Origin of the sequence: Clostridium sulfidigenes (assembly GCF_052067195.1) — a bacterium.
Lineage (GTDB): Bacteria > Bacillota > Clostridia > Clostridiales > Clostridiaceae > Clostridium_J > Clostridium_J sulfidigenes.
In genome coordinates, this window is the sequence record NZ_JBQHQR010000002.1 from 173,015 (window position 1) to 230,685 (window position 57,671).

At 31.5% G+C, this 57,671-nt stretch carries 56 protein-coding genes and 1 riboswitch (2 of these 57 running past the window's edge); of the genes, 6 read left to right on the forward strand and 50 right to left on the reverse strand.

The genetic code is table 11. The annotated features are described in order from the left end of the window. The 13 genes from groL to ACTNBA_RS02750 form a co-directional block, all read right to left on the reverse strand. A protein-coding gene (gene groL, locus ACTNBA_RS02690; RefSeq protein WP_346847189.1) for a chaperonin GroEL crosses the window boundary here: on the reverse strand, positions 1 to 550 show its start. Its footprint begins 1,079 nt before the window's first position; 550 of the gene's 1,629 nt are visible here — the first part of the coding sequence; its start codon is at positions 548 to 550; its stop codon lies off the left edge, out of view. 56 nt (positions 551 to 606) lie between these two features. Continuing rightward, positions 607 to 891 carry a co-chaperone GroES gene (gene groES / locus ACTNBA_RS02695; RefSeq protein ID WP_035130475.1) on the reverse strand — a complete coding sequence of 95 codons (285 nt, stop codon included), beginning with the start codon at positions 889 to 891 and terminating at the stop codon, positions 607 to 609. 195 nt (positions 892 to 1,086) lie between these two features. Beyond that, the gene (locus tag ACTNBA_RS02700) at positions 1,087 to 1,803 is read right to left on the reverse strand and encodes a TVP38/TMEM64 family protein (protein WP_441072391.1); all 717 of its coding nucleotides are present in this window, start codon (positions 1,801 to 1,803) and stop codon (positions 1,087 to 1,089) included. A gap of 57 nt (positions 1,804 to 1,860) precedes the next feature. After that, complete coding sequence (locus ACTNBA_RS02705) at positions 1,861 to 2,742, reverse strand: DNA-3-methyladenine glycosylase family protein (RefSeq protein WP_441072393.1); 882 nt, start codon at positions 2,740 to 2,742, stop codon at positions 1,861 to 1,863. Positions 2,743 to 2,836: 94 nt separating this feature from the next. After that, positions 2,837 to 3,247, reverse strand: a complete 411-nt coding sequence (locus tag ACTNBA_RS02710; RefSeq protein ID WP_035130482.1) for a C-GCAxxG-C-C family (seleno)protein — start codon at positions 3,245 to 3,247, stop codon at positions 2,837 to 2,839. 233 nt (positions 3,248 to 3,480) lie between these two features. After that, positions 3,481 to 4,863, reverse strand: a complete 1,383-nt coding sequence (gltA, locus tag ACTNBA_RS02715) for an NADPH-dependent glutamate synthase (RefSeq protein WP_346847185.1) — start codon at positions 4,861 to 4,863, stop codon at positions 3,481 to 3,483. Then, the gene (locus ACTNBA_RS02720) at positions 4,863 to 5,726 is read right to left on the reverse strand and encodes a sulfide/dihydroorotate dehydrogenase-like FAD/NAD-binding protein (RefSeq protein ID WP_035130488.1); all 864 of its coding nucleotides are present in this window, start codon (positions 5,724 to 5,726) and stop codon (positions 4,863 to 4,865) included. The genes gltA and ACTNBA_RS02720 overlap by 1 nt, the downstream gene beginning before the upstream one ends. 599 nt (positions 5,727 to 6,325) lie before the next feature. Beyond that, entirely contained in the window at positions 6,326 to 7,174 is an 849-nt protein-coding gene (locus tag ACTNBA_RS02725; RefSeq protein WP_441072396.1) for a 3-hydroxybutyryl-CoA dehydrogenase, read from the reverse strand. Between the two features lie 257 nt (positions 7,175 to 7,431). Next, on the reverse strand, positions 7,432 to 8,439 hold the full coding sequence (locus ACTNBA_RS02730) for an FAD-binding protein (protein WP_150845320.1): 1,008 nt from the start codon (positions 8,437 to 8,439) through the stop codon (positions 7,432 to 7,434). Positions 8,440 to 8,463: 24 nt separating this feature from the next. Next, positions 8,464 to 9,249: an electron transfer flavoprotein subunit beta/FixA family protein gene (locus ACTNBA_RS02735; protein ID WP_035130493.1), complete on the reverse strand. Its 786-nt coding sequence runs from the start codon at positions 9,247 to 9,249 to the stop codon at positions 8,464 to 8,466. A gap of 13 nt (positions 9,250 to 9,262) precedes the next feature. After that, positions 9,263 to 10,402, reverse strand: coding sequence for an acyl-CoA dehydrogenase (locus tag ACTNBA_RS02740; RefSeq protein WP_035130496.1), 1,140 nt, complete (start codon positions 10,400 to 10,402; stop codon positions 9,263 to 9,265). 36 nt (positions 10,403 to 10,438) lie between these two features. Next, on the reverse strand, positions 10,439 to 11,218 hold the full coding sequence (locus ACTNBA_RS02745; RefSeq protein ID WP_035130499.1) for a short-chain-enoyl-CoA hydratase: 780 nt from the start codon (positions 11,216 to 11,218) through the stop codon (positions 10,439 to 10,441). A 243-nt stretch (positions 11,219 to 11,461) separates the two neighbouring features. Then, a complete protein-coding gene (locus tag ACTNBA_RS02750; protein WP_150845318.1) occupies positions 11,462 to 12,112 on the reverse strand; it encodes a redox-sensing transcriptional repressor Rex in 651 nt (216 codons plus the stop codon). A gap of 448 nt (positions 12,113 to 12,560) precedes the next feature. Between ACTNBA_RS02750 and abc-f the strand changes: the two genes are divergently transcribed. After that, positions 12,561 to 14,474, forward strand: coding sequence for a ribosomal protection-like ABC-F family protein (gene abc-f, locus ACTNBA_RS02755; RefSeq protein ID WP_441072399.1), 1,914 nt, complete (start codon positions 12,561 to 12,563; stop codon positions 14,472 to 14,474). Between the two features lie 115 nt (positions 14,475 to 14,589). Here the strand turns inward: abc-f and pdxT are convergent, their stop codons facing one another. The 19 genes from pdxT to ACTNBA_RS02850 all read right to left on the reverse strand — a co-directional run bounded on the left by pdxT (position 14,590) and on the right by ACTNBA_RS02850 (position 36,828). Then, on the reverse strand, positions 14,590 to 15,210 hold the full coding sequence (gene pdxT / locus ACTNBA_RS02760; protein ID WP_441072401.1) for a pyridoxal 5'-phosphate synthase glutaminase subunit PdxT: 621 nt from the start codon (positions 15,208 to 15,210) through the stop codon (positions 14,590 to 14,592). Further along, positions 15,179 to 16,057: a pyridoxal 5'-phosphate synthase lyase subunit PdxS gene (gene pdxS / locus ACTNBA_RS02765; protein WP_035130505.1), complete on the reverse strand. Its 879-nt coding sequence runs from the start codon at positions 16,055 to 16,057 to the stop codon at positions 15,179 to 15,181. Before pdxS ends, pdxT begins: the two co-directional genes overlap by 32 nt. Before the next feature lie 537 nt (positions 16,058 to 16,594). Beyond that, complete coding sequence (kamE, locus tag ACTNBA_RS02770; protein WP_346847179.1) at positions 16,595 to 17,383, reverse strand: lysine 5,6-aminomutase subunit beta; 789 nt, start codon at positions 17,381 to 17,383, stop codon at positions 16,595 to 16,597. Then, positions 17,383 to 18,939, reverse strand: coding sequence for a lysine 5,6-aminomutase subunit alpha (gene kamD, locus ACTNBA_RS02775; protein WP_346871138.1), 1,557 nt, complete (start codon positions 18,937 to 18,939; stop codon positions 17,383 to 17,385). The genes kamE and kamD overlap by 1 nt, the downstream gene beginning before the upstream one ends. After that, positions 18,929 to 20,407: a lysine 5,6-aminomutase reactivase ATPase KamC gene (gene kamC, locus ACTNBA_RS02780; RefSeq protein WP_035130514.1), complete on the reverse strand. Its 1,479-nt coding sequence runs from the start codon at positions 20,405 to 20,407 to the stop codon at positions 18,929 to 18,931. Before kamC ends, kamD begins: the two co-directional genes overlap by 11 nt. A gap of 1 nt (position 20,408) precedes the next feature. Further along, the gene (gene kamB, locus ACTNBA_RS02785; RefSeq protein WP_035130517.1) at positions 20,409 to 21,434 is read right to left on the reverse strand and encodes a lysine 5,6-aminomutase reactivase subunit KamB; all 1,026 of its coding nucleotides are present in this window, start codon (positions 21,432 to 21,434) and stop codon (positions 20,409 to 20,411) included. A gap of 22 nt (positions 21,435 to 21,456) precedes the next feature. Beyond that, the gene (kamA, locus tag ACTNBA_RS02790; RefSeq protein WP_035130520.1) at positions 21,457 to 22,707 is read right to left on the reverse strand and encodes a lysine 2,3-aminomutase; all 1,251 of its coding nucleotides are present in this window, start codon (positions 22,705 to 22,707) and stop codon (positions 21,457 to 21,459) included. A 71-nt stretch (positions 22,708 to 22,778) separates the two neighbouring features. Further along, positions 22,779 to 23,816 carry an L-erythro-3,5-diaminohexanoate dehydrogenase gene (kdd, locus tag ACTNBA_RS02795; RefSeq protein ID WP_035130522.1) on the reverse strand — a complete coding sequence of 346 codons (1,038 nt, stop codon included), beginning with the start codon at positions 23,814 to 23,816 and terminating at the stop codon, positions 22,779 to 22,781. Positions 23,817 to 23,929: 113 nt separating this feature from the next. Beyond that, the gene (kce, locus tag ACTNBA_RS02800; RefSeq protein WP_150845313.1) at positions 23,930 to 24,754 is read right to left on the reverse strand and encodes a 3-keto-5-aminohexanoate cleavage enzyme; all 825 of its coding nucleotides are present in this window, start codon (positions 24,752 to 24,754) and stop codon (positions 23,930 to 23,932) included. Between the two features lie 61 nt (positions 24,755 to 24,815). Beyond that, positions 24,816 to 25,196, reverse strand: a complete 381-nt coding sequence (gene kal, locus ACTNBA_RS02805; protein WP_150845312.1) for a 3-aminobutyryl-CoA ammonia lyase — start codon at positions 25,194 to 25,196, stop codon at positions 24,816 to 24,818. Positions 25,197 to 25,461: 265 nt separating this feature from the next. Beyond that, positions 25,462 to 25,633: riboswitch (Lysine riboswitch) on the reverse strand. A 156-nt stretch (positions 25,634 to 25,789) separates the two neighbouring features. After that, complete coding sequence (locus tag ACTNBA_RS02810; RefSeq protein ID WP_441072406.1) at positions 25,790 to 26,359, reverse strand: hypothetical protein; 570 nt, start codon at positions 26,357 to 26,359, stop codon at positions 25,790 to 25,792. Then, positions 26,352 to 27,371, reverse strand: coding sequence for a cell wall-binding repeat-containing protein (locus ACTNBA_RS02815; RefSeq protein ID WP_441072408.1), 1,020 nt, complete (start codon positions 27,369 to 27,371; stop codon positions 26,352 to 26,354). Before ACTNBA_RS02815 ends, ACTNBA_RS02810 begins: the two co-directional genes overlap by 8 nt. Positions 27,372 to 27,553: 182 nt before the next feature. Continuing rightward, entirely contained in the window at positions 27,554 to 28,405 is an 852-nt protein-coding gene (locus ACTNBA_RS02820) for a formate/nitrite transporter family protein (protein ID WP_441072410.1), read from the reverse strand. A gap of 304 nt (positions 28,406 to 28,709) precedes the next feature. Next, positions 28,710 to 29,714, reverse strand: coding sequence for a hypothetical protein (locus ACTNBA_RS02825; protein WP_441072412.1), 1,005 nt, complete (start codon positions 29,712 to 29,714; stop codon positions 28,710 to 28,712). A 354-nt stretch (positions 29,715 to 30,068) separates the two neighbouring features. Next, a complete protein-coding gene (hutU, locus tag ACTNBA_RS02830) occupies positions 30,069 to 32,096 on the reverse strand; it encodes a urocanate hydratase (RefSeq protein WP_346847173.1) in 2,028 nt (675 codons plus the stop codon). 141 nt (positions 32,097 to 32,237) lie between these two features. Beyond that, positions 32,238 to 34,223, reverse strand: a complete 1,986-nt coding sequence (locus ACTNBA_RS02835) for an aminopeptidase (RefSeq protein ID WP_441072414.1) — start codon at positions 34,221 to 34,223, stop codon at positions 32,238 to 32,240. Between the two features lie 150 nt (positions 34,224 to 34,373). Beyond that, on the reverse strand, positions 34,374 to 34,697 hold the full coding sequence (locus tag ACTNBA_RS02840; RefSeq protein ID WP_035131143.1) for a DUF2325 domain-containing protein: 324 nt from the start codon (positions 34,695 to 34,697) through the stop codon (positions 34,374 to 34,376). A gap of 390 nt (positions 34,698 to 35,087) precedes the next feature. Further along, complete coding sequence (locus ACTNBA_RS02845; protein ID WP_441072416.1) at positions 35,088 to 36,143, reverse strand: ABC transporter substrate-binding protein; 1,056 nt, start codon at positions 36,141 to 36,143, stop codon at positions 35,088 to 35,090. A 151-nt stretch (positions 36,144 to 36,294) separates the two neighbouring features. Continuing rightward, the gene (locus ACTNBA_RS02850; RefSeq protein WP_441072418.1) at positions 36,295 to 36,828 is read right to left on the reverse strand and encodes an NUDIX hydrolase; all 534 of its coding nucleotides are present in this window, start codon (positions 36,826 to 36,828) and stop codon (positions 36,295 to 36,297) included. 410 nt (positions 36,829 to 37,238) lie between these two features. Here ACTNBA_RS02850 and ACTNBA_RS02855 point away from each other — a divergent pair, with 410 nt between their 5' ends. Further along, complete coding sequence (locus tag ACTNBA_RS02855) at positions 37,239 to 37,400, forward strand: hypothetical protein (protein ID WP_346897471.1); 162 nt, start codon at positions 37,239 to 37,241, stop codon at positions 37,398 to 37,400. 249 nt (positions 37,401 to 37,649) lie between these two features. Here the strand turns inward: ACTNBA_RS02855 and ACTNBA_RS02860 are convergent, their stop codons facing one another. The 11 genes from ACTNBA_RS02860 to ACTNBA_RS02910 form a co-directional block, all read right to left on the reverse strand. Then, a complete protein-coding gene (locus tag ACTNBA_RS02860; protein ID WP_441072420.1) occupies positions 37,650 to 39,308 on the reverse strand; it encodes a hypothetical protein in 1,659 nt (552 codons plus the stop codon). 2 nt (positions 39,309 to 39,310) lie between these two features. Then, positions 39,311 to 40,096: an ABC transporter ATP-binding protein gene (locus tag ACTNBA_RS02865; protein WP_441072422.1), complete on the reverse strand. Its 786-nt coding sequence runs from the start codon at positions 40,094 to 40,096 to the stop codon at positions 39,311 to 39,313. A 202-nt stretch (positions 40,097 to 40,298) separates the two neighbouring features. Continuing rightward, complete coding sequence (locus ACTNBA_RS02870) at positions 40,299 to 40,799, reverse strand: helix-turn-helix domain-containing protein (protein ID WP_441072424.1); 501 nt, start codon at positions 40,797 to 40,799, stop codon at positions 40,299 to 40,301. A gap of 481 nt (positions 40,800 to 41,280) precedes the next feature. Beyond that, positions 41,281 to 43,254, reverse strand: coding sequence for an ABC transporter permease (locus ACTNBA_RS02875; RefSeq protein WP_441072426.1), 1,974 nt, complete (start codon positions 43,252 to 43,254; stop codon positions 41,281 to 41,283). After that, on the reverse strand, positions 43,247 to 44,014 hold the full coding sequence (locus ACTNBA_RS02880; RefSeq protein ID WP_441072428.1) for an ABC transporter ATP-binding protein: 768 nt from the start codon (positions 44,012 to 44,014) through the stop codon (positions 43,247 to 43,249). Before ACTNBA_RS02880 ends, ACTNBA_RS02875 begins: the two co-directional genes overlap by 8 nt. Positions 44,015 to 44,228: 214 nt before the next feature. Further along, positions 44,229 to 45,242, reverse strand: a complete 1,014-nt coding sequence (locus ACTNBA_RS02885; protein ID WP_441072430.1) for a sensor histidine kinase — start codon at positions 45,240 to 45,242, stop codon at positions 44,229 to 44,231. A gap of 1 nt (position 45,243) precedes the next feature. Further along, complete coding sequence (locus tag ACTNBA_RS02890) at positions 45,244 to 45,915, reverse strand: response regulator transcription factor (RefSeq protein ID WP_346847149.1); 672 nt, start codon at positions 45,913 to 45,915, stop codon at positions 45,244 to 45,246. 32 nt (positions 45,916 to 45,947) lie between these two features. Next, complete coding sequence (locus ACTNBA_RS02895; protein ID WP_441072432.1) at positions 45,948 to 46,451, reverse strand: methylated-DNA--[protein]-cysteine S-methyltransferase; 504 nt, start codon at positions 46,449 to 46,451, stop codon at positions 45,948 to 45,950. A gap of 3 nt (positions 46,452 to 46,454) precedes the next feature. Then, the gene (locus ACTNBA_RS02900; RefSeq protein ID WP_441072434.1) at positions 46,455 to 47,051 is read right to left on the reverse strand and encodes a bifunctional transcriptional activator/DNA repair enzyme AdaA; all 597 of its coding nucleotides are present in this window, start codon (positions 47,049 to 47,051) and stop codon (positions 46,455 to 46,457) included. Beyond that, on the reverse strand, positions 47,045 to 47,173 hold the full coding sequence (locus tag ACTNBA_RS02905) for a CGGC domain-containing protein (protein WP_441072436.1): 129 nt from the start codon (positions 47,171 to 47,173) through the stop codon (positions 47,045 to 47,047). Before ACTNBA_RS02905 ends, ACTNBA_RS02900 begins: the two co-directional genes overlap by 7 nt. Positions 47,174 to 47,689: 516 nt before the next feature. Beyond that, a complete protein-coding gene (locus ACTNBA_RS02910) occupies positions 47,690 to 49,462 on the reverse strand; it encodes an ABC transporter ATP-binding protein (protein WP_441072438.1) in 1,773 nt (590 codons plus the stop codon). Positions 49,463 to 49,753: 291 nt separating this feature from the next. Between ACTNBA_RS02910 and ACTNBA_RS02915 the strand changes: the two genes are divergently transcribed. Next, positions 49,754 to 49,840 carry a putative holin-like toxin gene (locus ACTNBA_RS02915; protein ID WP_441072706.1) on the forward strand — a complete coding sequence of 29 codons (87 nt, stop codon included), beginning with the start codon at positions 49,754 to 49,756 and terminating at the stop codon, positions 49,838 to 49,840. A 127-nt stretch (positions 49,841 to 49,967) separates the two neighbouring features. Here the strand turns inward: ACTNBA_RS02915 and ACTNBA_RS02920 are convergent, their stop codons facing one another. From ACTNBA_RS02920 to ACTNBA_RS02935, 4 genes are all read right to left on the reverse strand, one after another. Beyond that, positions 49,968 to 50,435, reverse strand: coding sequence for an NUDIX hydrolase (locus tag ACTNBA_RS02920; protein WP_441072440.1), 468 nt, complete (start codon positions 50,433 to 50,435; stop codon positions 49,968 to 49,970). Positions 50,436 to 50,724: 289 nt separating this feature from the next. Next, entirely contained in the window at positions 50,725 to 51,540 is an 816-nt protein-coding gene (locus ACTNBA_RS02925; protein WP_441072442.1) for a hypothetical protein, read from the reverse strand. 213 nt (positions 51,541 to 51,753) lie between these two features. Further along, complete coding sequence (gene tsaD / locus ACTNBA_RS02930) at positions 51,754 to 52,794, reverse strand: tRNA (adenosine(37)-N6)-threonylcarbamoyltransferase complex transferase subunit TsaD (protein WP_441072444.1); 1,041 nt, start codon at positions 52,792 to 52,794, stop codon at positions 51,754 to 51,756. A gap of 184 nt (positions 52,795 to 52,978) precedes the next feature. Beyond that, entirely contained in the window at positions 52,979 to 53,860 is an 882-nt protein-coding gene (locus tag ACTNBA_RS02935; protein WP_441072446.1) for a LysR family transcriptional regulator, read from the reverse strand. Between the two features lie 114 nt (positions 53,861 to 53,974). On the opposite strand from ACTNBA_RS02935, the gene ACTNBA_RS02940 reads away from it, so the two are divergent. From ACTNBA_RS02940 to ACTNBA_RS02950, 3 genes are all read left to right on the forward strand, one after another. Then, a complete protein-coding gene (locus ACTNBA_RS02940) occupies positions 53,975 to 54,538 on the forward strand; it encodes a chromate transporter (RefSeq protein WP_441072448.1) in 564 nt (187 codons plus the stop codon). A gap of 11 nt (positions 54,539 to 54,549) precedes the next feature. Then, the gene (locus ACTNBA_RS02945) at positions 54,550 to 55,107 is read left to right on the forward strand and encodes a chromate transporter (RefSeq protein WP_441072450.1); all 558 of its coding nucleotides are present in this window, start codon (positions 54,550 to 54,552) and stop codon (positions 55,105 to 55,107) included. A gap of 133 nt (positions 55,108 to 55,240) precedes the next feature. Beyond that, complete coding sequence (locus ACTNBA_RS02950) at positions 55,241 to 55,909, forward strand: RusA family crossover junction endodeoxyribonuclease (protein WP_441072452.1); 669 nt, start codon at positions 55,241 to 55,243, stop codon at positions 55,907 to 55,909. A 111-nt stretch (positions 55,910 to 56,020) separates the two neighbouring features. Here the strand turns inward: ACTNBA_RS02950 and ACTNBA_RS02955 are convergent, their stop codons facing one another. From ACTNBA_RS02955 to ACTNBA_RS02965, 3 genes are all read right to left on the reverse strand, one after another. Beyond that, positions 56,021 to 56,944 carry a hypothetical protein gene (locus ACTNBA_RS02955; protein WP_441072454.1) on the reverse strand — a complete coding sequence of 308 codons (924 nt, stop codon included), beginning with the start codon at positions 56,942 to 56,944 and terminating at the stop codon, positions 56,021 to 56,023. Continuing rightward, entirely contained in the window at positions 56,944 to 57,339 is a 396-nt protein-coding gene (locus ACTNBA_RS02960) for a hypothetical protein (protein ID WP_441072456.1), read from the reverse strand. Before ACTNBA_RS02960 ends, ACTNBA_RS02955 begins: the two co-directional genes overlap by 1 nt. Positions 57,340 to 57,428: 89 nt before the next feature. After that, on the reverse strand, positions 57,429 to 57,671 hold the final stretch of the coding sequence (locus tag ACTNBA_RS02965) for a class I SAM-dependent methyltransferase (RefSeq protein WP_441072458.1). The gene runs 600 nt beyond the window's last position; only the last 243 of its 843 coding nucleotides appear in the window; the start codon falls outside the window, past its right edge — the gene reads right to left on this strand; the stop codon is at positions 57,429 to 57,431.

Here is a 57,671-nt window from a genome sequence, read left to right on the forward strand (position 1 = left end):
CAGTTCCCATTGTTTTAGACTCTTCTACAGCTATAACACCTTCGTTACCTACTTTATCCATTGCTGTAGCTATTAGAGCTCCAACTTCCTCGTCTGCTGCTGATATAGCTGCAACTCTTGCTATGTCTTCTTTTCCATCTACTTGTCTAGAGTATTTTTTTATTTCTTCAACTGCTGTATCTACAGCCATTCTTATACCATTTCTAAGTAACATTGGGTTTGAACCAGCTGTTACATTCTTAAGTCCTTCTCTTATGATCGCTTGAGCAAGTACTGTAGCAGTTGTAGTTCCGTCTCCAGCTACATCGTTTGTTTTGTTTGCAACTTCTTTTACAAGTTGTGCTCCCATATTCTCATATGCATCTTCAAGTTCTATTTCTCTAGCTATTGTAACACCATCATTTGTTATAAGTGGTGAACCAAATTTTTTATCTAATATAACATTTCTTCCCTTTGGTCCTAAAGTTACCTTAACTGTATCTGCAAGTACGTCTACACCTCTTTGCATAGCTCTTCTTGATTCTTCTCCGAATAAAATACTTTTAGCCATATTCATTTACCTCCTATGATATGTGAATTTCTTAGCTTATCATTAAAATATATTACTTATTCTAATATTGCTAATATGTCTTCTTGCTTTAATATAATATATTCTTGTCCTTGTAATTTAACTTCTGTTCCTGCAAATTTAGAAAATAATATCTTATCTCCTATTTTCACTTCCATCTTAATTTCTCTTCCATGAGAATAAGTTCCTGGACCTACTGCAACGACTTCTGCCTCTTGTGGTTTTTCTTTTGCAGTACCTGCTAGAACTATTCCTCCTTTAGTTATTTCCTCAGATTCTAATCTTTTGATTACAACTCTGTCGCCTAATGGTCTGATATTCATAAAAAACCCTCCTAATTGTTAGTTATTTATATAATTTTTTTATTTATCTTTATTTATTAGCACTCACGACTATTGAGTGCTAACTACAATATAATAATATATAATTATTATTTTATAAGCAAATCTTTTATTTTAATAGAACCTGGTAAAATAAGCGAATATATTAAAATATCTCACTCATGGTAATATTTTCTCTTATTTTCTCTTATTTTTACCTTTATGCTTTAAGGCTCTATGGAAAAAGTCTATAATGCTATGTCCTTTAAGTATTCCGACTAAAAATAAGACTCCTGATACTACCCCTATAATTATCATAGATACATAGTCCCCTCTATGTATACCGTGGCCAAACATGGCAGATGTGATTATCCATGGTAATCTACCAGCAGAAGAATATAATATAAAATCCCTTAGAGTTACATTGGATATACCAGCTACATAAACTAATATATCTTTAGGTATTCCAGGTATAAAGTATATTACAAAGATAACTATATTATTACTTCCAGCATCTAATATTCTCTTTATCTTAGTTAAATTATTTTTTTCAATAAGCTTATTTATATACTTTTTCCCAAATAATTTAGCTATAAAATAAGCAACTACACTTCCAAGAATTATCCCTACTGCAGAGGCAATTCCTCCTACTAAAGGTCCGAATATGTATCCACCTGCTACTTGAACAACTTCTCCTGGTATAAAGAATATTATTACTTGTATCATTTGTAGCACTACAAAGGCAATTATACTATAACTACCAAAGGATAGTATTAATTTTTTTAATTCTTCTGGATCTCTAAATACAGTGAATTTCTTGGAAAATTCCCAATAGGCTATTAATAATACTACTATAACTATAGTCCATATTACTCCATTTGTTACATACTTTTTTATCTTATTTTTATTCTCCATACCTTTCCCACCTTGTATACCCTTAGTTTATGTTCTATATATCAACATATTTCTAACTTAATCTATTTTTATATTGTTTTCTCTTGCATAATAAAATAAGTATTGTTGTGCAAATCCAGATAAGCTACCAAACTTCTCTCTTGCAAACTCCCTTATTTTAGGCAATGATACATCTGGTGCCACATAAAAGAACTGCATTGCTCTTTTCACCCATACATCCACTGGAAATGCTGAGTATTTCCCCATAGAAAATAGCATTATGCAATCTGCTACCTTAGGCCCTACTCCATTAAAATTTTTAAGACCCTCATGACATCCATCATCATCACTTTGTTTTATTGCGTTTAAATCATAGGTACCACTACTCAAATCTTCTAGTGCCTTATATATATACTTAGCCCTAAATCCAACACCTAAAGCTTCTATATCTTCTACCGTAGCTCTTCTAAACTCCTCTAAGGTTGGAAAAGCGTAATATGTATTTCCCTTGTACTTTATAGATTTGCCAAATACTTTACTTATATTTTCTATAGCTCTTTTTATCATAGGGATTCTATTATTTGCAGATATAATAAAAGATATTAGCATTTCAAAGGGATCTTGCTGTAGTATTCTTATTCCTACACCAAATTCTACTGCTTTTTTTAAAAGTTCATCCTTCTCAAATTCTTCTTTTATAGCTGAATAGTCCCTTTCTAGGTCAAAGTAATTTAGCCATATGTCATTAAAATCCTTTAAATCCGTATTATATATAACTACATCATTATTCCTTTTTTCAATTTCAATAACTTTTCCAAAGGCTACACCTATATAATTATTATTATCTTGTCTGTTCCATCTAAAACATTGTCCACAATCAAAAATATGGGGAAGTTCAAAATTCTTTACATCCTTTAATATAACTTTTCCACTTTCTTCAATAGCTTCTTTAAAGTCCATCCATATCAACCTCCTTGAAATAACATTTATGGGATGCTAGTTTAAAAATAGTGCTAAGGATATTCTCAGCACTAAGTTTTAAAATTATTCTCAATTACTGTTTATTTCTCTCTCTTGTTACTATGTTGTCTAATATAACTGCACCTTTTTCTACTATATTAAGACATCTTACTTCATCATTTCTATATAATTCCTTTAATTTATCACAATTTAATGAATTACATTCTTTATTAAAGTTTTCAATGAATTCTTGAGTAAGGGTTTTTACATAATCACTTTCATGGGCTCTTTCCTTTGTAAATAAAATACCAAGAACAGAAATTGCTCCTGTGATAACTCCACAAGTGGATTCTACACCCATTCCCCCACCGAAAGCAGCCATGGTTTTAAAAGTTTCTTTACTTAAGTTTAAACCATATTCTTCATTAGCAGCATATAGCATAGTCTCTGCACAGTTTAAATCATATTCTTCTCCATAATATTTTTTCACTACATCTAATAACATATTTATGCACCCTACTTTCCTATTAATTAGTCCTAAACTTCAGAGAAGCTAAGAACTCTGTTTATTATAGTTTTAGTCATAAATCTATGACTCCAAAAATTTCTTTAAATGTATTAGAAATCTACTAGTTTTCAGTTTCATTATACTATATTTATCATATAAAAAAGCCATATTTTAAAGAATTTCACATAACTTTAAAATATGGCTTGATTTTATTAATTCTGCTTTTAAAATTACTTACTTAATTGCTCATCAATAGCTTTAGCAGCTTTTTTACCAGCTTCCATAGCAAGTATAACTGTAGCTGCACCTGTTACAGCATCTCCACCAGCATATACTTTTTCTTTTGAAGTAAGTCCTGTTTCTTCCTCTGCAACTATGCATTTATATTTATTAGTTTCTAAGCCTTTAGTTGTAGCTGGAATTAATGGGTTTGGTGAAGTTCCTAGTGACATGATAACAGTGTCACAGTCTAATGTAAACTCAGAACCTTCTATTACTTGTGGTCTTCTTCTTCCAGATGCATCTGGCTCTCCAAGTTCCATTCTTACACATTTCATTCCTTTAACCCAACCATTTTCATCCCCAAGGATTTCTGTAGGATTAACTAATAAATCAAGGATAACTCCTTCTTCTTTAGCGTGATGTACTTCTTCTACTCTAGCTGGAAGTTCAGCTTCACTTCTTCTATAAACTATATGTGTTTCTGAACCTAGTCTTAAAGCTGTTCTAGCAGCATCCATAGCAACGTTACCGCCACCAACTACTGCAACGCATTTACCAGATTTAATTGGAGTAGCATATTCATCTTTAAATGCTTTCATTAAGTTATTTCTAGTTAAGAATTCATTTGCTGAGAATACTCCATTTAAGTTTTCTCCTGGAATTCCCATAAACTTAGGAAGTCCTGCTCCTGATCCTATAAATACAGCTTCAAATTTCTCATCATTCATTAATTCATCTATTGTAACTGTTCTACCAACAACTACATTTGTTTCTATTTTAACTCCTAATTTTCTTAGGTTGTTTACTTCATGCTTAACAACGGTATCCTTTGGTAATCTAAACTCAGGAATTCCATAAAGTAAAACTCCACCTGGCTCATGTAAAGCTTCAAATACAGTTACGTCGTAACCCATTTTAGCAAGCTCCCCAGCGCAAGTTATTCCTGATGGGCCTGAACCAATTACAGCAACTTTTTTATTTTTCTTTTCAATCTCTTTAGTCAAATCCACATTGTTATTTCTTGACCAGTCTGCTACAAATCTTTCTAATTTTCCTATAGCAACTGCTTCACCTTTTATTCCAAGAACACATTTACTTTCACATTGTAATTCTTGAGGACAAACTCTTCCACATACTGCTGGAAGTGCTGTATATTTATCTAAAGCCTTTGCAGCTTGTGCAAATTCTTTTTCTTTTACATGATGAATAAACTCTGGTATATCTATTGCAACTGGACATTTAGATACACATGGTTTATTTTTACAATTTAAACATCTAGAAGCTTCTTGAACTGCTTCTTCTTCAGTGTAACCAAGACAAACTTCTTGAAAGTTAGTTGCTCTTACCTTTGGATCTTGTTCTTGTATTGGAGTTCTTTTCATTCTATCCATTAGTTATTTCCTCCTACTTTGCATCCTTTTTGTATAGAATCCTTTTGTATTTCTTCTGTCTTATACATAGTTGTTCTTTTTAATGCTTCATCGAAGTTTACTTTATGTCCATCAAATTCTGGTCCATCAACACAAGCAAATTTAGTTTCTCCATCAACAGTTATTCTACAAGCACCACACATACCTGTTCCATCAACCATGATTGGGTTCATACTAACTATTGTTTTTATACCTAATTCTTCTGTTAATTTACATACAAATTTCATCATTATCATTGGTCCTATAGCAATTACTGTATCGTATTTATTACCTTCTTCAACCAAAGATTTTAATCTATTAGTAACCATTCCTTTAAATCCATAGCTACCATCATCAGTTGCTACATAAACATTGTCTGCAACATTTTTCATATCTTCTTCTAAAATAACCATTTCTTTATTTTTAAATCCCATGATTACGTCAGCTTTAATTCCGTTTTCATGTAACCATTTTACTTGAGGATATACTGGTGCAGCTCCAACTCCACCTGATATAAACATTATTTTTTCATTTTTTAGCTTATCTTTGTCTTCTTCTAAAAGCTCAGAAGGCATCCCTAAAGGTCCAACAAAGTCAAAGAAAGAATCCCCTTCTTCATATTGTTCCATAGCTTTTGTAGTACATCCAATTGTTTGTACAACTATTGATACTGTTCCATTTTCTACATCTGTGTCACATACTGTTAAAGGTACTCTCTCACCCTTTTCATCCATTCTTATTATAATGAATTGACCTGGACGAGCTGATTTAGCTACTCTTGGAGCTAAAATCTTCATCATAAATATTGAAGGTGCCAAAATTTTCTTTTCAACAATTTTATACATAGTACTTTCCTCCGTATTTTAAACATATTTTGTTTTTATATGAATTTAATATTTCACCATTTTAATTCATATCCTTTGCCAAATATAATATTATACTATTTTCATTGAAATTTATATATGAACATTAGATATTTATTTAACATAGTGGCTACAAACGCAAAAATAAACAGCGCAATAATGATAGGATTCTTTACCACATTACACTTGTCCAATAAACTAACTTAAATCTCCATATATCCTTAAATAATACGACTTAAATCCTTTACATGAATATACATTGTGTCGGTTACACTTATATTTTATAATTTTATTTAATTATAGTCAACCATATAGTAAATTAAATATTATAAATTTTCAAGCAAATAAATCCATTTTTTATAAACATCCTCTTGAATTCCAGTTATTCTTTCAAACTTCTGGTGATTCCATTTAAACTATACTCCTTTTATTTTTAAAAATCTACAATAAATTATAAAATGCATTGTTATAATTTTATCTATCTTTTATTTTTTTAATTATATTTAATTTATTTTCACATAAAGAAAAGAGTAAAGATAAATTATTCTTTACTCTTTTGCTGTAATATTTTTATGATATTATTATTTACTATAATCGAAGAATCCTTTTCCAGTTTTTCTTCCTAATTGTCCAGCTCTAACGAATTTTCTAAGTAGGTTGTGTGCTCTGTATTTTGAATCTCCAGTTTCTTTATATAATACATCCATGATTGCTAAGCAAACATCTAGTCCAATTAAGTCACCTAAAGCAAGAGGTCCCATTGGATGATTTGCTCCAAGCATCATAGCTTTATCTATATCTGCAGCACTTGCAATACCTTCTGCATAGATGCAAACAGCTTCATTTATCATAGGTACTAAAATTCTGTTTACTACAAATCCTGGAGCTTCTTCTACTTGAACTGGCTCCTTAGATATGTTAATAACTAATTCATGCATTGCATCATATGTTTCTTGTGATGTTCCCATTCCTTTTATGATTTCTACAAGTTTCATAACTGGAGCTGGGTTAAAGAAGTGTAGTCCTATAACTTTATCAACTCTCTTTGTAGCAGTAGCAATTTCAGTTATAGAAAGTGAAGATGTATTTGTAGCCAGGATTGCTTCTGGTTTACAGATTTCATCTAATTCTTTAAATATTTGTTTTTTGATTTCCATGTTTTCTACTGCAGCTTCTATTATTAAATCTACATCATCTAATAAGCTTAATTCTGTAGTTCCACTAACTCTTGATAGAATTTCTTCTGCTTGTTCTTCTGTTATTTTACCTTTTGTAGCAAGTTTTTTAATATTTTTTTCTATCATTCCAAGACCTTTTTGTACGAATTCATCCTTTATATCTCTAACTATTACCTCATATCCTTTAGCGGCAAAAGCTTGAGCTATTCCTGATCCCATTGTACCTGCGCCTAAAACACATATCTTTTTCATATTAAACACTCCTAACATAATTTTGTATTATGGATTATAGACTATTACAAATCTATATTACCACATTTTTATATATTTATATTTATATTTATCAAAAATAACTCAATAAATATAAATATATGTATACAATTTTCAACGAAATTAGACTTTTATTCAATATTTAACAAATGAGGGGTATATACATCTCCGTATATCCCCTCATCTTATGTTAATTAGTGTACTATAAAATTCAATTAATCTAAAGTCTTATAAATTTACTATTTGTTCATCTCTTTATATTGAGCTATCATTTCTGGAATAACTTTAGCAAAGTCTCCTACTAAAGCTACGTCAGCAGCTTTCATGATTGGAGCATCTGAATCTTTGTTAATAGCTATGATGTAGTTAGAATCTTGCATTCCAGCTAAGTGTTGGATTGCTCCAGAGATTCCGCAAGCTATATATATAGTAGGTCTTACAGTTTTTCCTGTTTGTCCTACTTGAACTGCTTTTTCTACCCAGCCATTATCAACAGCTGCTCTTGATCCAGCTAAAGTTCCTCCCATTACGTCTGCAAGTTCTTGAAGTAAAGCGAAGTTTTCTTTACAGCCAACTCCTCTTCCTCCTGAAACTACGATATCAGCTTCAGTAATGTCTACCATTTCTTTTACTGATTTAACAACTTCTATAGTTTCTGTTCTTATATCAGAAGCTGATAATTGAACGTCAAACTTTTCAACTTGGAAAGTTCTGTTTTCATCTTTAGCTAACTTTTCGAAAACTCCAGGTCTTACTGTAGACATTTGTGGTCTATGATCTCCACAAACGATTGTAGCCATTAGGTTTCCACCGAAAGCTGGTCTTGTCATTAATAAGTTGTTAGTTTCTGCATCTACATCTAGAGATGTACAGTCAGCTGTAAGACCTGTTGAAAGTCTTCCTGCAACTCTTGGTCCTAAATCTCTTCCAATGAAGCTAGCTCCAATGAATAGGATTTCTGGTTTTTTAGCATTTACAACTTCGTTTATAACTTTTGTATATCCATCAGTTGAATAGTGAGTTAGTAACTCATTGTCGCATACTAATACTTTATCTGCTCCAAAAGCTCCTAATTCTTTAGTCATTTCTTCTATATTTTTATGTCCAAGTAATAATGCTGTAAGTTCTACTCCTAACTTGTCAGCTATTTCTCTTCCTTTTCCTAATAATTCTAAAGCAACCTTTTGTAATTCTCCGTCTCTTTGCTCTGCAAAGACCCATACACCTTTATAATCTGCTATATTCATGGTAATTTCCTCCTTAACTATATCTTAGATGAAGTGTTTTTCTTTTAGTTTTGAAAGCGCAATTGAAGCTGCTTCTTTTGGTGATACTTCAAATATTTCACCTTGTCCTTTAGCTTCTTTAGTCATTGATTTTTTAACCTTTGTAGGTGATCCTTTAAGACCAAGTAGGTTAACATCAACGTTAATGTCTGCTACAGTCCATACTTTAACTTCTTTTTCTTTAGCCATTGCGAATATGTTTTTAATGTTCATATATCTTGGCACGTTTAAAGTTTCGATTGCAGTTAATAGAACTGGAGTGTTAACTCTGATATTTTCATATCCATCTTCCCAAGCTCTTCTTACGTTTAATACGCCTTCTTTTTCTTGGCTAACTGCTTCAACATAAGTTATTTGAGGCATTCCTAAGTGTTCAGCAATTTCTGGTCCAACTTGTGCAGTATCTCCATCAATCGCTTGTCTTCCAGCGAATATTATATCATAATCTAAGTTTTTAATAGCTGCAGCTAAAGCGTGAGATGTAGCTAATGTATCAGCTCCAGCAAAAGCTCTATCTGTAACTAGTATAGCTTCGTCTGCTCCCATTGCTAATGCTTCTTCTAAAGCTACTTTTGCTTGTGGAGGTCCCATTGTTATAACAGTTACGTGTCCACCATAAGTATCTTTTAATTGTAAAGCTCCTTCTAAAGCGTTTTTGTCATCTGGGTTTATTATTGAAGGAACACCATCTCTTATAAGAGTTCCTGTTTTTGGATCTATTTTAACTTCATTTGTATCTGGTACTTGTTTTACACAAACAACTATTTTCATCTTTCACTACCTCCTATTTCAATATGCTTCCTGCGATAACCATTCTTTGAACTTGAGAAGTTCCTTCGTAGATTTCAGTTATCTTAGCATCTCTCATCATTCTTTCAACTGGATATTCTTTAGTGTATCCATATCCACCAAATAATTGAACAGCCTTAGTTGTAACATCCATAGCTACTTCTGAAGCATATAATTTAGCTCTAGCAGCATCTACTGAGTATGGCATACCCATATCTTTTTTGTATGCAGCTTTGTATACTAAAAGTCTAGCAGCTTCAATTTGAACATCCATATCAGCAACCATCCATTGAAGTCCTTGGAATGCTGCTATTGATCTTCCGAATTGTTTTCTTTCTTTCATGTAAGCAACAGCTTCATCTAAAGCTCCTTGAGCTAGTCCTAAAGCTTGAGCTGCTATACCAATTCTTCCTCCATCAAGAGTTTGCATTGCAACAGCAAATCCTTTTCCTTCTTTTCCAAGTAAGTTTTCTTTTGGAACTATGCAGTTTTCAAATACTAATTCAGTAGTAGATGATGCTCTTATTCCTAACTTCTCTTCAACTTTTCCTATTGAGAATCCAGGGAAATCCTTTTCAACTATGAAAGCAGATATTCCTCTAGTTCCTTTTGATTTATCAGTCATTGCAAATACTACGAAGATATCAGCAACTCCACCGTTAGTTATGAATATTTTTGAACCGTTTAATACGTAGTGATCTCCTTCAAGTACAGCTGTTGTTTGTTGTCCAGCAGCATCAGTACCTGCGTTTGGCTCAGTAAGACCAAATGCACCTAGTTTTTCACCTTTTGCAAGTGGTGTTAAATATTTTTCTTTTTGCTCTTGAGTACCAAATTGATATATTGGTGCTCCACATAAAGAAGTGTGTGCAGAAACTATAACTCCTGTAGTTCCGCAAACTTTAGAAAGTTCTTCTACAGTCATAGCATAAGATACGTTGTTTCCACCTGCTCCACCGAATTCAGTTGGGAATGGAATTCCTAACATGTTGTATCTAGCCATTTGCTCTACGTTTTCCATTGGGAATCTTTCTGTAACATCTATTTCAGCTGCTATAGGTTTTACTTCATTAATAGCAAACTCCCTTACCATTTGCTTTACAAGTTCTTGTTCCTTAGTTAATGAAAAATTCATTATAATACCTCCTACTTATACGATTATCTATTTCGATTATCTATTCTTAAAATTCTTGTCTCTCTTTTCAACAAAAGCTGTCATACCTTCTTTTTGGTCTTCAGTAGCAAAACACATTCCAAATGCTTCAGCTTCATATAATACTGCACTATCAATATCCATTTGCAAGCCTCTATTGATAGCAGCTTTACATTGGCTTATAGCTATAGGAGCATTCTTAGCTATTTTATTAGCCATAGCTTTTGCTTCATCTAAAAGTGTCTCTGGTTCTACTACCTTGTTTACTAATCCAATTCTTAAAGCTTCTTCAGCATTGATCATGTCACAAGTGTAAATTAATTCTTTTGCAATTCCTTCACCTACAAGTCTTGATAACCTTTGAGTTCCGCCAAACCCAGGAGTTATTCCAAGCCCTGCTTCTGGTTGTGCAAACTTAGCTTTAACTGATGCAATTCTAATATCGCAAGCCATTGCAAGTTCACATCCACCACCTAATGCAAAACCATTAACTGCAGCTATAACAGGTTTTTCAAGTTTTTCAATTTTTCTAAAAACCCCATTCCCAAGAATACCAAATTCTTTACCTTCTATAGCATTCATTTCTTTCATTTCTGAAATATCAGCTCCAGCAACGAACGCTTTACCTTCTCCTGTAAGAATAACTGCATAAATTTCTTTATCCCCAGAAATTTCTTGGATAACACAATCAATTTCTTTTAAAGTTTCTGTGTTTAAAGCATTTAATGCTTTAGGTCTGTTTAGTTTAACTAAAGCCACATTTCCTTCTTTTTCCAAGACTATGTTCTTATAATCCATGTTTAAAATCCCCCATGCAATTTTTCAGGTGTTAGCCGCCATAAATCGTTATTATTTTAACAAAAAAGTGATTAAGGTTCTAATACCTTAATCACTATTATAGACTGTTTATAATTCTTTTTCAACCTAATTTATATTTTATTTATGTTTTTTAATGAATCTTTTTACTTAATTCATATAATTAAATTCAAAAAATTCCTGACAATACAAATTTTAAGAAATTCGTATTGTCTTTTTTTAGTATTATAGGAATTCTTCTTCTTTTTCACGCTCATTTAATAAGTAACTTAAAGTCATTAAACTTTCATTAAGATGTACATTCTCTACAATAACATCCTCGTTAACCTTTAGATCTATAGGTGCAAAATTCCATATTCCCTTTACGCCATTCTTTATTACCACATCTGCTACCCCTTGGGCTCTATTTTTAGGAACACAAATTATAGCTATGTTAATCTTTTCTCTCTGTAAGAAACTATCTAACTCATCCATATCTCTAATTTCAATATCTCTTATTTTAAGTCCAATAAGTTTTACATTCACATCAAAAATACCTTTAAGATTAAATGCCATCTTATCAAAGGTTGTATAGTTGGCAATTGCTTGACCTATATTTCCAGCTCCAATTATTACAGTGTTATACTCTTTGTTAAGGCCTAATATAACAGAGATTTGATATAATAATTCCTTAACATTATATCCATACCCTTGTTGACCAAAATCTCCAAAACAATTTAAATCCTGTCTTATTTGTGAAGCTGTAAACCCAATTCTTTCACTTAGTTCTTTAGAGGATATTCTATCAACTTCATTTTTATCTAATTCGCGCAAATATCTGTAGTACTTAGGTAGCCTTTTTATTACAGCCATAGAAATGCTTCTTTTCTTCTCCACCTCTTATCAACTCCTTATATATATTCTTTATATATTCCTTGTTTATTCTTTTTGTCTTTTATTTTTATGCTTATTCATATTATAATTCTCTATTAAATATTATCTAAAATAACTATTCTAATCTCATATTCAACGTAGGTTTTATTCATATAGATATTATACTATATTACCATTGATTTGTTATATATTTTTTAATAAATAAACTATAATGCTATATTGTACATTTAAAATACTTTATTGTATATATAAATTATAAATTTTTTTAACTTTTTATCATAAATAATATATAAAGTCTCATAAACTTAATTTTTATACCAATTTTACTTTTCTTTGTATTATATATAACAATGTTTCCTATTACTCACAATACCCATTCCTCCACTGTACTATACAAATTATTTTAAATTTCTAACTTTCATGTTAAAATGCTAGTAGGACGGTGAAATAAATGATAGTTTTAAGTTGTAAAAACATAAGTAAATACTTCGGAATAGATATGATTTTAAAAGATATTACCTTCAATGTAAATGAAGGTGAAAAAATAGGATTAATAGGTGCTAATGGTGCAGGTAAATCAACCCTATTTAAAATTTTAACCAATCAAATGGAATATGATAGTGGTGAGCTATATATAGATAAATCAAAGGAACTTGGATATCTTTCTCAAAACCTTTCTCTAGATTCAGATAATACCATATATACTGAACTTCTTTCCGTGTTTAAGTCACTGATAGATATTGAGGAAAGATTACACAATTTAGAAGAGAAGATGAAGGAACCTTATGATGCTGCTAAAGAAGATTATCACAATAAGATTATACGTGATTATACTACTTTAACAGAGGTTTATGAAAATCGTGGTGGATACACTTATAAAGGCGAAATTAGTCGTGTACTTAAAGGCCTAGGCTTTACAGAAGTTGATTTTGATAAATCCATATCTATATTAAGCGGTGGTCAAAAGACTAGAGTTGCTTTATGTAAGCTCCTTCTTAGAAAACCTGAAATTTTGCTTCTAGACGAACCTACAAACCATCTTGACCTTGATGCAATAGAATGGTTAGAGAACTACCTTAAAGAGATTAAAGGCACAATTATAGTAATTTCCCACGATAGATTCTTCTTAGATGCTATCACCAATAAAACTATAGAACTTATAGGTGGAACTGCACAGTGCTATAACGGAAATTATACAGCCTTTATCGACCTTAAAGAGAAAAATAAAGAAGTGATGCAGAAGGCTTACGACCTTCAACAAGCAGAGATTAAAAGACAAGAAGAAATCATAACTAAGTATAAGTCCTTTAATCGTGAGAAAAGTATAAGAGCTGCTGAAAGTCGTCAAAAGGCCTTAGATAAGATAGAAAGAATAGAAGCACCTATCAAAGATGCAAAGGCTTCAAAAATAAAGTTTGAAACACAAATTAAAAGTGGTAATGATGTTCTTTATGTAGAAAATTTAAGTAAAAGTTTTGGTGAAAAACTTCTATTTGAAGGTTTAAATATGGATATTAAACGAGAAGAAAAAATTGCTCTTATAGGGGAAAATGGCCGTGGCAAAACTACTTTATTTAGAATAATCATGGATAAAATACCTTCAGATAATGGGATTAAGGTGTTAGGTAAAAACGTATTTGTTGGATATTACGATCAAGAGCAATCTAATTTAAACTTTAATAAAACTATTTTAGATGAGGTGTGGGATGATTTCCCTCATATGACTACTACGGAGATACGATCGGCTCTTGCAGCCTTCTTATTTACAGGGGATGACGTATTTAAGTCCATATCTACTCTTAGTGGTGGAGAGAAATGTAGAATTAATTTACTAAAACTAATGCTTTCTAAAGCTAATTTTCTTCTTCTAGATGAACCTACAAACCACTTAGATATTATCTCTCGTGAGGCCTTAGAAGATGCAATCTTAAACTATGATGGCACAATAATTCTCATATCCCACGATAGATACTTCTTAAATAAAATTATAAATAAAATCTTTGAGCTTAATGAGGATGGAGTGAAAGAATACTTAGGCAACTATTCCTATTACGTAGAGAAAAAGAAAAACCCTTTAAGGTTTGAGGATATAGAGGAAGGTTCAGGCATTACTAAGACTCAGTTAAAGCTAGATAAAAAGAAAAAACGTGAAGCTGAAAAAGCTGAAAAAGAAAAAGCTAATACTCTTAAAAACATTGAAAATAAAATAGCAGCTACTGAGGAATCTCTTGAGGAGCTCCAAGGGCAGCTATGCCTTGAGGAAGTCTATTCCAGCCCTGAAAAAAGCATAGAAATAAATAAAGAAATACAAAAAACTGAAGAAGAACTTCAAAACCTATATGATCAATGGGAAGAACTAGCTTAGGAGCTTTTTCAAAATAAATTAATCCAAATAAATGCTGAGCATGCACTTATATTATTAAAGTACACGCTCAGCATTTTATATAAGATTAATGATTTATTTTGCCAAAGCTCATTATTTATTTTGATATATCTTTGCACATGTTGTAAAAATACTTATGCATAGATAAGTCCTTTGTTAACTCTGGATGAAATGATGTTGCTAGCATGTTGTTTTCTCTACATGCTATGATTTTTTCATCTAGTTTACATAGCACCTTTACCCCTTCATGTGCCTTTTCAACGTAAGGAGCTCTTATAAATACTAGAGGTATTTTTTCTTCACTGACACCTTCCACTATTTCATCCGTTATAAAGCTATCTAATTGAGAGCCATAGGCATTTCTTCTTACCTCTATACCCATAACACCTAAATGGTTGTAATCACTTCCTAGGATGGATTTAGCGAGAATTATCATACCTGCACAGGTTCCCCATACTGGCATCCCACTTTCAATTTTGCTTTTTAGTGGAGATAGCATCTGAAAATCCCTTAATAATTTTCCTATGGTAGTACTTTCTCCTCCCGGAATTATAAGGCCATCTATATCCTCTAGATCCTTCACATTCTTCACTCTTAAGGCTGTGGCTCCACTTATATTATTAACCTTATCTACATGTTCTTTTACAGCTCCTTGTAAATCTAGTACACCTATAGTTATCATTGTACTACCATCCTCTTGATGCATATAATTTGCCATCTGGTATATCCTTAGTATTTATACTGTCCATAGGTTCTCCTAGATCCTCAGAAACTTGTGATAAGATTTCAGGATTATTATAGTTTGCTACAGCATGAACTATAGCCTTAGCTCTTTTTTCTGGATCCGCTGATTTAAATATACCAGAACCAACGAAAACTCCATCACTTCCAAGTTGCATCATTAAAGCTGCATCAGCTGGCGTAGCTACTCCACCGGCAGCAAAGTTAACTACTGGTAGTCTTCCATGGTTGTGAACATAAACTATTAAGTCATATGGTGCACCCATTTCTTTAGCTATAGTCATAAGCTCTTCCTTGGGTGTGTTTTGTACTTTCCTTATTTCACTCATCATAGTTCTCATATGTCTTACAGCTTCTACAACATCTCCAGTACCAGCTTCTCCTTTAGTTCTTATCATGGAAGCACCCTCACCTATTCTTCTTAGTGCTTCTCCTAGGTTTCTAGCTCCACATACGAAAGGCACATTAAATCCTTTTTTATCTATGTGAAATAAGTCATCCGCTGGAGTTAATACTTCACTTTCATCTATATAATCAATCTTAATAGCTTCTAATATTTGTGCCTCCACAAAATGACCTATTCTTACCTTTGCCATTACTGGAATAGATACAGCCTCTTGAATTTCTTTTATCATCTTAGGATCTGACATTCTAGCAACTCCACCTTGCTTTCTAATATCAGAAGGCACGCGTTCCAAAGCCATTACAGCAACTGCTCCTGCTTTCTCTGCAATTATAGCTTCCTCAGCATTAACTACATCCATTATTACTCCACCCTTTAGCATTTCTGCTAGGTTTTTGTTTAACTCTGATCTTGTATTCATTTATATTCCCCCTACAGTATAGTACAAAATTGTATGTATATTTTGTATCTATATATTTAATATTTACAATACAATTATTCCATAAACGCCACGTTAAATCAATACAATTTGATAATTTTTCATATTTTGTATTATCTGTATGGGTACAATATAACTATTTAACTATATATCTATCTATGTATAAAAACATTTAAATAGATTCATAGTTAAATAGTTATTGTGTTTATAAGGAAACTCCTTCTCACATGCGTTCGAATGAGTAAGTTTCACTTAGCCAAATCAAGATTTGGAGTGATGTCACTAACGTGACTTTTCGCTTTGCTCTCAATGTAACTCCTTCTCATATTCATTCGAATGAGTATTTTTTACTTAGCCAAATCGTAGATTTGGAGTAAAAAATAAAGTAGAATGAATTTCTTCATTCTACTTATATACCCTATAATTTTATTTCACGTAACCCTTTTAGTTTTTTATCCCTATAAACTAAATATATATATAAACATTAAACTAGACTTTTAAACATTAAACTTTTTTAAATTAAACTAACTTTCTTTCAACTATTTCAGTTACTGCAAAGCTAGCAACGTCATCTGCATATTTTCCTGGTCCGAATCCTGCATCGTATCCTAATTCTTTAGCAAGTTCGTGAGTTATTCTTGGACCACCACAGATTAATACAACTTTATCTCTTAAACCTTCTGCCTCTAATAACTCTACAAGGTTAGTAAGGTTTTGGATGTGTACATCCTTTTGTGTAACTGTTTGAGATACTAGAAGAACGTCAGCTTTTAGCTCGATAGCTTTCTTAACGAACTCTTCGTTTTCTACTTGGCTTCCTAGGTTGTAAGCTTCGATACCTTTGTATCTTTCAAGACCATAGTGACCAGCGAAACCTTTCATGTTCATGATAGCATCGATTCCAACTGTGTGAGCGTCTGTTCCTGTTGAAGCTCCTATGATAACTACATCTCTTCCGATGTGCTCTTCAATGTATTCTCCAACTTCTGACATAGACATAGTATCTACTTCTACAGTTTGAACATGAATTTCTTCATAGTTAACAGTATGAGTTAATGAACCATATACTACATAGAATGTAAACTCTTTATCTAATGATCCGTGATGAGCAACGTTTGGATCTTTAAGTCCCATTGATTTTGCAAGTTGAATAGCAGCTTCTATTCCTCTTTCATCATCTTTAACTGGTAAAGTAAGACTCACTTGAACCTTTCCATCGTTCATAGTATCTCCGTAAGGTTTAAGCTTAGTTAGATCTAAATTAGTATCGTAATCTCTAACTTCTGTTGAATATAATCCACCACTCATTATCTGTTTCCTCCTAACATTAAATCTATAAATGGGTTGAAGTAATTAGCTTCCTTCTCAACAACTCCATCTAATCCTTTTCCTCCGTTTAGAGGTCTCTTAATACCTGCAAATTTACCTTGCTCTAAAGTACTGAATAAACCTTCTTTTTCTATTACAGATAATAGATCAGCAGCTTTTCCTAGAACTTCATCAACTCTTGTTTCCATGATTCCACCTTTTTTGAAAGTGATTTCTGAACCAAGGTCTTTCATTGTATGGAATATATATTGTGCATTATCAATAGATAGTGCTCTATCACTCATGAATGGAGTGTGTATAGCTTCTGTTAACATTCCTAATAAGTGTAATTTTTGGCTAGTCATTATTGTAACCATGTTAAATAATGCATCTTGTACTTGACCCTTGAATATATCTCCAGTCATGAACTTAGTTGGAGGCATGTATTTAAGTGGTGCTTTAGGGAATATTTCTCTAGCCATTTGTGCTTGAGCAAGCTCATATAGGAATCCATTTTCAACATTTGGATTTATTTCAAATGCGTGTCCTAGACCCATTTGCTCTTCTGGAAGTCCTGCAACTAAAGCAAATTGCTCATTGATGAATTGAGAAGCAAGCACTGTGTGAGCTTCTTCAACAGCATCAGCAGTTGTTAAGTAGTTATCTTCACCAGTGTTGATTATAACTCCTGCAAAACCATTGATTACTCTTGAGAAATATTGGTCAACTATAGTTCTTTGCATGTTGATATCTCTGAAAAGAATTCCGTATAATGCATCGTTAAGCATTACGTCAAGTCTTTCTATAGCTCCCATAGCAGCTATTTCTGGCATACATAACCCTGAACAGTAGTTACATAATCTGATGTATCTTCCTAATTCTTCTCCAACTTCATCTAAAGCTGATCTCATAAGTCTGAAGTTTTCTTGAGTTGCAAAAGTTCCTCCGAATCCTTCAGTTGTTACTCCGTATGGAACGTAGTCAAGTAAGCTTTGTCCTGTTGTTCTAATAACAGCTATAACATCTGCACCTTGTTTTGCAGCAGCTTTAGCTTGGATTATATCTTCATAGATATTTCCTGTAGCAACGATAACATAAAGGTATGGACCTGTTTTATCGCCGAATCTTTCAAGGTAAGCTTCTCTCTCGCCTCTGTTAGCTTTAATTGTAGCTACCATGTTTTTAGCAACTTTTTCAACTGCCATTTTTATTTCAAACATATCTTTCATAGGTAGTTTAGTTAAATCTAATTCATTTTTAGCTACTTTTTCTGCTATTTCTTGTGGAGTTAATCCAGTGTTAACCATAGCATTACCTACTAATACAGCAACTCCAACAGATAATCCGTTTCCAGCTTTAATGTTTTCTACAACTACGTTTGGTAGTGGTACTCCAAATTCATCTACGCCATCTATACCTAATAATCTACATACAGTTCTTTCTACAGCTACTGTAGTATGTCTGTCTATGAACTTTTGAGTGTCTTGAGCTATATTCTTTGATGATTCTCTAGCTTTAGCAACTAGATTTAAATCTAAATTTAATTTACTTTCCATTGTACTCCTCCTCATAATATGTTTTCGCTATATTCACTATGTCTTTTTCTAATCCTAATAGCATCGCTATATTTAGCGCATCCTTAGGTACTTGATTTGTCTTAGATACTCTTTCAAGTTTATATTCCATATGCTCTTGGATAATTTCAACTGAATGAGTCTTATTAAGATCAATCTTATATTTTAGTTTCTCAAAGTCTATATTTTTTAGTCCTACAACTTGATAATGAACCATAGGTTCTTCTACCACACCATCATAATGGGTAGATATTATGCTAGCAGTGTTAAATTTTTGTAGATAATTTGCAAGAGATTTTACAAGGTAATATCCTTCTTTAGGGTTTGTTCCCCTAGCGAACTCATCAAGAGCCACAAATCCATCTCCACGTTTTACACACTCTACCACTTCTTTTAATTTAATTATCTCAGCTCCAAAAGTACTCAATCCCTTAGATATAGATTGCATATCGTCTGAAACAAAATGAATAAAATCTAATACTGGATAAGTTGCTTTTTTTGCAAATACAAAGAAGCCCAATTGTCCAAGAAATAGGTTTAAAACAATAGTCTTTAATGCTACACTCTTTCCTCCCATATTAGCTCCAGTTATCACCGTAGTTCCTCCATGAAGCTGTATATTAACAGGAGAGAATGCTTTTCCTTTTTTCTTAAGGATCGCTTCAATTTCAGGATTTATTCCATCCTCTATATCAATATTCATCTCTTTAACTATGTTAGGTTTAACACAATTGTATTTAATAGCAATGCTTGCCTTTGCCATTAATAAATCTAAAATACCTACCACTTTTAAATTTTCTGATATATATCTACTAAAGGAGGACAATTTAGAAGTAAGTTCTTTTCTAATATGTAACTCTTCTTCTTCCTCTTGAATAACAATATCTAATCGCTCTTGTTTTAACTTTTCAATAAGACCTTCATCATTGCAAGAAAAAATTGCTTTTTCCTTTTCACCTTTTAGTTTTCTTATCTGAGAAAGTTTTTCACTATATTCTTCATAAATATAGAATGTAGATAACCGTTTTTTGCTTGGGTCTAATATATCTATTACTTCTTCTAGGGAATGAAGCTTAATTTTGCCTACAGATAAATTAATATTATCTAAGACTAATTTAAGCTCTTCCAAAAGCATAGATACATATTTAACCTCATAAAGTTCAACTTCATCTAATATTTCTACCTTCTCTGCTCTTCTTAATGTATTTCTTATATCTTTAATCTTGTGTAGAAGTCTTACTATATCGTTAAACTCATCATGATATTCATTCATATGACCTATCATCAGCTCAACGTTAGTAAGCTCTTCTACCAATTTATCATACTCATTAATTCTAAAAGGCTTTATCAGCTTCTTTTCCTCAGTACCATAAGGAGTTATTATACCAAGCTCATCCATGATAAAGGAAAACCCTATTTGAGCCCTTTGTTCATTATCTAAAAACTTCATATTATTTCCCCCCTAATACATCAAATACTGGAACATTGACAGCTTCTCTAAGACCTTTTAAGAATTCATCCTTTGGAAATTCATATCCATAAGGTGATTTTGGATTTGAAGTTATGCAAACCACAGTTATCTTATTTAGGACCTTTATGACCCCACCTTGCCTATGGAATCTATAAAGGCTTTCACTACTAATAAATAGCTTAGTACCATCTTCCACAAGAAAAGTTATATCTTTATATAGGTTAGTAGAAGTCATGATATTTTTAATAAGTTTGTCAGAAACTGCACCTTTAATAACTACATGGGATACTTGTTCACTCAAAGCTTCTACAATTTCTTTTGAAGCTTCTAGGGCAGTTAAAACCTCTAGTACTTTATAGGTACCATCCTTATAAATGATGCCTACAATTCCTGAATCACATATTTTTGTTGCGACATTTAAAATAGACCTATCTTGCTCATGGGGTAAACTTAATAGATCCATAGTATGTTTTGTCTCACTTATGACGGTCTTCATACTTCTTGATAGAGCGGCTCCTGTAGATAACACTGTAGCTTCTGTTATGGCGGGTGAAGCAAAGGTCTTTCTACTTAAAGCTCCATCTACTATTACAAGATCACACTGAAGACTTAATAATTGATCTTTTATATTGGTCATATATGAATTCACGGAAGGTCCTCCTAAATCCACATAACCATCACTTAAGGCTTTACAAATAACAACTTCTCCCATAGGAGTATTTATTCCTGTAGTTCTTACAATCTCTCTTGTGAAATCACTATTTAAAAGACATTGTTTGGCTGTAGCAATCACAGTCCCCTTTTCAATATATATCTTAGGTTTCTCTGTAGCCGTAACCCTGTCTAACTCTTCACCATCTCTCCCTATAGAAGTTAGGCCAAGGGACACAGAGCCCCTAGCCTCCTTCAAGATATGGTTTAAAGTCGTAGTTTTTCCCACATTTTTATTCATACCTATAATAGATACACTTTTATATGGTTTCAATAACTTTAAAATTTCATTCATTAAGATCACTTCTAACTATATTCTAGTGAGCGTGTCTTTCGTTTCTTTCTAATCCTGTTGGTTCTAAAGCAAGTTTTTCACCGTTTAATAATCCAGCAACTCCAACTTTATGAACTGATTTCTTACCTGTACAAACATCACAAGTACATCCTGGAGTGTAGTTTGTTGGCTCAGAGTAAGTAGTTATAACTCCTTCAAAGTTTCTAAGTATTACTTTATCATGACTTTGAGAAATTACATAGTTTGGCATAACTGGAGTTTTTCCACCGCCGCCTGGAGCGTCAACAACGAATGTTGGTACGCAGTATCCAGAAGTATGTCCTCTTAATCCTTCAATGATTTCGATACCTTTAGAAACTGGAGTTCTGAAGTGCTCTAGTCCTAATGATAAGTCACATTGATAGATGTAGTAAGGTCTAACTCTGATTTTAACTAAATCGTTAACTAATTGTTTCATTGTGTGAACACAGTCATTTACTCCTCTTAGAAGTACTGATTGGTTTCCTAGTGGTATACCAGCATTAGCCATTCTCTCACATGCAGCTTTAGACTCTTCTGTGATTTCGTTTGGATGGTTAAAGTGAGTATTTAACCAGATTGGGTGGTATTTCTTTAACATATTTACAAGTCCATCAGTAATTCTTTGTGGCATAACTACTGGTGTTCTTGAACCAATTCTGATTATTTCTACGTGTGGTATTGCTCTTAATTTGCTGATGATGTACTCAAGTACTGAATCGTCAACTAGTAAAGCATCTCCACCTGATAATAGAACGTCTCTGATTACTGGTGTTTTGCTGATATAATCTATAGCTTTATCTATTCTTTCCATTGGCATGCAGTCATCGCTTTGTCCTGCAAATCTTCTTCTTGTGCAGTGTCTGCAGTACATAGAGCATTGGTCAGTTATAAGAAGTAATACTCTATCTGGATATCTATGAGTTAATCCAGGTACTGGAGAATCTGTATCTTCGTGTAGTGGGTCTTCTAAATCTGCAGCAGATTTATGAGCTTCTAATCCTGTTGGGATAGCTTGTAATCTTACTGGGTCATTAGCATTGTTTGGATCGATTAATGATAAGTAGTAAGGAGTTATAGCCATTCTTAAAGTTTCAAGACATTTTTTAGCTCCTTCTTCTTCTTCTGGAGTTAATGGAATATACTTCTTTAATTCATCTAAAGTTTCTATTCTGTTTTTTGTTTGCCATTTCCAGTCAAACCATTGTTCATCTGTAACGTTTGGAAATAATTCTTTTCTACGAGTTGTATTCATTAATTGTTACCCCCTATAATTTCACATTTATATATATTAATTTTATTAATTAATCAATTATAATCTACGGATTAAACGTATAATTCTTGGAATATAGCTCTTAGAGTTTCGTTTTCTCTTAACTCTTGTAATGTTATTTCAGCATGTCCTTTAGTATATCCGTTTCCTACTATCATAGTTACGTCTTTACCTACACCCTCAGCTCCTAAAGCAGCTTTAGTGAATGCTGTAGCCATTGAGAAGAAGTAAACTATACCGTCATCTTTAACTGGTAATATAGTTGACATTTCTGTGTTTTGAACGTTAACTATGTTGATAGATACATCAACTTCTTCGCCGTTGTTGTTAGCTAAAGCTAAGTTCATTACGTCGATAGCTTTAGTAGCATCTCCGATAACTATTTTCATGTTTAAGTTTAATCTTCTTAATCTTGCAGCTTCTTCTTCGTTTCTAACTAAACCAATAACGTTTCCTGTTGGTCCAACTCTTTTAACTGCTTCGTAGCAACATAACATTCCTGATTTTCCTGCTGCTCCTAATAAAAGAACTGATTGTCCTGGTCTAACTAATTTAGCAACTTGAGCTGGAGCTCCTGCTACGTCTAGTGCAGCTAGTGCTAAAGTTTCTTCCATATCTTCTGGAAGTTTAGCATATAATCCGCTTTCGAATAATATTGCTTGACCTTTAATTTCTACTCTATCGATGTCTGGTTTAATATCGATGATTTCTTCTATTTTAAGTGGAGTTAATGAAAGAGATACTAATGTAGAGATTTTGTCTCCAACTTTAAGATCAGTTTTTCCTTCTAATGCAGCTCCTATTTTAGCAATTTTACCGATAAGCATTCCGCCTGAACCAGTTACAGGGTTTTGCATTTTTCCTCTTTCTCCAACGATTTCAAGGATTTTTGCTTTTATTTTTTCTACGTCATGTCCAGCTTCTTCTTCTATTTGTGTAAAGCTTGCTGAGTCAACGTTTAAAGCTTGAACATCGATAAGTATTTCATTATCGTATATTTCCATTGTATTGTCTATTTTTAAAGCTGGTTGTGGTAATACTCCTGCTGGTGTTATTACTCTGTGAGTTCCATATTTACATCCTTTTTTCATTAAAAACACTCCTTTTTTTACTTTAGTCTCAATAAATTTTTTTCTACTTAATTATTGTTTATTATATTTTTAATCTTATACGTTAAAAATAACTTCTTATATTATGCTTCAAATTATAAAGCTTTAAGTCCTAATATTTCTCTTGCTTCTGCTGGAGTTGCAATTTCTCTTCCTAATTCTTTAGCTATTCTTACAGCTTTTTCAACTAGGTCAGCATTGCTTTCTGCCATAACACCTTTTGACAGGTATACGTTATCTTCAAATCCAACTCTTACATGTCCACCTTCTATCATAGACATTGCAGCTAATGGGAATTCATTTCTGCCTATTCCTGATACTGTGTAAGTGCTTCCTGCTGGAATACTTTCTTTCATGAATACAAAGTCTCTCATTCCAGCACTTATTCCACCATTAACTCCCATAACGAAGTTGAAGTGCATTGGTGCTTTTATGAATCCTTTTTTATGAAGTCTGATGGCCATGTCAATCATACCTTTATCGAATACTTCGATTTCTGGCTTAACGTTTAACTGAATCATCTTCTCCCCGAATTCTTTGATTGTGTTCTCTGTATTAACAAATATTTCGTCTCCACCAAAGTTACAAGTTCCACAGTCTAATGTTGCCATTTCTGGACTTAAATCAACTGGTTGAAGTCTTTCTTCATTGCTCATTCCTACAGCACCACCAGTAGATGGTTGAATGATAACATCTGGACATCTTCTTCTTATTTCAGCCATACAAGCTTCAAATCTATCTTTGTCTTGAGTTGGAGTACCATCATCTTTTCTAACATGAAGGTGGATTATACTAGCTCCAGCTTTATAACATTTTTCTGCCTCTTGACCAATTTCTTCTACTGTGTAAGGAACATTTGGATTTTGTTCTTTAGTAACCTCTGCACCACAAATAGCTGCAGCAATTATTAACTTTTCCATTTAAAATCCTCCTATATAGTTAATATTTTAACAATGTTTCTGCAAGAATTCTTGCACTTACTTATTTTCTCTTCTTATCTTTTGGTACTACACATACTCCTGTAGCTTTACAAACAACTATTGGCTCTTCTAAAACGTCACAAGCTGAATCGTTAATGTCAGGTCTTGGAACTATTACTTTTCTAGCTTCAAAAGTCATTTTTCTTGATGTGTTTCCAACGTGTACGATTTCACCTACAGCTTCAATGTAATCTCCAGCATATACAGGTGCCATGAATTCTACATTTTCATAAGCTTTGAATAGACCTTCGTCTCCATCGTTTTGTATTAATAATTCTGTAGCTACGTCTCCAAATAATTGTAGCATTCTTGCTCCATCAACAAGATTTCCACCGTAGTGTGCATCGTGAGAGCTCATTCTTAATCTGATTACTGATTTCATTTTCTTTTCCCCCTATAAAATAATCGTTTACTTTTTATTTATGTATAACTTTTTAGTATAAACAGATTTCTTAGCTTCTTTGAAGCTTAGAAATCGTTATCCAGGGACGTAGCAGCTCTTTTACTCTCACTTTGAAAAAGTTCAGAGTATTAGAGATGATAGTCATCGGATAAAAATATAGTAAATAAAAAATGGCGTTGAAAATATTCAACACCATTAGATAACTTGGTTAGTTAGAACTATCAATGCAATGAATATTTTTCATTCCATAAATAGCTCTCCATATAACATGGCAGTGATAAAACATTGTGTCTTATCCCCAAGTAATACAAAATACCTTTGTATCCTTTCGGCCTATAAACAATTCACTGTAACATCAGAGGGTATTCTCCTTAGCATTTATCAGTTACCAATTTATAAGCACCTCTACTTATGATTCAATATTAAATTTTTAAACAATTCAATATATTATTTATCATGTACCCATTATAAATCTAATATTTTAGAAATGCAATGGTTTTTTTAAAAAAATTTTTAAATTAATATAAGTTTTTTGTAGATTTTGAATTTTACTTAACATTTCCCCATTTTTCTTATACTTTTTTCAGTATACTCATAGTAATTTGTCCACCTAATCGTTTCCATAAGTCATCTATACTAGGAAATGAAGATACAAGATTACAAATTGATTCCTTGTAATCTTCATCACTCCATCTATAACCATAGTTTATACAATTAATTATATATCTTCTAAAAAAACTTTTTAAACTATTTCTGAAACAAACAATTTTATATTCGTTATATTTATTACCTAGTATTAAGTACAATTTTCTTTGATGACTTAAATTTATAATTAAACTTAATGTTTTTTCATCATAATAATTAAAGTGAAAAGGATAGTACTTTTCTTTTATATCATCTTTCATTCTTATAATCAAGTGCCCTGAAATTACTTTATTACTTTTTACATAGGCACTTTTGAAATTAAACTCCATAGAATTAGGCAAATATATAAAATCTTTAAAATCATCTTTAATTATTATACAAGTCAACTTTTTATTATGAACCTTTTGTTCTGTTAAAGCAGATACCCCCAAGGGTAGGTCTTTAAGCATATCTTCTACAGGTCTCACTTTAATTTCACCCACTTTTGAGCTATTCAATACTTAAAACCTTAAATTTCTCCTCATAATTTACTGCCTCTAAAACCTTATTAACTATTTTGTCGCTGATTACTGTATTTCCTCCTAAAATTAATACTTGATCGGATTTTATCCCTTTTATTCTATTTAAGACCTTAGGATAATACCCTCCTGTTTCTTCCATAAGAATTATAGGAGAAGAGGTTAAAGCAGCTATTGGTGCTCCAACTAGTCCATCTGGAAAATTCATTCCTGATGCTAAATAAATTTTGCTTAAATTAATATTTCCACTAAAAGTATTTAAAACCTGGATATTAGTTTCATACCTATCAAGTCCAGCAATTCTTTGATAATTTTTATAATTCTTCATATTTGCATCTGAAATTACTGAACTACCACCTATAACATAGGTTTTAGGTATATTATGACTTTGTATAAAAGCTTTATTTGAACTATCAAGACTATCTTTATCTGTTAACAATATTGGCATTCCTAAGTTTGCTGCCACCGGAGCTACAGATAAAGAATCCGCAAAACTTTTTCCAGAAGCCAGTACAACTCCATTGGCTGTGCCAACTTGTTTAGCTACATTAGCAGCTGTTTCATATCTATTAAGTCCAGATATCCTATCTACAGTAATTCCCTTACTTTTAAGCTGAGTTTCAGCTTTTTTAGAAATTACAGATTCTCCACCAACTATATAAGCCTTAGAAGGCTTCAATCTATTTATCTCATTAGACACTACCGTAGATAATCCATTCTTTTCTGTTAGCAATATAGGAGCATTATACTTCTTTGCTAAAGGTGCCGCACTTAGTGCATCAGGATAATCCGCTCCACACACTAGTACTATAGTTTTACTTCCACTAGGCCACCCCTGTTTAGATGTTTCTACTGCAGTTTCATATCTAGTGCTCCCACCTAGTCTTATTTTTGCTGCATCTGCTTCTACTCTATTATTAATACTAAAGGCTATTGCCCCCATTATACTTAAAGCTACAATTGAACTGATAACTCTTCCTTTCTTCTTCATATAACCCTCCCCATTAATTAATTTAGTATTTATCTTCATACTATCTATTTTATATTATGTGCTTCAAATATAAAATAGATTTTTACAAATCAATATAGATTTTTACAATTTTCCATAAAATCTTATAAAAAAAATCATGCTAAAACTTAATTTTAACACAATTTTCCATGAATTTATATATATTACGCTGATAACTTCTCTCTTATCTCAATATTCTTTTTATTACATTTTCTATATATGAACCAATAAACTAATCCAATACAAACTGCACCACCAATAATATTTCCTATGGTTACAGGAATTAGATTATTAAAAATTCCAACTATAGTTAAATTATCTAATTTTTCAACAGCTACATGAGATGCTTCAACAAAAGCTGAATTTGTTTTTGCAAGCAATCCTATAGAAAAGTAATACATATTAGCTACGCAGTGTTCAAAACCTGCTATAACAAAAGCAAATATCGGAAAGAAACCCATGAATATTTTTCCTGTTACATCTTTAGCTGCATAGGAACCCCATACACATACACATACTATAACATTACATAATATCCCACTTGCAATTGCAGGTACAAAACCCATACTTGCCTTAGCCGCTGCTACCTTAATAGCATAGCCTCCAACGTTTCCTGTTGATAAAAGACCTGATTCAAAAACTAGTATTGCTACAAACGCAGCTCCAATAAAGTTTCCTATCCAAACAAGTGTCCAATTTTTAAACATTTGGCCTGTGGTTATCTTTTTTTCAGCCCAAGCTACACTTAATAATGAATTTCCTGTGAACAATTCTGCTCCACATATTAACACTAAAATTAATCCAACTGGAAATACTATACCTGCCACAAATTTCTGTAATCCGGGATCACTAATTCCATGTGATGCTACTGATGATGCATATGCCCCTAAAGCTATAAATGCACCTGCTAAAATACCTAAAAATAAAGTTTGTACACATTTATTATTAGCCTTTTTTACTCCAACCTGTTCTACATAATTAGTAATTTCATCAGGTGAAAGCATTTTTTTATCCATTAGAAGTTCCTCCAGTATTTCTACATTTTAATTTGTTTTTTTTACTTTCCACGTTAATTATATTGAAGCCTACACAAGGTGTCAACAGGTTTCCCCTTAATAAAACCTTGAAAAAATCCACCTCGAAAATTTATCTGTATATTTTAAATATTACAATAACTTTTATGGAATTTCATATGTTCTTACAGGTATATTGATATGCATGTTCACAATTTAGACATAAAAAAAGTGGCATGCGCCACATTCCTAACGGTAAAACCCATAAAACGTAAAAATCTATACTTTCCTATACAACAAAAAAATATTACCTAGTAAACCAGGTAATATTAAAAACTCCAATTTCATTCCATGATAAGTTTTCATTTATACTTTCGCTTTCAAAGGTATTTTTAAGCATGTTTTTAAGTTTCATAGAATTTTCATTGAGTTTTTTCTTCATTTCCTCATTTTCTTCTTCTATAAACTCTTCATCTTTTACTAAATAATTTCCTTCTTGGCTATATATAACTAGTTCATCACCCTCATATACCATGTCTCCATTTATTTCATAGGGCTTAACAGTCTTAAAAACATCCTTTATTTTACCATTTTCAATTTTTCCTCTATATAAATATTCACATTGAGTTAATTTTTCCTTATCAAAACTAAAGGTAATAAAAGCTATCTCATCCTTTTTAGGAGATACTTTTCCCTTTAATAAAACTTCTCCACTATCTTCTAAACTAATTATCTGTGAATCATTAAAGTATATATTAGTAACTCCATTACTAGCTTTACCATAAACTATAGTATTGCCTTCATTAAGAACATCTATTAAGATTCCTTCACAGGAATTCAAAAGCTCTAAAGTATCTGCATCATAAATTAGATATTTTGTTGTGATAGGATCTATATATAAATGAACTACTAATTTATTATTCATCCATGATATATTAGATATTTGACTTTCCCCTATATCATTTATTGGTAATACTTTATATTCTTCATCTTTCATACTATATATATTTATTTTATCTTTCTCATCTAAATATTTAAAGGCTATATTACTCCAGTCATTACTTAAAGCGGAAAGTTCTTTCAGCCTATGCAAATCTCCTACCCCTTCTAAATATTCCTCATGCTCATCAAAAATATATATGTTGTTGTTTTTTTCTATTACAGCACTTGTATAATTGTTTATAATTGGATCTCTTTCTTCTTCACTATTGGATTTACATCCAACTAAAATAAAAAGGGTGCTAATTAGTGTTATTGCTACGACAAATATTTTTATTTTATTAACTTTTCTAAATTTTATTCTATAATTCAACACTACCCCTCCTTATCTACACATCAAATACCCTAACTATTATACTACTTGCAAATACTCTATTCAATATTATCTACTAATGTATATACATTGTTTAATCATTGTTTTTATTTCATTAAAATTTACTACATATATTAAAAATATCATCCCCATAAAAATATACGAAGCAACCTTCAACTTAGAACTTATTTTTTTATATTTTTATTAATATATTTTATCTGTTTTATGAAAAAAATATAAAAATTTATTTTATTTACAACTAAATACAAACTAAAAAAATAAAAAATCAGGTATATAGTCTTAACTTTTAACACTATATACCCAATTAAATTATTCAATTATTTAAATTATGATTTATTTATTTAATGCTTTTTCAATAACAGATTTTATTAATTCATCCTTTGGTATATATGGAAGAGTTATATGATCTGTTCCTTGATTCTTCTCATTATATTCCATACTTGTTTCAATAGAATGTGGATTTCTTGCCCAAGCTCTTCTAGCAACTCCACCCATAACATCCCATGCCATAGATGATTTTATAATATTATCAACTCTTTCACTACCATCAAGAACTAATCCAAATCCTCCATTGATTGACTTACTTGTTCCAACTCCTCCACCATTGTGAAGAGCAATTAAGCTCATTCCTCTTGCTGCATTTCCTGCAAAGCATTGGATTGCCATTTCAGCCATCATGTTACTTCCATCTTTTATATTAGAAGTTTCTCTAAATGGAGAATCTGTACCACTTACATCATGGTGATCTCTTCCAAGCATGATTGGTCCAACTTCACCATTTCTTACAAGTTCATTAAACTTAAGAGCAATATCCATACGACCTTGTGCATCTTGATATAATATTCTAGCTTCTGTACCAACAACTAATTGGTTCTTTTCAGCATCTCTAATCCAAATGTAGTTATCTCTATCTTGTCCTCTTCTATTTGGATCAATACATTCCATTGCAGCATGGTCTGTTTTTATTAAATCTTCATGTTTATGACTTAAGCATACCCATCTAAATGGTCCATATCCATAGTCAAATAGCATTGGTCCCATGATATCTTCAACATAAGAAGGATAAATGAATCCATCCTTTTCATCTACACCATTTTTAGCTATGTCTTTTCCACCAGCATCATAGATTGCCTTCATAAATGAGTTACCATAATCAAAGAAGTAAACTCCCTTAGCAACTAACTTTTTAATTATGTCGTAGTGTTTTAATAAGGTCATATCTACAAGCTCTTTGAATTTTTCTCTATCTTCTTTTAATAATCTAGTTCTTTCCTCAAAAGAAATTCCTACTGGTGCATACCCACCATCATATGCAGCATGGCAAGAAGTTTGGTCTGATAATAAATCTATATGAATATCATTTTCTAAGATGTATTCAAGTAAATCTACGATATTTCCATGATATGCTATAGAGATAGACTCTTCATTTTTAGCCTTTTCCTTAGCAACTCTTATAACTTCTTCTAAATCACTTGATGCCATGGAAACCCAACCTTGATCAAGTCTTGTTTTAATTCTTGAATAGTCAACCTCTGCTACAATTCCTACTCCATTAGCTATTTCTATAGCTTTAGGTTGAGCACCACTCATTCCGCCAAGACCAGAAGTTACAAATATCTTACCTCTTAAATCTCCATCATCAGCCACTCCAAGCTTTAATCTTCCTGCATTTACTATAGTGTTGAAGGTACCATGAACTATACCTTGAGGTCCTATATACATCCAACCACCAGCTGTCATCTGTCCATAGTTAGCTACTCCTAGTTGAGTTGCTAAATGGAAATCTTCTGGATTATCAAACATACCAACCATTAAACCATTAGTAGTTATTACCCTTGGAGCAGTTTTAGAACTTCTAAATAATCCTAATGGATGACCACTCTCTACTACTAAAGTTTGTTCATCTGTCATATTCTCTAGGTATTTTTTTATAAGTCTATATTGCATCCAGTTTTGGCACACTTGTCCTGTTTCACCGTAAGTAACAAGTTCATAAGGATATAATGCCACATCAAAATCTAAGTTGTTATCTATCATTACTTGGAAGGCCTTACCCTCTGCGCAATTTCCTTTATATTCATCTATAGACTTACCACTTAATTTTCCTTCTGGTCTAAATCTATATCCATATATTCTTCCTCTTGTCAAAAGCTCTTCCATAAACTCTGGAGCTAATTTTTCGTGAAGATGTTCTGGAACATATCTTAAAGCATTTTTAAGAGCTAATTCAGTTTGTGCAGGTGTTAAACTATAACCTCTGTCAGGGGCTCTTCTAATTCCTTCTTGAAACTTAGGCATTTCTGGTAATTCATCATCTAACTTTATTACCATCTTATTTTTAATATCAATGTTATTAATCATAATTTTCCTCCTATTTCTATAAAAAATATATCCGATGACTACCTGCTCTAATATTCCTATCTTTTTTAAAGTAGGAATAAAGAGCAGCTACGTCCCTGGATAACGATTTCTAAGCTTCGAAGAAGCTAAGAACTCTGTTTATTAAGCCTCTCCATTGAAAGGTTCATTTAATTCCTCAGTACCCTTTAAAATAAATCTACCATTTTTAATTACTTCAATAACTTCCCCATCCTTTGTTATAGCATTTATAAACTCTAAGCTATCGTAAGGTATAGTTATATCTGTATGACATTGAGTATATGCACTTTCTATATCAGTTTTTCTAAGAATAGATTTTTCATTATCCTTAGCAATTATTTCTTTTCCATCAAAAGCATTATATACTCTTTCATCTTCACTATATGAATAACAAGTATCACCCACTGCAAAGTGTGGTCCCATCTTTTCTCCAATAAGGATTGGAAGTATAGGTACTATATTATGCTTCTGTGCTATAACGTATGCTAAGGTGTTTGTACCTATTGCAAACTCACCAAGAGGTAAAGTTTTATTTGGGAACAACAGATTTTCCTCTACATACTTTTTATTTTTAGATTCTTCATCAAAATTAGAACAGTTATATTCAGCTATATATCCATCCTTAAATAAAAGTTTTAAGTTTATATATTTAAGGCCATCTAGGAAGATTTCTTCTAGATGTAAAAGTCCATTTGTTCCTTTTAACATTGGAGATGTAAATACCTCTCCAACCGGTATATTTACAGTAGCAATACAGTTTTCAAAGTTTGTTTCCTTTTCTGGATTCTTAATTTCCTGCATTTTAACCTTTATATCTGTTCTATTTCCATTGCAGCCCTTAACATGGATAAACTCACCCTTATCTAAAGCCCCAATAATATCATTTTGGATTCTTTCCCACTTGTCAGAATCTAGAGTATTTATCTTCATAGTATCAGCGAAGATTTCCTCAAAATTCTCTCCTATTTCTGGACTAGGGAAAGCTATAATAGTAAAGGTTGTTTCCTTAGATGGCATATATTTATCTTGAACACTTCTAAGTCTTACCGCTGCATTTTGGTAAACCTTACTTTGCTCTTCACTTAACTTTAAAGCTGTATTCTTGCTTTCAGGTGCAAACGGAACTTCTCCAAAGCTTTCAATAACCGCTATTCCAGAATACTTTCCTAAGCCTTCTTTAAATTTTTCAAAAGTAGCTGTAAATCTTTCTTCTTTAACTTCTGCATAGTTTTTACTGAAGAATAAAGCATTATCAAATCTATGATCATAAGTAAACTGTTTATTTGCTTCAGTAGATTCTACCATTGCAAGGACAGGGGTTAAGTTGTATTTACCAAACTCCTTTATAACCTCTTTAACAATAGCCTCTTGACCAACAAAGTATATTAGTCTAACTGTAGACTTAATAGTGTAATCCTTCTTTTCTCTTATAAAGCTATCCATATATCCTTTAACCATGGTATATGCAATCTTGTTTACATCTTCATAAGTAGACAAAAATTTAGCTGTTTTTATTTCATTATCAGTTATATATTTTCCGTACTTAAATAAGTATCTTAAATCTTTAGCACTTGCTTCATCAACTATAGTTCTGTAATAACCCTTAGTATCTAAAGCTATATTATTAACCTTTTCCTCAGCTTCCATGTCTAAAATGCTAACTTCAAAATCCCTTATAATCTCCATTAAACCATTAGCATTATCACCATTTTTAACTACATAAGCATAGGCATCTGTAAATAATTGTAGTAACTTTTCTATCTTCTCAGTCTTATGAGAAAATACTAAAGATATACATTCATTTAACCTATTATATAAATATGTAGCTATTTGGCCCATTTCTTTTCCTAGCTCTTTCACTGCATAGTCTGGGTTGCCGTAACTTGTTTTATAGTTGTCACCTATTAAGTCACTATAAATTTCATGATTTTCTTTTAAAAGTTCATCAAAGTCTTTCTTTTGAAAATACTCATCATTTAACTTTTCTTCTAAACTACATATTGAATATAGTTTTTCCCCCATTGTCTTAAAGAAAGTTAAATAATTTTTCCCCTGAGTATTTATTAAAGATACTTCTTTTACTCCATTAAGATTACATATGTTCCTCATTTTATTCCCCACCCTTCTAAAAATATCCATAACAAAAACGTATCATATTCAGAAAATTAATACAATACTTTAGGCGATTTTTGTTATCGGGGTAAAGTGCTAAAAGATTAAATTCTACCCCAAAAATGTTTCCTTAAATTAACTTTATGTTTAATTACTATGTTTAGTGCAGTTTTCGCAATCCCCAGAACAATTTAAACAATGAGTTTCTAATATACTCTTTAAAGAGCTGGAGCTACTACTATGAGATTTTGCTATACTTATATTCTTTCTTGCTGCCTCTTGCATAGCTGCATTAACCATTTTATGAGACACTGTGTTAGTAAACATTACTAATAAATCTGGACATCCTATTTGAGATTTAAAGCGACCTGGCATTTGTGTAAACACCTTAGCCTTACAATTATATTTATCGCAAATCTTTTTATATTCACAAACCATCCTATCATGACCACCAATTATTACTATACTCATTTCTTTACCTCCTAAAATTTATATTATTTATATAAGCTCTTATGTATATGTAGCTATGTACTTATAGGATTTTAAAATATTAAGATGTTATAATAAGAAATTTTAAAATGCCTCAATGTTATAATTTTGTGTATTTATGATGTTAACTAGTTAAATAGTTATATAGTTAGCTTCGGCTTACCTACTACTAAAATAAAATTAGGTAAATACTTAACTACCTTCAAGAAAGTGAGTTAGCCACTGCTTACTTAACTGTAAAAAAATAAGTTACCCATTGCTTACTCTGCTGTAAAAAGATAAGTTAGCATCAACTAACTTATCTTTCAGTTTACTACTAAAGCTATGTTGTGTCAATATAACTTTCAGCATATAATGTATCTTAATATTTTTTTAATTGCTTGATTTTATGCGTATCCATGCATCATCATATACCTTTTTCACATCACTAGGAAAATCCACATAAATTTCACATCTATCCATTATCTCTTTAGTCATATATGCATTAGGATTATTTCTAACTTCCTCTGGTTGCTCAAGTCTTGCTTCTTTATTAGGAGTTGTATACCCTATTTCATCAGCTATTCTTAATGAACTTTCCTTATCACTTACAAAGTTTATGAACTTTTCAGCACCATCAACATTTTTAGCATTATAAGGTATGCATAAGCTATCAATCCAGAAGTTTGCCCCTTCCTTAGGTACTACATAAACTAAATTAGGGTATTCAGCTTGAAGATTTAATCCCTCTCCAGACCAAATCATGTTTATATCAGACTCTCCTGCTGGAATCATTACAGTTCCATTATCAACACCATATATTGGATTAACTAATTTCCTTTGATTTAATAGTAGCTCTTTAGCTTCTTCAACTTCTTTTGGATCAGTTGAGTTTAAAGAATATCCAAGTTTCTTTAAAGCTACTCCTATGGTGTCTCTATAGGTATCAAACATAAAAATCTTATCTTTATACTTTTCATTCCATAATATATCGAAGCTATCCACTTCTTCTTTTACTACATCTTTATTATAAATAAGTCCTACTGTTCCAAACATATAAGGAACTGAATATTTATTACCTGGATCTATTTCTAGATTTAAATAGTCTTCATCCATTTGAGATATATTAGGTATATTATCTTTATTTAATTCTTGAACAAACTTATTTTTTATCATTCTAGGCATTAAAACATCAGATACCAATATAACATCATAGTTCACACCGCCCTGACTAATTTTTTGATACATAGTTTCCATATCATCAAAGGTTTCTACATTAACCTTTATGCCATATTCCTTCTCAAATTCTTTTACAGTTTCTTCATCTATATTTTCACCATAATTGAAAAAGCTTATTTCTTTAGAAGAATCTTTACTACAACCTGCAAAAACCACCAACATCATTAAAAGACATGTTGATAGGCTCAATAATTTAAATAATTTTCTCATACTACACTTCCTTCCACATGATTTTATATATTATTTAAATCCTAAATATTCTTTCGGATTATAACATTATTTTAAATATATGTCTAATTGTATAGTATTTATTATTTAATTCATCTAATAGCCCTAAGAAAAAATATTGGAATGTGCTAAGTTACAGGGTATGCTCATTTTCATTGATGGCACCATATTTTTTTCGAGCATCAAAAAATAGTTGTATCAAACTCTGATAATATGGTATAAATTCACCACTTTTTATCATTGAAAATATCTCTTCTTTAGAAGCCCACTTCACTTTCTGAACTTCTTCATACTGCAATGATAGTTCATTGATATCAACATCTTGTTCAATTAAATAAATATCATCAAATCCATTGTTAAAGTTCATGGTAATATGAGGTCTAATATTTTTAAAATCTACTCTTAACCCAATTTCCTCAAATAATTCTCTTTCAGCTGCAGATTGGCTTGTATCACCCTTTATAGCACTTCCACCTACTGTTATATCCCACATATTTGACCAACCTTCTTTGAAAGGTTGTCTCTGTTGAATTAGCATCTTACCATCTGAATTAAAAACACATACATGAACAACTAAATGATAATTATTTTTTTCAATAGGTTCACCTCGAACCATAGTTTCATTTGTTTTATTTCGATTAATATCATATACATCCCAAAGTTCCATATTCATACCTCCTTAAATACATATATTATTATATCTACTGATAAACTTATTATATTTCATTACTTATGTTACAGTATTTTCACGTATAATAACAGACCTAGTCAAGTCATATCAATGCCTAAGACTAAAAACCATATTTATTTATGCCATAGCTCTCCATAACTACTACGAGTGAGGTTTTTCCATTTTATTCTTAAGTATATATTCTACATAAGAGGAAACTCACTATTCACATACGTTCATAGGAGTAAGTTCAATTAACTAAATCATAGATTTAGAATTTCACTTATGGTATAATTCTAAAGTAATATTTAGAAATTCCGTAGTGGATGGCTACGGGGGTTTTGAACATTTTATCCTCCTGGGCTATTGGTGAACTATTTCACTATAGCTAGGGGGTGGTATTGGATATGTTTGATACTTTTATAAAGTGTATATCAATTATTTATGTAATTAGATTAATTCTAAAACATAATCTTTTTATACATCATTTAAAAATCAAGATCAAATTTCTTGGTCTTGATATAGAAGTTAAAAGCAAAGAAAAAAGTGCTCCATCCAACGAAGATTAGCACTTTTTCTAAGATTCATAATTTATAACATAAATCTAATCCAATAGCCCTAAAACAAAATAAATGTTCTAAGGATTGCTTAGTGTTACCAGCACTAAGCTTTTCTTACTAGAATTCTTAGAAACTTGTTTCTTTAGAATTCTGTACTCCTCAGCTCGCCTGAGTGAGTTTCTTATTTATATTATATCAAATTTTCATAAAAAATAAACATAATTATTTTTTTCTATTTAAAAATTTTATCTTTTAATATTATATCCCTATATCTTTCCAACTTATTTTGAAGCTTCTTTTCCAAATAACTATATTAATTACAAAAAGAATTACTATAAATGCTCCTATAAAGGTAATATTATTTCTAATTATTATGTGTATTGCAGCAAATATCCCAATAAGCATAAATGTAATCGCCCCTGGGCCTATAAGCTTACCACTATCAGTTGAAGCAAATTTCACACTAAAAGGCATCATCTTATTTGACAGTTTAAAATAAACTAATGATGATATTAAAAGAACTAGAAACATTACAATTAAGTCTAAGATTATTGATGGTCCCTTTAATATTAAAAACACTATAGCCGTAAATAAATAAACTGGTATAACTAATTTAAACAAGGTTCCTTTTATTGCTCCTTTTAATATTACTCCTGGATCTTTTATTGGTAATACCTTATATATAAATGCACCTTTATAATTATCACTATTATTTATATAAGCAGTGCAGAAGCATAGCATTAATACAGTTAAATACATTAATAAATGTACTTTTCCACCATAGCTTGTTTGAATAGTTTCAATAAAAGATTTATCTCTATCTGTAAAAATAAATAAAACTGGCATAAATACAGCCATTGAAAGAGATGGATATACCTTAAGTTTAAAGTTTCTTTCTGTAGATATCATATTTTTAGTAAATGTAAACATGCTTTTTTCAACTTTATCTTTGCAAATTATTCCCGCTATAAAATCTTTTCTTATTTTATCTCCACCTCTTATAGCTCCCCCATTATCATTTAGTTTTTGAAGGTTCTTTTCAAAATATGGTACTACCTTCTTAACATAAAGGATAATTAGTATTACTGGAGCTAATATTGCCATTACAGATAAAAATATTAAAAAAGGATTTCTATTTTCATCTATTAATATTCCAAAAGGAGCTGCAAACCACATAGATGGAACTAAACTATGCCAAAGCTTAGGTACATAAATAGCTGTAATATCTATAGTAGTAAAAAATCTATTAAATAACTGATACCCAAAAGTAAATAAAAATGCTAATAATATTTGAAAGTAATTTATAATATCCTTTAGCTTTTCTCCATCAAAGAACTTTAAAACTAAAGTATATAAAAATGCTGTTATTACTACAACTAATAAAGCTATTAGTATATTTTCCATAAAAAATATTGGTAAAAATATCACTCCATATTTTACTGTTCCAAAAATTAAAGGCATTAAATTAAGAGACAAAGATATACCAAGTAAATACATACATATATGAGTAAGCTTTGCCGCATTAAAGGTTCTACTATCTACAGGCTTTGGTAATAGTATGTTTTTTTCCTTTACATCTAATAAAACAGCTGAAAAATCTGATATCATAAGTGATACCATCATAAATAGATTTACACCTATAATAATATTTATATTTTTTAAAGCTGGCATATCAGCTAACATTAACATTCCAATAAAAATGCTTAAAAATCCGTTAAAAAGAAGTAGTTGCTTATAATTATTCTTATCTTTATTTTCGGAAGACTTATTATTATTTGTCAAAACAGTACTTACTCTGCGTCCATCCATAGTTAATTTTATTTGCAAAATCATTCGCATAATATCATAATTAACACCGGCTTTTTTATACAGGGCTTTAAATTTATCTAATAGTCTTAATATGGCAAATTCATTCATAGCTATACCTCTTGAACTAAAGACACAAACTCTTTAGCAATTTGTCCGTGTTCATTAAATCCTGTTAGCTGATTAAATACTTCTTCTAAAGAGCTTTCCTTTTCACTATTTTTAAGCTCCTCAAAACTTCCATCTGCAGCTATTGTTCCATTGTCAATAAGTACAATTCTATCACTTACCTTCTCCACAACATCCATTATGTGTGAAGAATAAAATATAGTTTTTCCTTCCTTTGCAAGACTACTCATAACTTCTTTAAATATCATTACACTATTAGCATCTAGTCCACTTAACGGCTCATCAAAAAATAATATATCTGGATTATGAATTAAACTACATATTATTAGTAGCTTTTGCTTCATTCCTTTTGAATATGAAGATATTCTTGAGTTCATAGCTCCTTCAATTGTAAATAACTTCATAAGCTTTTTTGCTTTTTCAATAAGGGTATCTTGATCTATGCCATATACTCCACCTAAAAAGCTTATATATTCAAATGCAGTTAAATTTTCATATATATCAGCAAGCTCTGGAACATATCCAATTTTCTTCTTGTACTCTACACTTCCATTACTTATATCTTGTCCTAATATTTTTACCTGTCCTGTATAGCCTTCTATTATACCAAGCATTATTTTTATAGTTGTACTTTTACCAGCACCATTAGTTCCTATATATCCTATTATTTGTCCTCTCTGTATCTCTAAATTTATTCCATTTAAGACACGTTTATCTCCAAAGTTCATTTTAAGATCTTTAATTGATATTATACTCTCTAAATTCTCCATAAGCTTTTCCACCTCAAAACACAATATGTGCAAAATTAGTATTTTTTACACCTTATACACTAATATAGTACCAAATAAATGAGTTATTGTAAAATAAAGGTTTGTATTTTATAAGAAATAAGATAGACTTATTTTAAAGCCTATCTGTCAAAACTTTCTTTTCTCAAACTTTTAGCTTCTTCGCGTATTATTTTAAATAAGATTATCTCTTATCTTTATTTGAGTTTCTTATTGAGTACTTTACCCATGCATTAAATATAAGAAGTATTCCTATAACAAGACAACCTGCACTGATAGCTTTAATAAATCCAGCAAAAAATTGTTCATAAGCTTTTATACCTGGTTTATATATTGCAGAATAAATTACTGTAATAAATGATATCAATAATACACATAATCCCCCAACTAATGATTCGTTTCTTTTTAGTTTTTGAATTTCACTAAGTAATAAAATTGTATTTTTATTATTTTCCACCTTTTCATTTTCCTGTTCAATATATTCACCCTTTAGTAATTCATTAACTGAGACCTCCAACACTTTACTTATTTCTTCAAATAATGAACTATCAGGCATACACTTACCACATTCCCACTTTGAGACTGCTTTATCAGTTACATTCAGATATTCTCCAAACTCTGCTTGAGTCATTTTTTTATTTTTTCTAGCTTCTGTTATAAATCGTCCAATTTTTTGTGTATCCATAATAACACCTCCCTTTAATAATATGATAATCTAAAAGCTACTATATTCAAACCCACCAAAGGTAGAGTATGTAGAATATAAGTAGAGTATAGTAATTTCACTACTTATTACTGTTTGTAATTTCATTTTTATATGTAAAATTTAATTGATTAACACATTTTAATTTTACATATCAACTCTTTACTCACTTATTTGTGATACAGTTCTCCGTATCAGTTGCAGATGATAATACTTTTAGTACATCCGTTAGTAGTATTACGAAAAATCGCATAATTCACTTTCTTGAATTACGCGATTTTTAACTTAAAATTATTTAATTGAAGTTTATTTTTTGAGTATCTACTTTAATACTTATAACTTTGGTTCTGTATGCCAAATCCTTCATAGTTATTAATTCTTGACTTTTTTAGCTGTATCTGATATTTCTCCACTTAACTTTCTATTATAATATATCTAATAAGAAAGTTAACTAAAAAACAAATTAGCTGACAATTTTATAATAAACTCGTGAAGTGAGGAAGTAAACAATAGCATATAAAATGGCAAAGACAAAAATTGTTCCTGCTGTGCAGATCACAAACAATGTAACATTAGTGAGATTTAATACTGCAAGAAGCTTCACGATAACCTTAAATGCAAAGGCAATATGAATAATTGCTGTTACAACTGGCAGGAAGAACACCATAAGCACTTGGTTGCCAATTGATTTTTTAATTTCTTCTTTGCTCATGCCAACCTTTTGCATAATTTCAAAGCGTTCCTTATCATCATAGCCTTCTGAAATCTGCTTGTAGTATATAATAAGCACAGTAGCCATAATAAAGAGTGCTCCAAGGAATATCCCTAGGAAGAAAAGTCCTCCATATAAAGAAAAGAAAGATTCTCTGGATTCTTCCAAGCCTTCACAACGTGCATCAATAGATAATTGTTTTATTTTGCTATTAATTTCATTAGTTAAAGCAATTTCCTTTTCCGCATTATCATCAGTATCAAAGGCAAAGTAATAAGATAAATCCTCTATTTTGCCATCAGCCTGAGTGCTGGAAGCATATATTTTTTCAATTGTCTTTTCATCAGGTACGATAATAAAGTAGCCATTAGCAGCTACTGCGGATGCTATTCCATCCACTGTCATGCTATTTATACGTTCTTTTATTTTAAACTCATTGCCTAAAATATTAATGCTGTCTTCAGCTACTTCTCCTCTATAAGTAAAGAGCATCACTTCATTTTCCTTTAAAGTAATAGACTTATTTTCCAAGTCATTATATTCACTTAGTGGTACAAACTCTAGGAAGCCTAAATTGTTTGCGTCAAAATTACTTTCACCATCTGTGAAATAATTCTTATCTTGTATCATAGCTAGAGATGAAGATCGGTATTTAACTATATTTTTCAAAGTAATATTATCTTTATCTGCCTGCTCTTTTATAACATTATTAATCATTTCTGTCTTTTCTTTTGATAAATTTTTTGCGTTTATTGAAATATCTCTTGGATATCTTGTTCTAAGCACATCCTCCATACCAATATACAGCGACACTGTTGTAGATAACATCACTAGAACAGTAGTTGAAAGAATACAAATGTTAGCAAGTCCTACTGCATTCTGTTTCATTCGATAAATCATGCCAGACACATTTATAAAATGATTGGTCTTATAATAAAACTTCTTATTTTTTCTAAGCATTTTTAAAAGAGCAATACTTCCTGCTGTAAATAAAGACCAAGTTCCTATCATAACAAGAATTGCTGCCAGAAAGAACATATTAAGCGCAGCTAGAGGCGATTCTGTAGTTAAGGCAATATAGTAGCCTGCTCCAAGGCTGAGAATTCCAATTAAAGTAAGAATCCACTTTGTTTTTGGCTCCTTTTCACCAACCTGACCGCCCTTAAGAAGCTCAACAGGTTTTGCAAGATGAATTTGTCTCATATTATTTATAAGAGTTAAGACAAAAATAAAGCCAAAGAGAATAACTGTTTTAACTATGGAGTTAGTTGATATAATGAACCCCATTGGCACCTTAAATTGTAAAATCTTAAGAAGTACTAAAAACATAAGCTTACTTACTGCAATTCCAGATATCAGTCCCAATATCATGGTTATAATTGCCACGAAAATGGTTTCCCAAAGCAACAATTTAGCAATATGCTTTTTCTCCATACCCAAAATATTATATAAACCCAGCTCTTTTTTACGCCTCTTTATAAGAAAGCTGTTCGTATAAAAAAGAAAAATCACTGAGAAAAAACCAATAACATACGTGCCTAAATTGAGTATTATTTTAAGTGACCTTCCCCCAGACATACTGTTTAGTCCATCATTTACTGATATAAAATGCATGATATAAAACATAGCAATAGTGCTTATACAAGTTAGTATATATGGAAAATATGTCTTTCCATTCTTTTTAATGTTATTTACAGCCAGCTTTTGATAGAACATCTTACTCATTTTTTACACCGCCTGTAGCAATTATAGTAAGTGTATCGGAAATTTTTTGATACATTTCTTCTTGGGACATGGACGCTCTATATAGCTGATGAAACACCTCTCCATCCTTTATAAAAAGCACGCGACTTGCATGGCTGGCTGCTTTAGTGCTGTGAGTAACCATTATTATGGTTTCTCCTTCTTTATTTATATCATTAAACAGGTGAAGAAGCTCATCACTTGAATGAGAATCCAATGCTCCAGTAGGCTCGTCTGCAAGAATAAGCTGAGGATTGGTAATTAATGCCCTGGCAACAGCAGCTCTCTGCTTTTGACCTCCAGAAACCTCATAAGGATATTTTTGCAAAATATCATCTATTCCAAGCTTCTTTGCAATAGGCTTTAAACGATTATTCATTTCATTAAAGGACTTACCAGATAAAACAAGTGGTAAAAATATATTATCCTGCAAAGAAAAGGTATCAAGAAGATTAAAATCTTGAAACACAAAGCCTAAATTATCACGACGAAACTTAGAAATTTCCTTTTCCTTAAGATTCATACTGCTTATACCACTCAGCACTACCTCGCCGTTTGAGGGCTTATCTAGAGCTGCAATAATATTTAAAAGGGTAGTCTTACCTGATCCAGACTCCCCCATGATAGCTAAGTACTCACCCTTCTCAACTGAAAAGGACACATCGGATAAAGCCTGAACATGGTTTGTACTAAAACGGCTGGTATATATTTTTTTAAGTTTTTTTACTTCTAATATTGACATAATTTTCTCCTTTCACTCGAAACACTGAATAGCCTGCCTTACTCGTTCCCTTTTAGGAACTTGTTAATTTAGGACACCCATCAAAGTTTATTTAGTACTGTTATATCCTAACTTCTTATCATGTTCAGTATAACAAAAGGAAGAAATGCATGCCTTAACTTTGGCTTACATTTCTTCCTTTAACCTTACACAGTTGTAAGGCTGCATCAAAATCTTATTCTATTTGCACTTCAATTGTTGCCAGATTGATCATTACTTTTGTCCCTTCATCAACCCTGGAGTCTATAGCTATGCTGTGAGAAAGCTTGCTTAAAATCTGCTTACATAAATATAATCCAAGGCCTGTAGACTTTTTATCCCATCGACCATTATAGCCTGTAAAACCTCTTTCACATATACGATTTATGTCTTCTTCCCTTATGCCAATACCCGTATCTTCTATGACAAGAGTCTTTTCACTGAAATTATCCATGTATATTGAAATAGTCCCCTCTTTAGTATACTTCAATGCGTTTGATAGAATCTGCTCAATGACAAATACCAGCCACTTTTCATCGGTTAAAACCTCACAGCTTAATTCTTTAAAATCTAACTTAATTTTCTTTCTTACAAACATCCTTGCATATTTTCGTACTGCCTGCTTTACTATATCATCGAGACTGTATCTTTTTAACACAAGGTCAGAAGACATGCTCTCAAGCCTTAGATACTGCAGCACAAACTCTACATACTGCTCAATCTTAAAAAGTTCCATGGAAAGTTCTGAGTTTAACTCATTTTCCTCAGACTGAAGAATTAGACTCATTGCTGAAATAGGTATCTTAATTTGATGCGCCCATAAAGTATAGTAGTCTATTAAATTACTTCGACTCATATCTGCGCTATGAGCAATCTGAATATTATTGCTATAGAGGGTAGTAAGCAGATCCTTATAGTCCTTTTCAATTATATCTTTAGGCTCAGGGAGTTTATCAAAGCTTAATGTAATGCTGCTTTTTAAATCTTGAAGCAATTTATGTCTATTATATAATCCTATAAAATCTATTATAAGGAAGATAACACCTATGCATGCACATAGTACACTAGCATAAACTACTGGCTCTACAGGAAGATTATATAAAGAAAATACAAGTGCAAAGGTGGTACAAAACAAACCTAATAGAATAATTCCTTTAACACGCACTTTGAAATAGGAACTCATAAACTTAAAAACCTCTGTTTTCTTCATATCATTCCACCATATACCCTATACCTTTTTTTGTGGTAATAAAATCAGACAGACCTGCCTCCTGTAGCTTTTTACGAAGTCTTGTTATATTAACGGTTAAGGTATTGTCATCGATATAGCTGTCAGTTTCCCAAAGCCTTGTCATAATGGTATCCCGGGACACAGCCTTGCCTTTATTTTCGAGAAGAATCTGCAGTATCTTGTTTTCATTCTTTGAAAGCTCAATTTTTCTGTCGTGATAATTTAAGGTAGCATCACTTATATTAAGTATTGAACCTTTATGCTCAAGCAAATTAGTCTGTCCTGTAAAATCGTAGGTTCGGCGTAATAAAGCTTGTACCTTTGCAGTCAGCACGTTAAGGTCAAAAGGCTTTGCAATAAAATCGTCTCCCCCCATATTCATAGCCATAACTATGTTCATACTATCTGAGGCTGATGAAATAAAAATAATAGGCACCTTAGAAACCTTTCTAATCTCGCTGCACCAATGATAGCCATTAAAAAATGGCAAGGTAATATCTAAAAGAACAAGCTGCGGACTATAGGAAACAAAGGCTGCAAGTACATCCTTAAAATCAGTCACACATTCTGCCTCAAATCCCCAAGACCTTATGTGGTTCTTCACTGTTTTAGCAATTATCAAATCATCTTCTACTATTAGAATTTTATACATTTATTGCTCTCCTTACTTTTCTTTCTAATACTTTAAATCGATAGTATATTCTTCTCATGGTTTAAAAGCCATTGCTTTCTATCTATGCCACCAGCATATCCAGTTAAACTTCCATTAGTTCCAATAACCCTATGACAAGGTACTATTATCCATATTTTATTTCTACTATTTGCACTTCCCACTGCCCTAACACTTTTTTCATTTCCTACCCTAATCGCTAAGCTCTTATAGGATAAGGTTTCCCCATAAGAAATCTTCAATAGTTCATTCCATACATTCTTTTGAAAATCAGTACCATTTAATGAAACCTTTAAATCGAATGCTTTTCTACTTCCATTAAAGTATTCATTTAACTGAGCAATAGTATTTTCTAATATTTCATTTCCTTTATTCATCACGGACTTTTCTTGCTCCACAAACATAACTGATAGTATTGAATCTTCAGAGCAAATTATTTCTAATATTCCAATAGGCGAATTATAATAACCATAATATTTTTTAATAATACAAACACCTCCTAATAAAATTTTTATCATCGGTTATACTTTTATCTCATTTATACTATTTCTTTTTCTATACTCCTTAGGAGCAATACCTGCATTTTGTTTAAAACATTTATAAAAATTAGAAAGGCTTTTAAATCCTACATCGTATGCAATCTCTAAAATAGTATCATTACTTTTACTTAGAAGTTGCATCGCTTTATTTATTCTTATTTGTGATACATATTCATTAGGTGTTAGTCCTATATATTCTTTAAACAATCTTGTTAAATGACTAATACTAACACCAAATTCCTTTGAAATAAACCTGAAATTAATTGGTTTATTATAATTCTGGATTAACTTTTCCTTTATTTTTTCAATTAATTCTCTATTCGGTTCAAAATTATGTTCCTTTATATCAGGTCTGCATAATTTACATGGTCTGAAACCTTCTTTGATGGCATCATCTACACTATTAAAAAACAATATATTCTCTTTCAGTGGTGTCTTAGCTTTACATGATGGTCTGCAAAAAATACCTGTTGTTTTCACAGCATAGTAAAATAACCCATCATAATACTTATTACAACTTATTACTACATTCCATTTCTTATCTTCAGATATTACTATGTTTCCTTGTATAATTACCATCTCCTAAAAGCATTTACATAATTCTTAAAAGCTGCTACTCTTTCATTAAAGGCTTTAAAGCACCCGAAGCTAGTACATTCCTTACTTTCGTTATAACAATTAATAATACCAATTTTACTCATAATTATAATTCCACTCCTCGTAAAAGTTTATTTTATATTTTGATTCTAGCATTACTAAAAGTATAAATCTTCCTGTATTTCGCTATCTAATTTTAAGTGTTTTCACTAAGTTGTTTCAGGTACTCAAAAGAGTCTACGTCATTTATGGTACGGTTCTCTGTATCACAAGCAAATGTAGTTTTTACATTCTATTCTTGTGTGTATATTCTTCATAATTATAGTATAATTCTAAAGTAATATTTTGAAATGTATTTTCTAACATAGAATCTCCATTATTTGATATGCATTGCAAACTCCAACGATATAGATCTAAAAATGAAATCCGCTTATCCATATTCAGATTCTGTCTAAACAACTTATTAGAACATTTTTTATAAATAGTTCATATAAATCTTATTTTATTATAATACTATATTTTCACTTATAAAAATAGTCCTAACCATTCAATACCAATGGTTAAGACCAGTTTTCGCATTTATTTATGATAAGGTTCTCCGTGATAGGTATAACAATTCCCTAAACAGTGTTCTCCTGCATCATATACTTCTGCCAAAGTGTCCTGAAATGACCTTCATTACTTACCAGATTAGAAAAATGACCTTCTTGAATAATTCTACCGTTATCCATAACCAATATTTTGTCAAACATATGAAGTAAATGAAGTCTGTGAACGCTACATATAATGCATCGGTCTTTATAATTATCAAATATATTCTGCATTATGGCTCTTTCGTTTATTGCATCTATACTACTTGTAACCTCATCCAGCAGCATAATACTCTTATCTTGAGCAAAATAAAGCCCTCTTGCCAATGCAAGCCTTTGCTTTTCCCCGCCTGATAAGTTTATTCCCTTTTCTCTTATATCTGTTTCTAAACCCTTTGGCATTCTAGCTAATACCTCATTCAGACAAGCCATTTTCATTACCCTTTTAAGCTTTTCTTCATTTAGCTCCAGTCCAAAATTAATATTCCAACCAATAGTATTTTCGAATATTTCAGAATCCTGAGGTACAAATAGAGCCATATCCTGAATTACTTTTAAATCGTTATACTCTTTTCCATCCATTATAAGATTAACATGATCAGGCTTATATAAGCCTGCAAGCATATTAAGAAATGTACTTTTACCTGACCCACTAGAACCTACCACAGCAATCTTTTCACAAGGCTTCATATCCAGATTAACATTGCATAGAGCACTGCCCTTATCTCCATATTTAAAATCAAGTCCTTTAACCGACATACGCTTCCAATTAAATCTGCTCTTTTTATTCTGTTTTAGTATTTTTGTGTATTTCTCCATGTGTTTTACTAAATAACTTTGCTCTGCAGCTGAATTTATTGGATCTACAGACTTTATTGATGCCTTCCAATGTATGATTTCATAAAAATTACTTGTAATCTGAAAGAATGCATCCCTCAACTGCCTAAAATAGTTAACAATCATTACAAGATTTCCTGTCATTATAGGTCCACCAGAATTACGGCATGACCATAAATAAAATATTATAATTGTAAGTTCTGTAAATATACCTCCAAAGGCTATAATAAAGCAGCGAGGCTGGTTAATCCAGAATTCATTCATGTTCTCGCTATAATACTCATCATACTTCTCATGAAGGTCTTTTCCTGTCTTTCTACCAAGCCCGAGATTTATAATTGTTTTAATATTTCCCACAAAATCGGATATCCTGGCAGAAAACACATGAAAGCTCTCATTTTGTCTGTCTAGAATAGGCTCAATTGCCTTATTCATTTTCGAAACAACAAATAAGTTAATTGATAAAAGTGTGATGCTTATTAGAGCTATCCTTATATCAACCGTTGACAGGATAATAACTGGTCCTATTATTAAGATTATATTCTCCATGTAATTATTCTGTGAAAATCCAAAGTTGCGAATAGCTTCACCTGCAACCCTGATCCTGTTTACTACCTCTCCGGAATGATGTTCTGAATGCCACTTCAATGGCAGAGTACATAATTTATCATAAACATCATCTACTAAACGCTGCTGGTTTTTTAAGGCTGTATTAAACTCGAACCATCGTCCCGAATGATGAAAAACTTGAAATATAAAAAATCCTGCTACATAAAGTCCAAACCATTTGATGATTTTCGTTGGATCATTTAACTGATAGGTTTGAAGAGAATTTATAGCCATCCCAAATGCGTAAGGTTGTAAAAGTTCTCCGCATATGGAAATTGAATGTAAAAAATATAGTGTAACCAATTTCCATCTATCTTTACCTGCATATTTCCACGTACTAACGAATAAATATAACATACTTTTTCCTCCTATTAACTTTCATTCAATAAACTCAACATTGTATTGAACAATAATTAGGAGGTGACCTTATGTGATATTTACTCTTCTTTCGTAATACATATCAACGTCACAATTTCTCAAATAACCTTTTCATTTATATTTTACCTCATCCCTTTTAAAATTATCTAGTATCAATTACCAATCTTTACCTAACATTATACCATATCATCAATGAAAATCCACTTTAAACCTTAATTAACGTTTTATGTAATATATCAGGCTACAGACTGACTTTATATTTATTTCATATTGATATTACTATTTCAAGGTGGTTTGTTCTTAATTTCATTATTAACATTAATAGTGATTCTTATAGAAAAAATCTCAAAAAAATAGTAGCCCCGACTGCAATTGGATACTACTAATTTTTTCTATTTAAAAATTTTAATCTCAATAATATAAATTGGAATTTATCTAACTGTGAAATATAATCTTAATCTGTTGCAACATGATACAATTGTCATCAAAGTAAATTCATCTTTATTTTGTTATCTAATTCCCACAAGGTTATCTTATTACTTTCAAATTTCAATAATTCAACTGCTGTATCATAATTAACCCATCTATATTCTTTATGTTCATCAGATATTTGAATATTATTGTTTCTAACATGAACAGCAAATTTATACTCTGGGATTACAAGGCAATCCATTCCCCATTTTTTGCGTCTTTCCATTGAAAAACAATTCGTTGGTACATAACTGATACTTTCCAATTGGTGAAATATATCATTTTCTTTTATACCAGTTTCTTCCCATGTTTCTCTTATCGCTGCTTCCAACGGCTTTTCATCATTTTCACCACCACCAGCCACAAACTGCCAGAAATCTTCATTGTCTTCTGCATCGGCTCTATTGAATATACAATATTTTATTTCCTCTTCATTTTTAATATACGGAATTATTAAAACTTGCATTTTTGCTCTTGACATTTACTATCCCCCCTATAAATCCCTATTTATGTTTACTTAAAATTTATTATAAAATATTTTGTAAATATGTTATTACTTATTATACAGTACTTTTAGACATAAAAATAGCCTTAGGCAAGTTATGTCAATGCCTAAGACTAAAAATCACATTTACTTATGATATAATTCTCCATTACAACTCCAACGGAGGTTTTTTGTATCATTGAACTTCACTATATCTCCTATAACTCATTATCTATATCTTGATATATTAAGTTCCTTTACTCTGACTTAATCATAATATACCTCTTTATTTGCCATTTGCATTAATAACAAATCGCCATTTTAAGCTATAAGCACAAATCCAAGTCCCCTCATAATCAGTATCAATCTGTTCCAACTCATCATCACAGAAGAATATTGAAGCATCTCTTAAAATTATGGATGCTCCAAATATATCACCAAAATAATTATCTGCTGGAGGCCTTAGATTCATAGCTGTTACACCTTCAAAAATCATTTCGATATTGTTGCTTATTTGGCTATCTACTTTAACCATTACCTTTCTCAACTGTGTAAAACCCATACTTTTTTTTGAATCAACATAACCCCCACTAACATAGTTAATTTCATTAATAATAGAATCATGAAAATAGCATGTCTGATTCATCAATATATCCACATCATCTTGCGTCTCAACATAATGCCATTCTGTATCTCCTATATCACTATATAAGTTGTTCTCAAAAATACTACCTGTTAATGGAATCAGGTTATCTTGTAATAGCCTAACCAAAGTATCACTGTCATCCCATAGCCATGAAAAACCTATGTATTCAAAAAATCTAATATTCGAATCTAATATTCCCTTATATCCACCTAGCTGTTCATCTACAGATTGTGATTTTTTATAAATCCATTCGCATGGTCTATCTAAAGTAATTGAATTTACAAGTACCACAAGTTTATTATCCGTCTTATCCAAATAATCATAAAACATTAGGTTGCTTCCCATATCTTCAGGAGTCAAAACTAATAGCTTTTCATAATATCCTGAGTTGATTATTGCATAAACTTCAGATTTAAAATAAGTATCCCTCTCTTTATCATAAACACGTACCCTCATCTAAATACCCCCTAAATAAATAGATCTCACTCTTCTATATTTCTTATTGTAGAATGGTTTATCACAATTGTATATAAAAAACATAATTCCAGGGATGCTTTATTAAATATAACTAAAATAGCCTTAACCACAAATTTCAATGGTTAAGGCTGAAAACCTCACTTACTTACGATACGTTTCAACATATGAAATCCTAAATTTAAATCTTTGCGTCTATCTTTGTCCTAACTTCAAGTTTGGTACTGCATTTAGTGTTAAATCTGCAATTCTACCAGCTTTATACTCGTAATAAGCAGCACTTCCAATCATAGCTGCATTATCTGTACATAAAATTGGTGCTGGGAATAAAACTTTTATCCCTTCCTTTTCTCCTCTTTCCATAAGCTTTGCTCTAAGATAAGAGTTAGATGCAACGCCTCCAGATATAGCTATTTTATCTACTTCTTTCTCTTTGCAAGCCTTCATAGCATTATCTACTAATACATCTACCACAGCCTTTTGGAAGGAAGCCGCTACATCAGCTTGATTATAGCTCTCACCCTTCATTTGAAGAGAGTTTAAGTAGTTAAGTACTGCTGATTTAACTCCACTAAAGGAGAAATCTAGTGTCTTATCGTGGAAATTTGCCCTTGGAAACTTAATGGCATTCTCATTCCCCTCTTTCGCAATCTTATCAATTTTAGGTCCTCCAGGATATCCAAGTCCAATAGCTCTAGCCACTTTATCATAGGCTTCTCCTGCTGCATCATCTCTAGTTTCCCCTAGAACCTGAAAGCTACCATAATCCTTCATATGAACAATAAAGGTATGCCCTCCTGATACTACTAAAGTAATAAAAGGTGGTTTTAGATCCTTATGCTCAATAAAATTAGCACTTATATGACCTTCAATATGATTTACTCCTATAAGTGGAATATTTAATCCATAAGCCAAAGCCTTAGCATATTGAAGCCCCACAAGTAAAGCTCCCACAAGCCCTGGCCCATAGGTAACACCCACTGCATCTATATCTTGAAAAGTCAGATTTGCTTCTCTAAGTGCTTCTTCCACCACAGCGCTAATGGCTTCTATATGCATTCTTGAAGCTACCTCTGGTACAACTCCACCAAATTTTTTGTGTATATCAATTTGAGAAGCTATAACATTAGATAAAACTTCTCTTCCATTCACTACTACTGAAGCTGCTGTTTCATCACAACTTGACTCTATAGCAAGTATTTTAAAATTTTCTTTTACTTCATTTGCTTCTTTCATATTTTTCACCTACTTTTAAATAATTTACACACTATGAAAGTTTATATTAAAAGTTTACCCTTAAGGTACTAACTTAAACTTATCCACATGCTAAAATAATATATCCACACATTTATACAATTATATCAACAAATGTGAATACTTCATACATTTTATCATTTTTTAAAGAGTAATTACATATCTTTTACTTAATTCTTATGCAACAATCAATTAACCACTTCATTGGCTTGGATAGATACTTGTCTCGATGATAACAAATAGAGTTATAATTGAAAAGCCTAATATCCTTAATAGATAATTTTACTATATCCCCTTCTTTAATTTGCTGCATAACAAGTAAGTCTGGAAGAACACTTATGCCAAAATCACACTTTACAGCCTGAATAATCGCTTGTGAATTTACACTTGTCATCAAAGGCTCCACGTAAATATGATTAAGTAATAAAGCACTATCAAGAGTATCTCTTATGGCAGACCCCTTTTCCCTAAGTAGTAGAGGTTGTGCTGTAAACTCCTCAACCGTAATTTCAGACCTTATACTCTTAGCAAAATCATGATTAGAGGAACATATCACTGACATTTCATAAGAAGAAACCTCATGACTAACCAATTGTTTATTATGAATAGCTCCCTCCATTAGTGCAATATCTATTTCGTTATTTAATAGTTTTTCTTCAATATTAGCAGCACTATCCACTTGAATCTTTAATGGTGTTCTTTCATATTTTTGCCTCCACTCTTTAATCCATTTCTGAAGCCAGAAATTAGCTATAGTAATACTAGATCCAATTCGAATAGTTACTAATTCTTCTTGATCTTTAAACCCATTCTCTAAATCCTCATGAAGTTCAATTATTCGCACCACTTTATGTAGTAGTATTTCACCAGTTCCTGTAAGATAGATTTTCCTCCCGATCCGTTCGAAAAGTTTTCCACCTATCTCCGCTTCTAAATCACTTATAACATGTGAAATCGCTGGTTGAGTCATATATAACTTTTTTGCTGTCTTCGTAAAGCTTAACTCTTCACATACTTCTTTAAAAATATGCATTTGTCTCAAATTCATAGTAACCCTCACCCATTTGCATTACTTTTTAGTAATGTATTTCATAAAATATTATCATTTTATTTATATATATACAAGTAATATAATTGTGTATGTTGGAGAAAGGGGGATTCCATGAATTATCTAAATAAGAATTCAAAATATAAAACTTGCCTTTGGCTTTTTGGAGTTAACTTCTTCATTAGTGCCTTTACCTTTGGAGGAGGTTATGTAGTAATTCCTATGATTCGTAAATATTTTGTAGAGAAAAAACAATACTTTGGTGAGGAAGAGTTACTAGATATGGCAGCAATAGCTCAGTCTTCTCCTGGAGCCATAGCTGTAAATCTATCAGTATTATCTGGATATCGCATAGCTGGCTTTTTAGGTGCTGTTATCAGCTGTATTTCTGCTGTCCTTCCTCCACTTATAATACTATCTTTAATTTCTACCTGCTATGGCTTTTTCCGTGATAATGCCACTATTTCATCTATATTAAAGGGAATGGAAGCGGGAGTTGCCGCTTTGATTATAGATTTAGTAGTAACCATGATTCAGACTGTTACAAAAGAAAAAAATGCTTTACTCTCTTTAATGATTCCTGTAGTTTTCATAGCTAGTTTTATTTTTAATATAAACGTTATGGTTATTCTAGTAAGTTGCGTTATCTTTTGTCTCATTTTTAAAAATAAATTTTAGGAGGAAGGTTTATGTATAACTCTATTTTTAAGCTTTTTCTTAGCTTTTTACAAATAGGCTTCTTTAGTATAGGAGGTGGATATGCAACTATTCCTTTAATCCAAGAGCAAGTAGTAGAGAAACATGCCTGGCTTACTATGCAAAAATTCACGGATATTATTACCATATCTCAAATGACTCCTGGTCCCTTAGCCGTTAATACTTCCACCTTCGTAGGAATTCAAATTAGTGGAATTTCCGGTGCCATTGTAGCTACCTTAGGATGTATTATCTCAGGCTTCTTCATCTCACTTTTTTTATATAAATTTTTTCAGAGTCATGATGAGTCTAAAAATATTTCAAATATTTTAAAAGGACTTCGTTCAGCTTCCATAGGACTTATTGCTTCTTCTGCTGGTACTATACTAATGCTTTCCTTCCTAGGAACTTCAACATGGAAGTTGGTAGAAATGAGTCTTCAAATAAAACCTATAATTATTTTTGTAGTATGCCTCTTTCTACTTAGAAAAACTAAAGTAAATCCAATGGAAGCGATGATACTCTCAGGTATTGCAGGAATACTATTTTAAATTATATAAAATAATCTGACCTTTACCTAAAGTATTTTATTCTTATTCAAACATAAGTTCCTGTGTTATAATATACTTACTAAAGTTATTTATATCAGCAATTAATCACACAATCATAGAAAGAGGAATTAAAATGAAAGATATTAACTATGCTAAAGTTGTGGTAAAGGGATCACCAATTTCTAAATCTAACTTTAAACTTTTCAATAGCAGTAACAGAGCTATTCTACCATATAACTCTGGAAAATATCATGATAGATATGCACTATACGAGGAAGAAATAGCCTACGAATGTAGGGTTCAAAATCCAAGTGTAACCTTAACAGAGGCACTTATAGCTGTCCTTAAGGTTTATTATAAAAGTGAAAAACGTCATCCAGACACAAACAACATAACAAAAAGTATTTTAGATGGTGTTGAAAAAAGTGGCCTTATCATAAATGATGCTCAAGTAAGAAGACTTATTATAGAAGAATTTTACGATAAAGAAAACCCTAGATTTGAACTAGAACTCTTTGGGGAAAGTTCCTATGCCATGGATTATAAAATAGTTAAGCTAGAAGAACAACAGCCCATAATAAATTATGAACCTCCTAGTAACAAAAAAAATAAAACCTTAGATAGCTATAGTGCCTCAGGTTTATGCAAAGAGTTTTCCCCTGGAGATAACAATCTATCTTCCAGTAAAGGCTCTAAACAAATCTGTGAACTTTGTCTAAAGGAAGTTTCCAAAGATAATATCATGTCCTGCAATAAAGGAAAAACTCTAATATGTAAAAGTTGCTTTAAAAAACTATTCTAAAAAAAACACAAGGAATTTAAAGTAATAAATTTATTTAAACAAAGATTGAGCATGTCCTTATAATTATTAAGTACATGCTCAACCTTTTATAATTTACAAAAGCCACAAATTTTAAATAGTTCTTCCATTAATGAGAACTACTCGTTTAGAGAACATGCCATGAACAACTTTAGCCTCTTCTCCCCGAGATATAAAAGGATAATTATAAGTTCTATAGGCAATTTCTCTTTTATTTTTAAAGTCAGTAACATATACGGTCCAATACTGGCTTCTATTTCTGCTCTCCTGTGATTCTGTCACCCCAGTGCATACACCTATTAAAGATGTATATAATCCTAAGATATACTCTATAAGAGAAAAAATTTCTCTTATAACAATTATAAAAAATATAACCTCAAATATATCAGTTATTTTACTTTCTATTAGGGTATACGTAAATATAACCATAACAACAATATTATATAATCCAAGACTCCTTTTACTAAATGGTACCCTTTCAAAAGGCATAAACCAAGGTTTAAATCTCCAAAATATACTACTACCTTCCACAGGGTAATCCGTACCGTTTACTGCTGCTCGCCACTTCATTTGATGGTCATTCAACCCCAACACTATAATTTTCTCTGTAATAAATATTAGGTTCACATAGATTCCTAGCATTATAAAAGCGGCAACAATAAAATATGACTTCTTTATTATAAGTGCAGAAAAAAGAATATATAAAATGAAGAAAATAGTACCCAATTTCATTAATTTCATTTTAGATCTCATCTCATCCTTAGCTTCTTGGGATAAATCCTTAGCTCTATTTATTGCACTTGCAATAGCAGTAGCCACAAAAGGCAAAGTGAAAAATTCAACATAATTTTTTATATTTATTTCTTCGATTATACTAATTTCATATCCTAAATCTTGAATAATATTAACATCATACCCAAAATGCCGAAGTACAAGTACTATATTAATTACAATACTTATTAACAACATACATACTGAAAAATTTCTTACGGACTTCAAACCACGTTGATCTAACATTAATTCTGCTCCTTCCCTGCAAAAGATCTAGTTTCTATCAAAAGCCAACCTAAAGCAGCTCCTAAGCCTATAGGAAAACCTCTAAGTAAATCTTTCTTCAAAGGCCTAAAAAAATAATCAAGACCATAAAGTAAAACAGTATATAAAATAGCTAACACAATAAACTTAAGTAATATTTTTCTTGCTTCACTCCATGTTAACTTTCTTAAATTTATAATACCAATAATAATTTCATAAATAACAAAAATTAAAAGACAAATTACATATCCAACTATAAACTTAAAAGAAATGTCACTGTCTATATCCTTATATATTATAAAAAATATCACTCCAGTTGCAATTACTAGTAATGCAAAAAATACACCTTCAAAAATATTTATCTTGCTTTTCTTCATTTTAATACTCCTAACAATAATTTCCTAAAAATTTCCTTGGGGTCAGACCCCCTTACATTTTATTCCTGGGGGTCTGACCCCATAACATTTTATTCCATCTTAACGCCTCTAGCTAATAAAAACTCTCCGTTATCAGCTAAAGTTCTCTTACAATAAGACTTAAGCTCCATTTCAAGTAAAGTCTCCCAAGCTATCTTATCTTTCTCAATGTCATTTACAGCTTTCCTAAACCCACTAGATATACAAGGACTTCCGCCTAAGGTTATATTCTCTAATCCACAAGTTGATAGCAAAGCCTCTAACTCTTCTGCTTCAAAGAAATGTCTTTCAGG

Excerpts from the sequence above, each read along its gene's own strand:
- ACTNBA_RS02900 (WP_441072434.1), bottom strand. The coding sequence starts at position 47,051 with ATGGTAATTATACAAGGAAACATAGTAATATCTGAAGATAAGAAATGG.
- ACTNBA_RS02815 (WP_441072408.1), bottom strand. The coding sequence starts at position 27,371 with ATGAAGAAGAAAGGAAGAGTTATCAGTTCAATTGTAGCTTTAAGTATA.
- ACTNBA_RS02740 (WP_035130496.1), bottom strand. The coding sequence starts at position 10,402 with ATGAATTTTTCATTAACTAAGGAACAAGAACTTGTAAAGCAAATGGTA.
- ACTNBA_RS02910 (WP_441072438.1), bottom strand. The coding sequence starts at position 49,462 with ATGTTATATTTATTCGTTAGTACGTGGAAATATGCAGGTAAAGATAGA.
- ACTNBA_RS02940 (WP_441072448.1), top strand. The coding sequence starts at position 53,975 with ATGAATTATCTAAATAAGAATTCAAAATATAAAACTTGCCTTTGGCTT.
- groES (WP_035130475.1), bottom strand. The coding sequence starts at position 891 with ATGAATATCAGACCATTAGGCGACAGAGTTGTAATCAAAAGATTAGAA.
- ACTNBA_RS02860 (WP_441072420.1), bottom strand. The coding sequence starts at position 39,308 with ATGAATGAATTTGCCATATTAAGACTATTAGATAAATTTAAAGCCCTG.
- ACTNBA_RS02840 (WP_035131143.1), bottom strand. The coding sequence starts at position 34,697 with ATGAGTATAGTAATAATTGGTGGTCATGATAGGATGGTTTGTGAATAT.
- tsaD (WP_441072444.1), bottom strand. The coding sequence starts at position 52,794 with ATGAAAGAAGCAAATGAAGTAAAAGAAAATTTTAAAATACTTGCTATA.
- kamA (WP_035130520.1), bottom strand. The coding sequence starts at position 22,707 with ATGAATACAACTCGTAGAAAAGAATTATTTCCAAACGTTACAGATGAA.
- kdd (WP_035130522.1), bottom strand. The coding sequence starts at position 23,816 with ATGAAAAAAGGATGTAAATATGGAACTCACAGAGTAATAACACCAGCA.
- ACTNBA_RS02720 (WP_035130488.1), bottom strand. The coding sequence starts at position 5,726 with ATGTATAAAATTGTTGAAAAGAAAATTTTGGCACCTTCAATATTTATG.
- ACTNBA_RS02845 (WP_441072416.1), bottom strand. The coding sequence starts at position 36,143 with ATGAGAAAATTATTTAAATTATTGAGCCTATCAACATGTCTTTTAATG.
- ACTNBA_RS02950 (WP_441072452.1), top strand. The coding sequence starts at position 55,241 with ATGAAAGATATTAACTATGCTAAAGTTGTGGTAAAGGGATCACCAATT.
- abc-f (WP_441072399.1), top strand. The coding sequence starts at position 12,561 with ATGATAGTTTTAAGTTGTAAAAACATAAGTAAATACTTCGGAATAGAT.
- ACTNBA_RS02730 (WP_150845320.1), bottom strand. The coding sequence starts at position 8,439 with ATGAATATAGCAGATTATAAAGGTGTATGGGTCTTTGCAGAGCAAAGA.
- ACTNBA_RS02925 (WP_441072442.1), bottom strand. The coding sequence starts at position 51,540 with ATGAGGGTACGTGTTTATGATAAAGAGAGGGATACTTATTTTAAATCT.
- ACTNBA_RS02710 (WP_035130482.1), bottom strand. The coding sequence starts at position 3,247 with ATGTTATTAGATGTAGTGAAAAAATATTATGGAGAAGAATATGATTTA.
- ACTNBA_RS02850 (WP_441072418.1), bottom strand. The coding sequence starts at position 36,828 with ATGGAACTTTGGGATGTATATGATATTAATCGAAATAAAACAAATGAA.
- ACTNBA_RS02855 (WP_346897471.1), top strand. The coding sequence starts at position 37,239 with ATGTTTGATACTTTTATAAAGTGTATATCAATTATTTATGTAATTAGA.
- hutU (WP_346847173.1), bottom strand. The coding sequence starts at position 32,096 with ATGATTAATAACATTGATATTAAAAATAAGATGGTAATAAAGTTAGAT.
- kamC (WP_035130514.1), bottom strand. The coding sequence starts at position 20,407 with ATGAAGTTTTTAGATAATGAACAAAGGGCTCAAATAGGGTTTTCCTTT.
- ACTNBA_RS02820 (WP_441072410.1), bottom strand. The coding sequence starts at position 28,405 with ATGGATAAAAAAATGCTTTCACCTGATGAAATTACTAATTATGTAGAA.
- ACTNBA_RS02885 (WP_441072430.1), bottom strand. The coding sequence starts at position 45,242 with ATGAAGAAAACAGAGGTTTTTAAGTTTATGAGTTCCTATTTCAAAGTG.
- kamE (WP_346847179.1), bottom strand. The coding sequence starts at position 17,383 with ATGAGTGGTGGATTATATTCAACAGAAGTTAGAGATTACGATACTAAT.
- kamB (WP_035130517.1), bottom strand. The coding sequence starts at position 21,434 with ATGAATGAAATTTTAAAGTTATTGAAACCATATAAAAGTGTATCTATT.
- ACTNBA_RS02890 (WP_346847149.1), bottom strand. The coding sequence starts at position 45,915 with ATGTATAAAATTCTAATAGTAGAAGATGATTTGATAATTGCTAAAACA.
- kal (WP_150845312.1), bottom strand. The coding sequence starts at position 25,196 with ATGAAATCAGTAATCAGATTAAGAATGAGCTCTCACGATGCACACTAC.
- ACTNBA_RS02935 (WP_441072446.1), bottom strand. The coding sequence starts at position 53,860 with ATGAATTTGAGACAAATGCATATTTTTAAAGAAGTATGTGAAGAGTTA.
- ACTNBA_RS02895 (WP_441072432.1), bottom strand. The coding sequence starts at position 46,451 with ATGATAAAAATTTTATTAGGAGGTGTTTGTATTATTAAAAAATATTAT.
- ACTNBA_RS02745 (WP_035130499.1), bottom strand. The coding sequence starts at position 11,218 with ATGGATTATAAGAACATAGTCTTGGAAAAAGAAGGAAATGTGGCTTTA.
- ACTNBA_RS02870 (WP_441072424.1), bottom strand. The coding sequence starts at position 40,799 with ATGGATACACAAAAAATTGGACGATTTATAACAGAAGCTAGAAAAAAT.
- ACTNBA_RS02835 (WP_441072414.1), bottom strand. The coding sequence starts at position 34,223 with ATGAGGAACATATGTAATCTTAATGGAGTAAAAGAAGTATCTTTAATA.
- pdxS (WP_035130505.1), bottom strand. The coding sequence starts at position 16,057 with ATGAATACAAGATCAGAGTTAAACAAAAACCTAGCAGAAATGCTAAAG.
- ACTNBA_RS02865 (WP_441072422.1), bottom strand. The coding sequence starts at position 40,096 with ATGGAGAATTTAGAGAGTATAATATCAATTAAAGATCTTAAAATGAAC.
- ACTNBA_RS02705 (WP_441072393.1), bottom strand. The coding sequence starts at position 2,742 with ATGGACTTTAAAGAAGCTATTGAAGAAAGTGGAAAAGTTATATTAAAG.
- ACTNBA_RS02920 (WP_441072440.1), bottom strand. The coding sequence starts at position 50,435 with ATGTCAAGAGCAAAAATGCAAGTTTTAATAATTCCGTATATTAAAAAT.
- ACTNBA_RS02880 (WP_441072428.1), bottom strand. The coding sequence starts at position 44,014 with ATGTCAATATTAGAAGTAAAAAAACTTAAAAAAATATATACCAGCCGT.
- ACTNBA_RS02735 (WP_035130493.1), bottom strand. The coding sequence starts at position 9,249 with ATGAAAATAGTTGTTTGTGTAAAACAAGTACCAGATACAAATGAAGTT.
- ACTNBA_RS02700 (WP_441072391.1), bottom strand. The coding sequence starts at position 1,803 with ATGGAGAATAAAAATAAGATAAAAAAGTATGTAACAAATGGAGTAATA.
- pdxT (WP_441072401.1), bottom strand. The coding sequence starts at position 15,210 with ATGGCAAATTATATGCATCAAGAGGATGGTAGTACAATGATAACTATA.
- ACTNBA_RS02725 (WP_441072396.1), bottom strand. The coding sequence starts at position 7,174 with ATGAAAAAGATATGTGTTTTAGGCGCAGGTACAATGGGATCAGGAATA.
- kamD (WP_346871138.1), bottom strand. The coding sequence starts at position 18,939 with ATGGAAAGTAAATTAAATTTAGATTTAAATCTAGTTGCTAAAGCTAGA.
- ACTNBA_RS02960 (WP_441072456.1), bottom strand. The coding sequence starts at position 57,339 with ATGAAGAAAAGCAAGATAAATATTTTTGAAGGTGTATTTTTTGCATTA.
- gltA (WP_346847185.1), bottom strand. The coding sequence starts at position 4,863 with ATGGATAGAATGAAAAGAACTCCAATACAAGAACAAGATCCAAAGGTA.
- kce (WP_150845313.1), bottom strand. The coding sequence starts at position 24,754 with ATGGAAAAGTTAATAATTGCTGCAGCTATTTGTGGTGCAGAGGTTACT.
- ACTNBA_RS02955 (WP_441072454.1), bottom strand. The coding sequence starts at position 56,944 with ATGTTAGATCAACGTGGTTTGAAGTCCGTAAGAAATTTTTCAGTATGT.
- ACTNBA_RS02945 (WP_441072450.1), top strand. The coding sequence starts at position 54,550 with ATGTATAACTCTATTTTTAAGCTTTTTCTTAGCTTTTTACAAATAGGC.
- ACTNBA_RS02905 (WP_441072436.1), bottom strand. The coding sequence starts at position 47,173 with ATGAGTAAAATTGGTATTATTAATTGTTATAACGAAAGTAAGGAATGT.
- ACTNBA_RS02875 (WP_441072426.1), bottom strand. The coding sequence starts at position 43,254 with ATGAGTAAGATGTTCTATCAAAAGCTGGCTGTAAATAACATTAAAAAG.